The organism is Aromatoleum tolulyticum, assembly GCF_900156155.1.
GTDB lineage: Bacteria > Pseudomonadota > Gammaproteobacteria > Burkholderiales > Rhodocyclaceae > Aromatoleum > Aromatoleum tolulyticum.
On record NZ_FTMD01000011.1, the window covers coordinates 110,866 to 165,866 of the forward strand.

Consider the following 55,001-nt stretch of genomic DNA (forward strand, 5'->3'; position numbering starts at 1 on the left):
TGTTCGGCGGTGAGGATCTCGGCGGTCGGACCGAAGCCGAGGCATTCGCGCGCGAGCAGCAGGGTTTCCGGGAAGTGGTGCCGCACCAGCGTGAGGTCGTGGAGCACTGCGAGGATGGTCCGGCCTTCGGCATGCCACTGCAGGATCAGTGCGACGAGATCCTCGATGGTGCGCGCGTCGATCGCGTTGAAAGGTTCGTCGAGCAGGAGGAGGTTGGCATCCTGCAGCATCATCCGCGCAAAGCGTGCGCGTTGCAGCTGGCCGCCCGACAGCGTGCCGATCTGGCGCGCCTCGAAACCCGACAGGCCGACCGCGGCGAGGGCCGCGCGCACGCGCTCCGCCTGGCTGCGGCTGAGCCCGCGGAAGGCGCCGATCTCGCGCCACAGCCCCATCGACACCATGTCGAACACGGACACGGGAAAACTGCGGTCGAGCTCGCTCTGCTGCGGCAGGTAGGCAATGCCTTCCTTGCCCGTGTGTATGCGGAAATGTCCTTGCAGGGGCTGCAATTCGCCGGTCAGCGCCTTGAAGAGCGTGGATTTCCCCGCACCATTGGGCCCGACGATCGCGACCAGCGCCCCCCGCGTGATGTGGCAGCGGAGGTGGTGGATGGCCGGGTGGCGGTCGTAGCCGAGGGTCAGGTTGTCGAGTTCGAGGATGGTGTCGCGGGCGTTCATGCGAGCGCCCAGCCTACGGTGAGCCACAGCACCGCGGCGGCGGCCGCCGCAAGGGTGATGCGCGCGCCGACGCCGAGCTGCAGCGCGGTGCCGGGGAAGGCGGTGGCGCGCGCGGCATCGTGCGCGTGGCCGCCTTCATGGTCATGGTGGTGATGCGTGTGCGGCAGCGCACCGCTCGATGTGGATGGCATGGTCTCGTCGTGTCGGGGCATTGTTGTTTTCAAGGGCCGAGGCCGGGAATGTCCTCAGGCCTTTGTCCCTCGCTGGCGGCCGCAATCGGCACAGGTTCCGTGGAACACCAGTTCGGCGCGTTCCGGCTGATATCCGGCCGGCAGCGCGAATTGTTCTTCGGGGCGGATCGATTCGAGGCACAGCACGTGTCCGCAGCGGTCGCAATGGAAGTGCGCATGCTGGCTGCGCGTCTCGCCGCCCGCCTTGAAGCGTCGCGCGCGATCGGGGCCGATGATGCGATGCGCGAGCCCCTGCTCGACGAGCCAGTCGAGCGTGCGGTACAGCGTCACCCGGTCGTGCGGCATCCCGTCCGCGGCAAGCCGCGCCGCGACATCGTCGTGGTTCAGCGAGCGCGGGCTGTCCTGCAGGATCTCGAGTACGGCGATGCGCGCACGCGTGACGCGGCCGCCGCGGGCGGCAATCAGATGGGCGGCAGGGGAAACGTCCGGAGTGGGCATCGCGGGCACGGAGATGGCAACTAATGCAACATTGTAGCATTAGCCGCCCACGCCCCGCTGCCGGGGGCTCAGTTCTCCTGCAGCACGCCGAGTTCGCGTTGCAGCAATCCCGGATCGCCGAGATTGAGTTCCAGCAGCCGGCGCAGGTGGGTGAGGCTGTCGAGATCGATCTCGCGGCAGACGAGTCCGACGCAGCCATTTGTGCTGTGTGCGACGTCCCCCTCCATGCGGATCGCGGCGCCTGCGTCGTCGAGTGCGATTTCGAGCAGGCAGCGCTCACCCGGGGCCGGGAGCCGGTCTGCTGCGGACCGGATCAGGGCGCCCTTGAGCGACAGGTCGCGGACTTCGCACGGGTACTCGCGGTCGCCGACCAGCAGGCGGGCGCCGGTGTCGAAGCGGATGCGCGAGAAGTGCCTGCGTTGCGCTTGCTGCATGGCTGAGTCCTTGCGAAATGCATGATGGGGCCGTGAAGACGGGCGCCGATATTCGATTCTGGAACGGACTCATCGCGGTCGCAAGGGCATCCGGCGCCGCGCGAGCATGCACTTCCGGTCGGCCGTGCGGTGTGAAGTCTGAGCAGCCTGTCACGTACCGGTTTTCAGGGAGATGGGACAATTGGTTCGGATGACGCAAATTGTTACGTTTGCTGCGAGAATCGCAGACGCGACCGGGTGCGAGTCACCGTGATCACATAGCGAGAAATTGCGTGGCTGAAGTATTGGAACTCAACGGCGTGTTCGCGCGTCCGGAAGGCAATGAGAAAGAGATGCACGCGGATGCCGATGCGCTCCTCGACTGCCTCCTGCTGATAGCAAGGGCGCACGGTGCGGCGACGACGCGGGACGCGGCGCTCGCCGGACTGCCGCTGGAGGACGGGCGGCTCAACCCCGCGCTGTTCGCACGTGCGGCGAGGCGTGCCGGGTTGAGCAGCAAGCTCGTGCGCTGTGCGCCCGAAAAACTGAATCCCTCTCTGCTGCCCGCCGTGCTCCTGCTGAAGGGCGAGAAGGCCTGCGTGCTGCTCGGGTGGAGCGAGGACGGCGAGCGCGCACGGGTGGTGTTCCCGGAACTGGGCGAGGCGGCGGTCGAGATGACGCGCGCCGAACTCGCGGCACGGCACGACGGTCACGCGATCTATGCCCGTCCGATGTTCCGCTTCGACGCGCGCACGCCCGAGGTGCGCCCGGTCAGGCGTCAGCACTGGTTCTGGGGCGTGATCGCGGAAAACGGCCCCCTGTATCGCGACGTGCTGCTCGCGGCCTTCATGATCAACCTGTTCGCGATCGCGATGCCGCTGTTCGTGATGAACGTGTACGACCGGGTGGTACCCAACCATGCGATGGAGACGCTGTGGGTGCTCGGCATCGGCGTGTTGATCGTGCTCGCCGGCGATCTCGTCCTGCGCACGATGCGCGGCTACTTCGTCGATCTCGCGAGCAGCCGTGCCGACGTGAAGCTGTCGGCGGCGATCATGGAGCGCGTGCTCGGCCTGCGCATGGAGCAGCGTCCCGAGTCGGCCGGCTCCTTCGCCGCCAACCTGCGTGCCTTCGAGTCGGTGCGCGACTTCATCAGTTCGGCGACCGTGGTGGCCTTCATCGACGTGCCGTTCGCGCTGGTCTTCCTGATCGTCATCGGCTGGATCGGGTGGCCGCTGATGCTGCCCTTCGTCGTCGGCGTCGTCGTGCTGCTCGTATATGCGATGACGGTGCAGGGGCGCATGCACGAGCTCGCCGAAACGACCTACCGCGCGGGCGCGCAGCGCAACGCGACCCTCGTCGAAGGGCTCGTGGCGATGGAGACGGTGAAGGCGGTGTGCGCCGAAGGGCCGATCCAGCGCAAGTGGGAGAAGAGCGCCGCCCTGCTGGCACGGGTCGGCACCCAGCTGCGCCTGCTGTCGTCGACCGCGATGAACGGCGCCGCGTGGGTGCAGCAGGCGGTCAGCGTTGCGATCATCGTGCTCGGCGTCTACCTCATCCGCGACAACGAGCTCAGCATGGGCGGCCTGATCGCATGCTACATGCTGTCGTCGCGTGCGATGGCACCGATCGGCCAGGTCGCGGGCCTGCTCGTCCAGTACCACAACGCGGCGACCGCGCTGACCTCGCTCGACAAGCTGATGAACCAGGAGGTGGAGCGTCCGGACGACACCAGCTTCATCAGCCGCAAGAGCTTCCGCGGCGAAATCGAGTTCCGCAACGTCGGCTTCCACTACCCCGGGCAGGAAACCGCGGCCCTGTCCGACATCTCGCTGCATATTCGCGCGGGCGAGCACGTGGGCATCATCGGCCGCGTCGGCTCGGGCAAGACGACGCTGGAAAAGCTGATCCTCAGCCTGTACCGCCCGACTTCGGGCGCGATCCTGATCGACGGCATCGACCAGCGCCAGCTCGATCCGGCCGAACTGCGCCGCCATATCGGCTACGTGCCGCAGGACGTGACCCTGTTCTACGGCACCCTGCGCGAGAACATCACGCTGGCCAGTCCGCTCGCCGACGACGCCGAAGTCCTGCGCGCGGCGGAAACGGCGGGGGTGACGGAGTTCGCCAACACGCATCCGCAGGGCTTCGACATGCAGGTCGGCGAGCGCGGCGCGTCGCTTTCGGGCGGGCAGCGGCAGTGCGTCGCGATCGCGCGCGCGCTGATCCATCATCCGCCGATGCTGCTTCTCGACGAACCGACGGCATCGATGGATTTCACCAGCGAGGAGGAACTCAAGCGCCGCCTGCGCGGCTATGCGCAGGGCCGGACGATGCTCGTCGTCACGCACCGGACCTCGTTGCTGGAACTGGTCGACCGCATCATCGTCATCGATGGCGGGCGGATCGTCGCCGACGGTCCCAAGGATCAGGTCGTCGATGCCTTGCGTCAGGGGCGGGTCGGGAGGGCCAAGTGATGAGCGAGATCGGCCAGGAGTCCTTCCGGCGTATCGGCGACGTTTCGGAGCGGGTCGGCAGGCCGCTCAGGCCGTGGCTCGACCGGCTCTTCGCGCGCTTCGTGCCCGACGCATCGGCAAACGGCCGTCTCGGCTGGGCCGCGGATGCCGACTGGGCGCTGATCCAGGAGGAGCCGCTGCGCGCGCGCATGCTGCTCCGCGTCGTCGCGCTCGGCCTGGTCCTGCTGCTGCTGTGGTCGGCCTTCGCGTCGGTCGATGAGGTCACGCGCGGCGATGCGAAAGTGATCCCGTCCTCGCAGGTGCAAATCATCCAGAGCGTGGATGGCGGCGTCGTCGAGGAAATGCCGGTGCGCGAAGGCCAGATCGTGGAGGCCGGGGCGCTGCTCCTGCGCATCGATCCGACGCGCTTCGTGGCGTCGCTTGCGGAAAACCGGTCGCAGTATTTTGCCCTGCGCGCCAAGGCCGCGCGGCTGGAGGCCGTCACTGCCGGCACGGCGCTGAACATGCCGAGCGACGTGCTGCGCGAGGCGCCCGAGATTGCCGACCACGAGCGGCGCCTGTACAACTCGACCGTCGCCGAACTCGACGCCCAGCTGTCGATCGCGCGGCAGCAGCTCGAGCAGCGACAGCAGGAGCTCAACGAAGTCCGCGCACGCCACGCGCAGAGCAGCAGCGGCCTCGAGCTGGTGCAGCAGGAGCTGAACGTCACCCGGCCGCTGGTGAATTCCGGGGCGGTGTCCGAGGTCGAGATCCTGCGCCTGCAGCGCGACGTCGCACGCCTGCGGGGCGAGCGCGACCAAGCCGCAGCGCAGATCTCGCGCATCCATTCCGCGATCTCGGAGGCCACGCGCAAGATCCAGGAGGTGGAGCTGAACGTGCGCAACGTGCAGCGCAACGAACTCTCCGACACGATGGCCAAGCTTGCCGGCCTGACCGAAGGCGGGCGCGCGCTCGCCGACCGCGTCAAACACGCCGAAGTGCGCTCGCCGGTGCGCGGCACGGTCAAGCGCCTGCTCGTGAATACGGTCGGGGGCGTCGTGCAGCCGGGCAAGGAGGTGGTCGAGATCGTGCCGCTGGACGACGCGCTGATTCTCGAAGCACAGGTCAAGCCCAAGGACATCGCCTTCCTGCGCCCCGGTCAGAGCGCCCTCGTCAAGTTCACCGCATACGACTTCGCGATCTACGGCGGCCTCGATGCGGTCGTCGAGCATATCGGCGCGGATACCGTCACCGACGAGAAGGGCAATGCCTTTTACACCGTGCGCGTGAGGACCGTGAAATCGAGCCTCGGCGAGAGCCTGCCGATCATTCCGGGCATGGTGGCCGAAATCGACATCCTCACCGGCAAGAAGACCATTCTTTCCTACCTGCTGAAGCCCGTCCTGCGGGCCAAGGCGAACGCACTGTCCGAACGATGAGCCAGAACATCTTTCTTTGCTCCGAAACGGTCCGCCCGTCGACGCGTTGGCTGGACGCGTTTCCCGAAGGGGTCTGTCACGAGCGGCGGACCCTCGTCACCGCGGCCAGGCCGGGCGACGTGATCTGGGTCGAATCCGGGCGCGGCGACTGGCTGGAAGATCTCGGCACGCTGGTGCGGTCGCTGCCCGGCTGCCATCTCGTCGTCGTCAGCATGACGCCTGACGGTGCCGAGGCGGTCGCCGTCCTCGATCGCGGTGCGCGTGCGTACTGCCACGCGCTGGCGGTGCCGTCCGTGTTCAGGGACGTCGAACTGGTCGTCCGCCACGGCGGACTGTGGGTCGGCCCCGAACTGATGACCCGTGTCGTCGGTGCCGCGGGACGTGCCCTCGCGCCGCACGCAGAAGTGCCGCAGGCCTTGCTGTCGGGGCGCGAGGCCGAAGTGGTCCATGAGGTCGTCAATGGTTTGAGCAACAAGGAGATCGCCGCGAAGCTCGGCATCACCGAGCGCACCGTCAAGGCGCATATGGGCGCGATCTTCGAGAAGCTCGGGGTGCGTGACCGGTTGCAGTTGGTGCTGCGCCTGTCCGAACATGGCAACGTTCCACTGCCGGTGCATTGATGATGTACATAAAACGAGACCCGCAGGGAAAGATCGTCGCCGTGAGCCGGGAGCCGGCCGACGGCGGCGGGTGGAGTGCCGCTGGCGAGGACGATGCCGATCTGCTCGGATTCGGGCGCGACATCATCGAGGGCGCAAACCCGATGGGCGCGTCCGACCTCGGTCTCGTGCGCGTGCTCGAGGACCTCATCGAGCTCCTCGTCGAGCGCTCGCTGATCCGCTTCACCGACCTGCCGGTGCCCGCGCAGCACAAGCTCATGGAGCGTCGCGGCGCACGCGAGGCCCTGCAGCACCTCAGCCTGCTCGACGACGACGGGGTGATCTGAGCCGCCGTCTGCCCGCTGCGCCCGACTCCCGCTAGGCCGTCGGACCGTGGCGCACCGCCGGCCCGGTCATGCCGTCGATGCCGAGGCCCGGCAAGGCTTTCTGTTCCGCCGCCGATCCCACCCCTTCGGCAATCGTCATCAGCCCGAGCGAGTGCGCGATCATGCACAGTCCGCGCAGGAAGGCCTGGTTGCCCGCGTTGCTGTCGATGCCCCGGACGATCGCCGAATCGATCTTCACGTAGTCGAGTCCCAGTTCGTGCAGGTCGCCCAGCTCGCCGAAATGCGCGCCCACGTGCTCGATGCCGACCCGGCAGCCCAGCGGCTGCAAGGCCACGCACAGCGTGCGGAACTCGGCGAGGTGGCGCAGAGCGCCGTACTCGGGCACCTCGATCCACAGCCCCTTCGCCGTTGCCGGGTCGGCCTGCAACAAGGAAAACAGTTCGCCGCGGAAGTTCGCGTCGCGCAGCGATTCGGCCGACACGTTGATGCCGCGCTCCCTGCCGTCGTGTGCGATGTCACGCAAGGCCGCATGCACGACCGCGATGTCGAAGCGCGGCATCAGGCCCAGACGCGCGGCGTGCGGCATGAAATAGCCCGCTGGTTGCCAGACACCGTCGAGCAGGATGCGGATCGGCGCTTCGTCGTGCAGCAGGTGCCCGTCGTTGGCAACGACCGGATAGGCGCCCAGGCGCACGCCGTCGTGCTCGATCGCCGACAGCAGGGCGGCACGCCAGGACTGGAGGTCCGGGTACGGCGCAGGGGCGCCGCCGCTTTCGACGCGCAGGCTGCGAGCGCCCGTCTGCTCGGCCGTTGCGAGCGCCCCGTCCGCACGCGCGAGAACCTGCGAGCGGGTTTCGCCGGTGGTGTAGCTCGTCGCCGCGACCGGCAGGGCTACGAGGACATCCTTCAAGTGCGTGTCGAGCGTGTCGTGGAGCTTGCGCGCCAACTCATTCGCGAGTTCGTCCGCATCCTCACGGCCGGGCGCCAGCAGGGCGAAGTCGCTGCCGTTCATGCGGCCGGCCTCCCAGTTTCCGTTGCCGGTGGCGAGGTCGGCAAACCGCTCCGCGAGGTCGCGCAGCAGGCGGTCGGTCGCCTCGCGGCCGATGCGCTGGTTCAGTCCCGCGAGATCGCCCACGCGCGCCAGCAGCAGGGTGCCGGCGGCATGCGCATCGTCGCGGGAAAGCGCGGAATCCAGCTGGTTCAGGAACTGGCTGCGATTGAGCAGCCCGGTCATCTCGTCGTGCTGCGTCTGGCGTCGCAGTTGCTCGAGGCGCCGCGATTCCTCCGCGAGGATCGTGCGGACGCGTTCCGACAGGGTGTTCATCGCGCGCACGACGCTGCGGAATTCCCGCGTGCTGGGTTCAGGTGTGGTCACGAAGCGGCGTCCGCCGATCGCTTCGGCCTGCTCGACGACGCGACCGAGGGGGCGCGTGATGTGCTTGATGATCAGCGTGCCGATCAGGCCGGTCAGCATCCCCCCCAGCGCGAACCATCCGAGCAGCTGCAGCGTTCCCTGCCACAGCGCCGTGTAAGCGTAGCGCTTGTGGCTGTCCAGCGTGAGCGTGCCGAACTGGCGCCAGCCGTCCTGCACCTGCGCCACGCCGGCATGCGGCTCGATCGGGATCAGGCGGATGAACCACTCCGGGGCGCCATCGAGCGCGCCGGAATACTCGCGCTCCGCCAGAATTTCCCCGGTCGGGCTGGTCAGCCGGATCAGGCGGTAATGTCCCGCGTCGAACTGGGCCGAGATCTGCAACTCCACGGTGACCGGATCCTTCGGCATCTGCGACAGCGACAGCGCAAGCGAGGTCGCGTTGTCGAGGTTCTTCACCTGCAGCTGTTGCTCCAGGTAATGCCGCGCGGACAGCGTGCTCACCACCAGGCTGCCTCCCAGGGCGATGAGCGTAACGATCGCGATGGCGATCCAAAGCTGCTTGATCAGGGACATGACAAGAGGTCTCCGGAAATCCTGGCCGTGGCGGCAATCATGGCAAGCCTTCCTCGCGCATGCGTTCGAGCACGCTGCGCCAGCGCGACAGCCGTGTCGTCGGGTCGGCGGACGAACTGCTCGCGCCGCTAACCCACAGGCCCTCGGCATTGAAGCTGAAGATCGGGAACAGATCGGGGCGGCGCGACGCGGTGCGGATGTCGCCGATGAGGTTGTCGAGCACCAGCGGTTCGTCCGCGGGCGAGGGGTAATAGCCGAGCACCATGTGCGCCTGCGATATGCCGCTGCCCGGCGCGCCCATGCTGGCCCGCACATAGATCAGACGCAGCCTCTCGGCGGGTACGCCCAGCAGGCGCAAGCTCATGTACTTGGCGATCGAAAAATCCTCGCAGTCGCCGGCCTTGCGACCGAGCGTCTCCAGAGGCGTGGCCCAGTAATCCTTCTGCTGCCAGATCACGATGTCGTCTTCGAAGGCGGTGCGGCGATTGAAGAAAGTGTTCACGCGCTGCAGCTTTTCCTGATCGTCGACCGTGGCCGCGTCGCCGAGCATCTGGCGCCAGGCGCGGACCGACTCGCCGGCTTCCGGGCCGAAGCGCTCGCGCGCCACCTGCAGCATGCGATCCAGATCCGGCGCCGCATACGACAGGCCGAGCAGCAGGCTCGCGAGTACCGCGAGGCCGTACGCGACTGCAGCAAACGCGCCCGGAAAGGGGCGCCGTCTGTGCGGGCAAGGAGCTGCGGTCATTGTGTCGGAGGAGAACTTGTCGTGCCCATTATCGGCCACCGAAGTCATCGCGAGGCCCGTTCTGCAATTGTTTTCGGCCTATTTCGCCACGGCAGTGTTGCGTAGTTGGCGTTCTCGGCCCCCCGTCGAGCTGTAATATTCACTTACAAGATTGATTATGAGTTGACGCCGCGCAGGATGGCGGGACAATCTCGAAAATTCCATGTGCATAGACGTCAGGTCGGTTGGAGAATATATGAAAACATGTCGATCCGTGATTGCAACGGCCGTGCTGGCCACGCTTCCGTTCGTTGCGACGGCGGCGGGGCCGGACGCCCTGCGCGATGCGGCGCGCAAGGCCGTGGTGGCCAATCCCGAAGTGCAGGCAACATGGAATGCGTTCCGTGCGGCCCGCGAAGACCAGGCGGTCGCACGTGCCGGTTATCTGCCCCAGGTGGATGCCGTCGCGAGTGTCGGCCGCGAGGAGTTGCGGCGTTCGGGGCAGTCGACCGACACCTTTACCCATCGCAACGTGACGCTGTCGCTCAACCAGATGGTGTATGACGGTTTCTTCACCCGCAGCGAGGTCGCGCGCTTCGGTTATGCCAAACTGACGCGCTATTACGAGCTGGTCGACGCGTCCGAGGGTGCTGCCCTCGAGGCGGTACGCGCCTATGGTGACGTGATGCGCTATCGCGAGCTCACCCGCCTCGCGCAGGCGAACTACGTGCAGCACAAGCAGATCTACGACCAGATCGCCGAGCGTGCAGGGGCCGGGGTGGGCCGTCGCGTCGACCTCGAACAGGCGACCGGGCGTCTGGCACTCGCCGAATCCAATCTGCTCACCGAAGTATCGAACCTGCATGACGTGAGCGCGCGCTACCAGCGCATCGTCGGCGAGGTGCCGCAGGAGGCCATGCCCGGCCTGCCGGTCGGCACTGCGCTCGGGCAGATCCCGCCCACCGCGAAGGATGCCCTGCGCACCGCCTTCAACACCAGTCCGGCGCTCAATGCGGCCGTCGAGAACGTACGCGCCAGCCAGGCGCTCATCGATTCCCGCCGTGCCGCCTTCCATCCGCGCCTCGATCTGCGTGCGCGCCAGGCCGTCGACCACAACCTCGACGGGTTCGACGGGCATTCGCGCGAAGGCGTCGTCGAACTGGTGCTCAGCTACAACATCTTCCGCGGCGGCGCCGACGACGCCCGGCTGCGCCAGGCCGGCGATCTGAGCAACCAGGCCAAGGACCTGCGCGAGAAAGCCTGCCGCGACCTGCGTCAGACGCTGGCGATCGCCTATAACGACGTGCAGCGCCTGCAGGAACAGATGCGTTACCTCGACCAGCATCAACTGTCGATCGAGAAGGCCCGCGAAGCCTATCGCCGTCAGTTCGATATCGGACAGCGCACGCTGCTCGACCTGCTGGATACCGAGAACGAGTACTTCCAGGCGCGGCGTGCATACGTGAATGCGGGTTACGACCAGGTCATCGCGCAGGCGCGCGCGCTTTCGGGCATGGGGCAGCTGATGGGGTCGCTGGGCGTCGCCCGCGAAGACCTGCCCACGCCGGCCGATCTCGGTCAGGACCGCAGCGGCATCGATCCCGAGACGATGTGTCCGCCCGACTCGCCGGTGCCGATGAGCATCGACAAGGCAGCACTGCTGTCGGAAGCGATGAAGGCCACGGGTTCGGTGCCTCCGGCCGGCACCAAAGGCAAGTAAGCAGGCAGGCAAGCAAGGGCTGGCACGTGTCAGCTTGCCGCCGGCCTTCACGGAGGCCGGCGGTTCTGTTTCCGGCACACGTATCCGGCGCACGGGAACGATCTTTCGCTCCCTCGGTCCATCGGGCGCGATCCCGTACAATCCGCCGCATGAATCCTTCCGCTCCCTCCGCGCACGGCGCCGAGTCCTCGCCGCTAGGCAAACCGGCCGACTACTGCGACACCTATTCTCCCGCTCTCCTGTTCCCGATCGCGCGTCAGATCAAGCGTGACGAGATCGGCATCGTCGCCGGCAAGCTGCCCTTCGTCGGCGAGGATCTGTGGAATGCATATGAGCTGTCCTGGCTCAATCCGCGCGGCAAACCTGTCGTCGCGCTCGCGACCTTCCGTGTGCCGGCCGATTCGCCGCGCCTGATCGAGTCGAAGTCGCTCAAGCTCTACCTCAATTCCTGCAACCAGACGCGCTTCGACGGCGAGGAAGCCGTAAGGGCGACCTTCGTGCGCGATCTCTCCGAAGCCGCCGGCGCGCCGGTCGCCGTGGACATCCGGCCGTTGGGTTCTGCGCCGGAGCGCGTGATCGCGCCGCCGCCCGGGGAGTCGCTCGACGAACTCGACATCGACATCGATACCTACCAGCCCTGTCCGGATTTCCTGTCCTCTGCCCGCGACGGGAGCGAGGTCAGCGAAACCCTGCACTCGCACCTGCTCAAGTCCAACTGCCTCGTCACCGGTCAGCCGGACTGGGGCTGCATCGTCGTGCGCTATACCGGGCCGGCGATCGACCGCGCAGGCCTGCTGCGTTACATCGTCTCGTTCCGCAAGCACAACGAATTTCACGAGCAATGCGTCGAACGGGTCTTCAGCGACCTCCTGCAGCGTTGCACGCCCCGGGAACTGGCGGTGTGGGCGCGCTACACGCGCCGCGGCGGGCTGGACATCAACCCCTTCCGCTCGACGGGCCAGTTCCCGGCCCCCGACAATCGAGCCGAAATACGCCAGTAAGTCGATACGGCGAATTCAACGAGATATCGGGTCGCCAGCACGTCGGTGCCACGCTCGATTGCGCTAACATTTCCAGTTTTCTGGGGGATGAATGTGATTGGAAAAGTGTCGCTTCGAGATGGTCGGATTGTGCGGTCACTGGCGCTTGCCCTCGGGGCTGTGTCGTGTGTCGCGCTGTCCTCGTTGGCACATGCGGAGCGACCCATGGTGGTCGATGATGCCGGCACGCTGGACAAGGGGGGCGCGAAGCTCGAATTCGGGTGGATGCGTGACGACCAGTCGCGTGGTTTCGACGCGGCGGCCGGTTACGGGCCAATCGACAACCTCGAGGTGGAGATCGCCTACGCGCGCGCGCGCGACCATGAGCCTCACCCGTCACTGTGGGCGCATGGTGTCGGTGGCGCGGTGAAATGGGTTCCACTGCAGGCCGAGACCGGGTTGTCGGCTGGCCTGAAGGCCGAATACGCGCGCGAGCGCGTCGATCTGCGTGAGGGCGAGTCGGACGAGATCGCGCGAGCCAGTTCCGTCACCGGTCTTGCAACCTGGGCCTTCGTTTCGGGGGGGCGTGTGCATCTGAATCTGGGGCGCGAATGGGTGCGCGCGGCGGGTGACACGCATACCGCAAACACCTGGGGTCTCGGTTTCGAGCATCCGCTCACGGACGATTTAACCATCGCCGCGGAAGTGTTCGGTGCCGAGGACGGCCGGCCGGACCGGCAGGTCGGTTTGCGCTACGAGATCGTGGAAGGCGTCCAGGTGTCGGGGGCAGTGGGACGCGGCAGCGATCGAACCATCGCGAACGTCGGTGTCGCCTGGGAGTTCTGACCCTCTGGGGCTCGGGTTCGGTCGTGTCAACGTCGGCCCGGGCAACGGCGTTGAATGCTTGGGTCGGACGATCCGGCGAGGCAGCCCGGGGCGCCACAAAGTGCAAGAGGCGTTTTCCGGGTAGTCAAGGCGGGGAAGCTTGGTTTAATATCCGGCCGGTTTCACACCACCATCTAAAGGAAAAGAGCATGAAAGTTTTCGTTGCTGCCGCGGTTGCCGCGGGCCTTCTCTCCGCCGCTCCGGCTTTCGCTTCCGCTGATCTGGCCAAGGCCAAGAACTGCCTCGCCTGTCACGCCGTAGACAAGAAGCTGGTCGGCCCGGCCTACCAGGAAGTCGCCAAGAAGTACGCTGGTGACGCTGGCGCCGTTGCCAAGCTGGCGGAGAAGATCCAGAAGGGTGGTTCGGGTGTCTGGGGCACGATGCCGATGCCGGCCAACCCGCAGGTCAACGCCGAAGAAGCCAAGACCCTGGCTACCTGGGTTCTGTCGCTCAAGTAATCGGCTTCGGTCGATGCAAAAAAGCCAGCCCGCGGGCTGGCTTTTTTATTGCCCGCTCGCCGGCCGGTCAGGACTGCAGGCTGTCGGCGAAGCCCAGCGCGCCGACGATCGCGCGGTTGATCTGCTCGGGCGCGAGCTGCAGCTCGGCAGCCTGCTTCTGTAGTTCCGTCGCGTCGAAGGATTCGCACAGGCGGGCGAGCTTGAGGAAGGGGGCGTAGGGGCCTTGCTCGAGCAGCAGCGCGTCGGTGATCGCCGAGGGCAGGTGCATCTCCTCGAGCACGCTCTGCATCGACGTGCCCAGTAGCGCGTTCAGCAGCGAGAACGCTCCGGTGATGAACAGGTTGTCGAGTTCCGACTTGTCGAAGAAGGATGTGCCGATCTGTTCCATGAAGCGCCCGCGCGCGATCGAGGTCTGCATCATCGCCGGCGCGCCCGGATCGCGGCTCGCGCTGACCAGCAGCAGCGACAGCCACTTGTTCAGATTGGCGTAGCCGAGGATGGTCACCGCGTGGCGGAAGGACTGGATCTCGCAGCTCAGGCCGAAGCCCGCCGAGTTGATGTAGCGCAGCAGCTTGTACGACACCGCGACGTCCTGGCGCAGCACCGCCTCGATCTCCTTGATATCCGCATTGTTGCGCACGAGGTTGAGGAGCCGCACGATCTGGGCATGTGCAGGTGACAGCTCCTGTGCTGCCGGATTGCCGTACAGGAAGAACCAGCCCGAGGCGCCGTCGAAGCCCGCCTGGACGGATTCCTGGAAGGCGCTGATGTTGGGCAGGCCCCACGCGAGGGTAATCCCGGGCGAGCCGGCCGGTGTCGCGTGCCGGCGGCGGTCCATCAGCACGAAGCGCCAGTCGGCGTCGGGCGGCAGGGCGGTTCCCGGGGCGAACCAGCTCAGGCACATGCTGATCCCCGCGTCGCGCAGCTGCGGCAGCAGCGCCTGCGTCTGCGGGTGCGCGAGCGCCTGCGACGGGATTTCCACCATCGCGTTGGGCGGCGCCTGCCAGCTCATCAGCTCGGGAGTCGGAACGAGCCGGCCCAGGCAGACGAACACGGTGTGGTGCGTCGGCCAGATGTCGGCAAGGCTGTTCAGGGCATCGACCACCGAACCGATGTTCGGTCCGTGGGCAATGAGCCGGTTGGCCGTGATCGCGCGATTCCGGTTGACGACGGGTTCGCGGGTCAGGATCGTGGTCTGGGTCATGAGTTCAGCGTGCGTCGGTGGCGAAGGTGAAGGCGTCCGCAAAGAACGCCTCCTGCGGCAGGCCGCACTGCGCAGTCAAGTCGCTGCGCGCAGCGTCGATCATGGCCGGTGATCCGCATGCATAGACTTCATGTGCGGACAGGTCGGGCAGGTCCGCGATGACTGCTCGATGCACGAGGCCGGTCCGCCCGTGCCAGTCGTCCTCGGCTCCCGCTTCGGACAATACCGGAACGTAGTGGAAGCCGGGAAGGATCTTCTCCCACGAGCGCGCAAGTTCGTCCATGTAAAGGCCTGTGCGGTTGCGCGACCCCCAATAGAGGGTCATCGGTCGCGCGCTGCCGGTATGGATCGCATGCTCGACGATGCTCTTGATCGGTGCGAAACCGGTGCCGCCCGCGAGCAGCACGACCGGTGCCTGCGAGTCTTCGTGCAGTCCGAAGCTGCCGAGCGGCCCTTCGAAACGCAGGATGTCGCGTTCCTTCATGGCGTTGAAGACGTGTTCGGTGAATTCGCCGCCGGGCACGAGGCGCACGTGCAGCTCCATGGCGTCCTCGCGGTGGGGGGCATTCGCGATCGAGAAGCTGCGGCGGCGGCCGTCGGCGAGCAGGAAGTCGATGTACTGGCCGGCGCGGAAGCGGAAGGGCTCGCTCGCGGGGAGTTTCAGCTCGATCACCATCACGTCGGGCGCGGCGCGGGTGAGGCGTTGCACGCGGCACGGCAGCTTCTTGATCGGGATGTCGCCGGCGCGGGTCACGTTGCGAGCCTCGAGCACCAGGTCGGAACGCGCCTGGGCACTGCAGAACAGGGTCATGCCGGTCGCGCGGTCGGCGTCGCCGAGCGCGGTCGCCGAGCCGACGAGGGCGACCTCGCCCTGGAGGACCTTGCCCTTGCAGGCGCCACAGGCGCCGTCACGGCAGCCGTAGGGCAGCACGAGACCCGCGGCGAGGGCCGCTTCGAGGATGGTCTGGTCGGCATCGGCCTGGAACTGCTGGCCACCTGGCTCGAGTGAAATCTGGAACGACATCGGGCGTGAGATAATCAGTCGATGAAAAGAATATTGATCGTCGGTAGCGGCGACGTGGCCCGGCGCGCGATTCCGTGGCTCGTGCGGCGCTTCAGGGTGTTTGCCCTGGTGCGCAGTGCAGAGGGGCTCGCCGGATTGCGGGCGCTCGGTGCAACGCCGGTGTTCGCCGACCTCGACGACCGGCGCAGCCTGCAGCGCCTGGCCGGGATCGCGGATGCCGTCATGCATTTCGCGCCGCCCCCCGACCGCGGCACGCGGGATACGCGTACGGCAAGCCTGCTGGCGGCACTCGCGTGCGCAACGAGTCTACCACAGCGCCTCGTCTATATAAGTACGACGGGCGTGTATGGCGATTGCGGCGGCCGGCACATCGACGAAAGCCATCCATGCCGCCCGCAGACCGCGCGGGCGCAGCGTCGCGTCGATGCCGAGCGCCGCTTGCGGCGCTTCGGCGTGCGGAGCGGGGCGCGGGTTTGCATGCTGCGCGCGCCGGGCATCTATGCGGGCGACCGTCTGCCGGTGGCGAGACTGGAGCGCGGCGAGCCGGTGTTGTGTGCGGAAGAGGACGTCTTTACCAACCACATCCACGCCGAGGATCTCGCGCGCCTGTCGTGCCTCGCGCTTTTCCGTGGCGGTGCCGGACGCGTCTACAATGCCGTCGATGATACATGCATGAAGATGGGCGACTATTTCGACTTTGCCGCCGACTGTTTCGGCCTGCCGCGGCCGCAGCGCCTGTCGCGTGCGGAACTCGCGACGCGGATTTCGCCGATGGCCCTGTCCTTCATGAGCGAGTCGCGGCAGCTCGACAATCGCCGCATCCGGCGGGAGCTGCGGGTGCGGCTGCTGTACCCGACCGTGCGCGAAGGCTTCGCCGCGGCGCTCAACCGCAAACAATCAAGCTAGGAGTATTCGATGCTGGTAGTGAAAGCCCTGCACATTTCGTTCGTCGTGGCCTGGTTCGCCGGCCTGTTTTACCTGCCGCGCCTGTTCGTGAACCATGCGATGGTGGATGATGCGGCGACGCGTGAGCGGCTGGCGCTGATGGAGCACAAGCTCTACCGTTTCATGACGCCGCTGGGAATCCTCGCCGTCGTGCTCGGCTTCTGGTTGTGGTTCGGCTACGGCGACATGATCGCGATCGGTGGCTGGCTGCACGCGAAGACCGCGCTCGTGAGTTTCCTGATCGTCTATCACCTTTACTGCGGCAGGCTCATGCGCGATTTCGCCGCCGGGCGCAACACTCGCAGCCATAAGTGGTACCGCGTGTTCAACGAGGTGCCGGTGCTGGTGCTGTTCGCGGCCGTGTTCCTTGTCGTGCTGAAGCCCTTCTGAGCGGCACCGCCCGCGCGGGCTTCGAGCCGTTTCCATTCCCGTTCGTCTTCGACTTCCTTCGTCCCCCATGTCCGAATCCTTCTTTTCCCCCTGTCCGCGCGGTCTCGAGCCGATGCTCGCCGAGGAACTTACCGCGCTCGGTGCGCGGGACGTCGAGGCGACCCACGGCGGCGTCGGTTTCTCCGGCGACTGGCAGACCTGCTATCGCGCCAACCTCGAGAGCCGGATCGCCACCCGCGTGATGTGGCGCCTCGCACAGGGGCGCTACCAGTCCGAGGAGGACATCTACCGGCTCGCCTATGGCGCGACCTGGGCTAAATGGTTCACCGTCGATGACACGATCCGCATCTACGTGACCGCGAAGCAGTCGCCCCTGCGCAGTCTCGAGTTCGTCACGCTGAAAATCAAGGATGCCGTGTGCGACCACTTCCGCACCGTGACGGGCAAGCGCCCCAGCGTCGATACGGCGAACCCGGCGGTGCGCATCCACGCCTTCCTGACGCGCGACCGCGTCACGCTTTACCTCGATACCTCGGGCGAGCCCCTGTACAAGCGCGGCTACAAGCCTGCCGCAGTCGAGGCGCCGCTGAAGGAGAACCTCGCTGCGGGCATCCTGCGCATCAGCGGCTGGCAGCCGGGCGAGGCACTCATCGATCCGATGTGCGGCAGCGGCACTTTCCTGATCGAGGCGGCACAGATCGCGCTCGACATCGCGCCGGGCCTCGGTCGCAGCTTCGCCTTCGAGCGTTTCCGCCACTTCGACGGTGCCGCCTGGGCGGCCATCCGCAAGGCTGCAGAGGTGCGGCGCAAGTCGCCGCGCCCCTTGCGCATCTACGGCTCCGACGTGGTCGGCGAGCAGGTGCGGCGCTCGCGCGTGAACCTGCAGGCGGCGGGGCTCGCGGACTGCGTGACGCTCGATCGCGCGGACTTCCTGGCACGCGAGGCGCCGGCGGCGGAAGGGGTGATGGTGACCAATCCGCCCTACGGCGTGCGCATCGGCGAGGCGGAGGAACTGGCGGCGCTGTATCCGCAGTTCGGCGATGCGCTGAAGAAGCACTGGAGCGGCTGGCGCTGCTATTTCCTGTCGGCGGATCCGGCGCTGCCCAAGCTGATCGGACTGAAGGCGAGCAAGCGCACGCCGCTCTTCAACGGCGCGCTCGAGTGCCGCGTGTTCGAGTACAAAATGATCGCGGGCAGCAACCGGCGCAAACCGGCCGAAGAAGCCTGATGAAGGAGTTCGCGGCTAACTTTCCGGTCGTGGTCGCATGCCCGGACTCGGAGTTTGTGCAGAAACCGTAGCGAGCGGTCCGAGTCCGTTCCGAGAAGCGCAACCGTAGAGGTGGTACGGTGACGCGTCTGCCAAATTCGGCAGGAGCGGAATCGGGGCGCGCAGCAGGTTTATTCGCAAACTCAGACGATGTCGAGGTGCTGGATCCCGGACACGAGGTCCTTCTCGCCGAGCTTGCTGTTGAGCTTGATCTGCAGGCGCAGGTCATTCACCGAGTCGGCGTTGCGCAGCGCATCCTCGTAGGAAATCCGCTCCTCCTCGTACAGGTCGAAGAGTGCCTGGTCGAAGGTCTGCATCCCCAGTTCGCGCGAGCGCTTCATCACTTCCTTGATGCCCGGCACCTCGCCCTTGAAGATCAGGTCCGAGATCAGCGGCGAGTTGAGCAGCACCTCGACGGCCGGCACGCGCCCTTTCTCGCCCTTCTTCGGCAGCAGGCGCTGCGAGATCAGCGCGCGCAGGTTGAGCGACAGGTCCATCAGCAGCTGCTGGCGGCGGTCTTCCGGGAAGAAGTTGATGATGCGGTCGAGTGCCTGGTTCGCGCTGTTCGCGTGCAGCGTGGCGAGGCACAGGTGGCCGGTCTCGGCGAACGCGATCGCGTAGTCCATCGTTTCGCGGTCGCGGATTTCGCCCATCAGGATCACGTCCGGGGCTTGGCGTAGGGTGTTCTTCAGTGCCGCTTCCCAGCTGTCGGTGTCGATGCCGATCTCGCGCTGCGTGACGATGCAGTTCTTGTGCAGATGCACGTATTCGATCGGGTCCTCGACCGTGATGATGTGGCCGTAGGAGTGTTCGTTACGGAAGTCCACCATCGCCGCGAGCGAGGTCGTCTTGCCGGTGCCGGTGCCGCCGACGAAGATCACGAGACCGCGCTTGGCCATTGCGACGTCGCGCAGCACTGCGGGCATGCCCAGCTCGTCGAAGGTCGGGATCTTCTGCGCGATCGTGCGCAGCACGAGGCCGACCTTGCCCTGCTGGATGAAGGCATTGGCACGGAAGCGGCCGATGCCCGCCGGCGAGATCGCGAAGTTGCATTCCTTGGTGGATTCGAATTCGGCCGCCTGACGGTCGTTCATGACCGCGCGCGCGAGTTCGGCGGTGTGCTGCTGCGTGAGCGACTGGTTCGACTGCGGGATGACGCGTCCGTCGACCTTGATGGCAGGCGGGAAGCCCCCGGTGATGAAGAGGTCGGAGCCGTTCTTCTGCACCATCAGCCGGAGCAGATCGTGCATGAACTTGAGGGCCTGATCGCGTTCCATGTGTTGCGCTCCAGCGGATTTTCGGGGGGCTGCAAATTTGAATTATGTTCCTCGCGCGCGCCCGCGTGAACGGCGCGGCGTGCGGGAAGCGCCGGCGGACGTGACGTAGTGGCCGTTCCGTGGCGCGGCGGTCAGCCGAAGTTGTCCTTGTTCTGCGCCTTGAGCTTGGCTTCCGCGGGCGAGATGACGTTGCGGCGCACGAGGTCGAGCAGGCACTGGTCCAGCGTCTGCATGCCGACGTTCTGGCCGGTCTGGATCGACGAGTACATCTGCGCGATCTTGTTTTCGCGGATCAGGTTGCGGATGGCGGGGGTGCCGATCATGATTTCGTGCGCGGCGACGCGGCCCTGGCCGTCCTTGGTCTTCAGCAGGGTCTGCGAAATGACGGCGCGCAGCGATTCGGACAGCATCGAGCGCACCATCTCCTTTTCGGCGGCCGGGAACACGTCGACGATACGGTCGATGGTCTTGGCGGCCGAGGAAGTGTGCAGGGTGCCGAACACGAGGTGGCCGGTCTCGGCGCCGGTCAGCGCGAGGCGGATGGTTTCGAGGTCGCGTAGCTCGCCGACGAGGATCACGTCCGGGTCTTCGCGCAGTGCCGAACGCAGCGCATTGTTGAACGACAGCGTGTCGCGCGCGACCTCGCGCTGGTTGATCAGGCAGCGCTTCGACTCATGCACGAATTCGATCGGGTCCTCGATCGTGAGGATGTGGCCGTATTCGTTGTCGTTGATGTGGTCGACCATCGCGGCGAGCGTCGTGGACTTGCCCGAGCCGGTCGGGCCGGTGACGAGCACGATGCCGCGCGGCTGGTTGGAGATGTCCTTGAAGATCTTCGGACAGTTGAGTTCTTCGAGGCTCAGCACCTTCGACGGAATGGTCCGGAACACGGCGGCCGCGCCGCGGTTCTGGTTGAAGGCGTTGACGCGGAAGCGCGCGAGGTTGGGCACCGCGAACGAGAAGTCGCACTCCAGTACTTCCTCGTACTGTTTGCGCTGCTGGTCGTTCATGATGTCATACACCATGGAGTGCACGTCCTTGTGCTCCATCGGCGGCAGGTTGATGCGCCGCACGTCGCCATGCACGCGGATCATGGGCGGCAGGCCGGACGAGAGATGGAGGTCGGAGGCCTTGTTCTTGACCGCAAAGGCCAGCAGTTCGGTGATGTCCATGGGTTCTTCGACGGTGTTCGGAAAGGAGCGTGCGGAAAGGCCGGCTGGTGCGCGGTGCTATACTCGCCCGGGCCGGATTTTCGAGACCAGTGCCGCCGCTATATGACAACAATCGCCGCCAACTTGCAAGCCGTGCGCGAGCGCGTGGCCCGTGCTGCGATCGCCGCGGGGCGCAGGCCCGAGGACGTCGTCCTGCTGGCCGTCAGCAAGACCTGGCCGGCATATTGCGTGGCCGCGGCGGCCGAAGCCGGGCAGCGGCTTTTCGGTGAAAACTACGTGCAGGAAGGCGTCGCGAAGATTGCCGAGCTGAGGGCGCGTGCGCTCGAATGGCATTTCATCGGTCCGCTCCAGAGCAACAAGACGCGCCCCGTTGCGGCGCATTTCGACTGGGTGCATTCGGTCGATCGCCTGAAGCTTGCCGAGCGCCTGTCCGAGCAGCGGGACGCGGAATTGCCGCCGCTCGACCTGTGCATCCAGGTGAACGTGAGCGGCGAGGCGAGCAAGAGCGGGGTTGCGCCGGACGAGGTGCCCGAGCTGGCGCGACAGGTGGCGGCCCTGCCGCGGCTGCGCTTGCGGGGGCTGATGGCGATCCCCGAGCCCGATGGGGACGAGGGCCTGCTGCGCAGCCGCTTCGCGACCGTGCGCCGGCTGCGCGACGAACTCAACGCCGCCGGCTTCGCGCTCGACACGCTGTCGATGGGGATGTCGCACGATCTCGAACTGGCGATCGCCGAAGGGGCGACCATGGTGCGGGTGGGTACCGCGATTTTCGGAACACGCAAGTTGCGTGAGGAACAGACATGACGGAACGGATCAGGATCAGTTTCCTGGGGGGCGGCAACATGGCGTCGGCGTTGATCGGCGGCATGCTGGAGCGCGGGTTCGCCGCGGCCGACATCCAGGTCGTGGAATTGCAGGAAGACGGGCGCAAGCGCCTGGCGGAGCGCTTCGGCGTGCGCGCGGTGGGCGCGGTCGATGACGCGCTGCTCGATTGCGACGTGCTGGTGCTGGCGGTGAAACCGCAGCAGATGAAGGCGGCGCTCGCGCCGCTGGCGGGCCGGCTGGCGCGCCAGGTGGTCGTGAGTATCGCGGCCGGACTGCGGCTGGCGGACATCGGTCGCTGGCTGGGCGGCTATGCCGGACTCGTGCGGGTGATGCCGAATACGCCGGCGCTGATCGGCGCGGGCGTGTCGGGCCTGTATGCCGATCCGTCGGTGGACGCCGCGGGACGCGCCGCGGCCGAGCGCGTGCTGGCAGCGGTCGGCAGCACGGTGTGGATCGCCGACGAGACGCAGATGGATGCGGTCACGGCGGTATCGGGCAGCGGTCCGGCCTACGTCTTCCACTTCATCGAGGCGCTGGAGGCGGCCGGGGCGTCGCTCGGCTTCGATGCGGCGACCGCGCGCAAGCTGGCGATCGACACCGTGCTCGGCGCAGCGAAGCTCGCGGCCGGCTCCGATGAGGCGCCGGGCGTGCTGCGCGAGCGGGTCACCTCGAAGGGGGGCACGACCGAGGCGGCGCTCGCGAGCATGAAGGCGTCGGGCTTCTTCGATGCGATCGTGACCGCGGTGAAGGCCGCCGAGGTGCGCGGGCGCGAACTCGGCGAACAACTGGGCAAGGACTGAGCGCGATGCTGGGCAACGTACTGCTCCTGGTCCTCGACACGGCCTTCGGCTTCATCACGCTGATGCTGCTGGCGCGCTTCTTCATGCAGTGGCAGCGCGTATCGTTCCGCAACCAGGTCGGGGCTTTCGTCGTCGCGACCACGGACTGGGTCGTGCGTCCGCTGCGCCGGGTGATTCCGGGCGTGCTGGGGCTGGATTTCGCCAGCCTGCTGCCGGCGTGGGCGTTCCAGACCCTGTTCGTGTTCATCGAGCTGCAGTTGCGCGGGGCATCGCTGGGCGGCAGTCCCGGCGGCCTGATTTTCGGTCTGTGGGGCCTGGGCCTGCTGGAAGTCGCCCGCATGGCGATCTACCTGGTGTTCGGCGTCGTGCTGATGTCGGCGATCCTGTCGTGGGTGAGTCCGCATGCGCCGGCCGCGCCGATCTTCCATAACCTTGCCGCCCCTTTCCTGCGCCCGTTCCGGCGCATCCTGCCGCCGATCGCCAATGTCGACCTGTCTCCGCTGGTCCTGCTGCTGGTGCTGCAGATCGTGCTGATGGTGCTGGGCAGCCTGCGCGGCAACTTCGCTTCGCTGCTGGCGGGATGACGGCAGCCGTCTGGCTGCGCGAGGCGGCTGACGGCAGCGTGGTGCTGACGCTGCACATCCAGCCGGGCGCGAAGAAGACCGAATTCGTCGGCCTGCACGGCGAGGCGCTGAAGATCCGGCTCGCCGCACCGCCGGTGGATGGCAAGGCGAACGCGGCGCTGTGCGCCTTTCTCGCGGATTTCTGCGGCGTGCCGAAATCGGCCGTCAGCCTCGTCAGCGGCGAGACCTCGCGCGCCAAGCGGGTTAGGATAGACGGCGCGAGCGCCGGGGCGCTCGCGCGGCTGCGGGCGCTCGGCTGACGCCGGCGGCCCGCGGGGCCGTTCTCAGGCCAGTTCGTGCATGACCTGGCCTTCGACCAGGGTGTAGTGCACGCGGCCCGGCAGCTCCATGCCCAGGAAGGGCGTGTTCTTGCCTTGGCTGCGCAGCTGCTCGCGGCTCACCGTGACGTGCGCGGCCGGGTCGAACAGGCACAGGTCGGCGCGCGCGCCCGGCGTCAGATGACCGGCCTTGGTGATGCCGACGATGCGCGCGGCGTCGGAGGTCACGCGTGCGAGCGCCTTCACCAGCGGCAGGCCCGTTTCGTGCGCCCACTTGAGCGTGAGCGGCAGCAGCAGTTCGAGACCGGTCGCGCCCGGTTCGGATTCGCTGAAGGGGGTGAGCTTGCCGTCGTCGTCCACAGGCGTGTGGTCGGAGCACAGCGCGTTGATGCGGCCGTCGGCGAGCCCCGCGCGCAGCGCCTCGCGGTCGCGCTGGCTGCGCAGCGGCGGCACGAGGTGGCAGTTGCTGTTGAAGTAGCCGATGTCCATGTCGGACAGGTGCAGGTGGTTGATCGACACGTCGCAGGTGATGTCCATGCCTTCGGCGCGGGCCTGTTCGACCAGCGCGAGGCCCGCGGCGCTCGACAGGCGCGTGACGTGCAGGCGTGCGCCGGTGGTGCGGGCGAGCTGGATGTAGGTGTACAGCGCGATGGTCTCGGCCGCGACGGGAATGCCCGGCAGACCCAGACGCGTAGCGACTTCGCCATCGTGCGCGACGCCGGTACGCGCCAGGAAGGGGGCAAGCGGCTGCAGCCACACGCGGAAGTCGAAGGTCGCGGCGTACTGCAGCGCGCGCATCAGCACGTTGTTGTCGATGATGGGGACATTGGCCTGGCTGAACGCGACGCAGCCGGCTTCGACCAACTCGGCCATCTCCGACAGGCGTTCGCCCTTGAGCCCGATGGTGAGCGCGCCGACCGGGTAAACGTGGGCGCGGTTGAGCCGCTTCGCGCGGTAGCACAGCATTTCGACCAGACCCGGCTCGTCCAGGGCGGGGTCGGTGTCGGGCGGGATCGCGAGGCTGGTGACGCCGCCGGCCATCGCCGCGTCCATTTCGGATTCGAGCGTGGCGCGGTATTCGAAGCCGGGCTCGCGCAGGCGCGCGGCCAGGTCGATGAGACCCGGCGCGACGACGAGGTTGGCAGCGTCGATCGTGCGTTCGGCGGCGAAGCCGTCGGGCGCCTGGCCGCTTGCGACGATCTTGCCATCGGCGAGATACAGGTCGCGCTTGTCGTCGAGGCCGTTCGCGGGGTCGATGAGGCGGCCGTTGGTGATGCGGATCTTCATTACTTGTTGCTCCCTTGCTGGCCGGCCAGCATGCTCATGACGGCCATCCTTACCGCGATGCCGAAGGTGACCTGGGGCAGGATCACGGCCTGCGCGCCATCCGCGACGGAGGAGTCGATCTCGACGCCGCGGTTCATCGGTCCCGGGTGCATGACGATGGCGTCGGGTTTGGCCAGTGCGAGCTTCTCGGCGGTGAGGCCCCACACCTTGTAGTACTCCTGCGGAGTCGGCAGCAGCGCGCCGTTCATGCGTTCGTTCTGGAGGCGCAGCATCATCACGACGTCGACGCCCTTGAGGCCTTCGCGGATGTCGTGGAAGACGCGCACGCCCATGCGCTCGACCTCGGTCGGCAGCAGCGTTTTGGGGCCGATCACGCGCACTTCGGGCACGCCCAGCGTGGTCAGCGCGGCGATCTGCGAGCGCGCGACGCGCGAGTGCAGCACGTCGCCGACGATCGCGACGGTGAGGTTGGTGAAATCGCGCTTGTAGTGCCGGATCGTATACATGTCCAGCAGGCCCTGCGTCGGGTGCGCGTGGCGGCCGTCGCCGGCATTGACGACGTGGATGTGGTCGCGCCCGGTCGCGAGCAGGTGCTGCGCGATCAGGAAGGGTGCGCCGCTCGCGGCATGGCGCACGACGAACATGTCGGCCTGCATCGCGCACAGGTTGTCGACGGTGTCGAGCAGGCTCTCGCCCTTGGCGGTGGAGCTCGTCGACACGTTGAGGTTCACGACGTCGGCCGACAGGCGCTTGGCGGCGATCTCGAAGGTGGTGCGCGTGCGCGTGGAGTTTTCGAAGAACAGGTTGAAGATGCTCTTGCCGCGCAGCAGCGGCAGCTTCTTCACTTCGCGCTCGGCGACTTCGGTGAAGGGGGCGGCGGTGTCGAGGATCGCGCTGATGACGTCGCGCGGCAGGCCGTCGATCGTCAGCAGGTGTTGCAGTTCGCCGTGTTTGTTGAGCTGGGGGTTATGCATCGATCAGCCTCAGGGTGAACGTGCCGGCAGCGTCGGTCTCGAGCTGCAGGCTCTGGCTTGCGGGCAGGGGTTGGGGCAGGGTGAGGGCGCAGTAGCGCGCGGCGATCGGCAGTTCGCGGCCGCCGCGGTCGACCAGCACGGCGAGGTCCACGTGCGACGGGCGGCCGAAGTCGAACAGCTCGTTGATCGCGGCGCGCGTCGTGCGGCCGGTGTAGAGGACGTCGTCCACGATGATTACGTGGGCGCCTTCGACATCGAACGGGATGTCGGTGCGCTTGGGCTGAGGGTGCAGGCCCTTGGAGGCGAAGTCGTCGCGGTAGAAGGACACGTCGATCGAGCCGGGCGGCTGCTTCAGGCCCAGGGTGCGGTGCAGGCGTTCGGCCAGCCAGACGCCGCCCGTGTGGATGCCCACCAGTGCGGTGTCGGGCGTCACGTGCGGCCGCATCTGCTCGACCAGAGTCTGGAAGAGCGCTTCGGCATCAAGCTTTTGCATGTTGGATGGTGTCCAGGAAGTGTTGCAGGATGATCCGGGCCGCGACGGCGTCGAGCACGGCCTTGCGCTCGCGCCAGCTGCGCTGCCCTGCCTCCTCCAACGCGGCTTCGGCCGCGGCGGAGGACAGGCGTTCGTCGCTTTCCATCACCGGCAGGCCGTAGCGGCCGCGCAGCTGGTTCGCAAAGCGGCGGCAGCGCGCGGTCATCTCGTGCGGGGTGCCGTCGAGGTGGACGGGCAGGCCGACGACGAGGCCGACGGGGCGCCACTCGGCGATGAGCTTTTCGATCGCGGCAAAGCGCGGTGCGCTGGCTTCGCCGCTGATGGTCACGAGCGCGCTGGCCTGGCCGGTTTCGAGTTCGCCGACGGCGACGCCGAGGCGAACGAGGCCGAAGTCGAAGCCTAGCAGGGTGCCGCGCGCGGGGAGGTCCGGGGCTGGCCGGGGTTCGGGCGCGGCCGCCTCAGGCATGCCCGGCCGTCTCGCTGAGGTTCGTGAAGTCGATGCCGAGCTTCTGCATGGCGGCGGCGAGGCGCTCTTCGGGCGGCAGCTCGAAGACGATCGAGAGATCGGCGCGCACGGTGAGCCACGCGTTGTCGGCGATCTCCTGCTCGAGCTGGCCGGCGGTCCAGCCGGCGTAGCCGAGCGTCACGAGCACTTCGGACGGCTGGCCGGTGCTGCCGATGGCCTGCAGGATGTCGCGCGAGCTGGTCAGGCCGGCCTCGTCGTTCACGTTCAGGGTCGAGTGCCATTCGCCTGCCGGCCGATGCAGCACGAAGCCGCGATCGGTCTGCACCGGACCGCCGAAATATACCGGCTGCTCGGCGAACCCGGCGGCATCGAGCGGCAGTTCGACGCGTTCGAAGAGGGTGCCGAGCGTCATGTCGATCGGCCGGTTGACGATGATCCCGAGCGCGCCCTGATCGTTGTGCTCGGCGATGTAGGTCAGCGTACGCGAGAAATTCGGATCGGCCATGCTGGGCATGGCGATCAGAAAATGATGCGTGAGGTTCGACATGATTTCGCTCATGACTGCATTTTAGCCTCTCGCGCGGAGCATTGAGCAGGAACCTGCGCGGCATGATTGCGTCAGAATGCGACTTTCCGCATTCGCCGACTTTCTCCGATGCGTTCCGCCCTCGTCTGGTTCCGCCGCGATCTGCGCAGTTACGATCACGCCGCGCTGTATCACGCGCTGCGCCGCTTCGACCGCGTGCATTGCGCGTTCGTCTTCGACACGGAGATCCTCGACGCGTTGCCGAACCGCTGCGATCGGCGCGTCGAGTTCATCTGGCGCAGCGTGCAGGAGCTGGATACGGCGCTCGACGCGCTGTCGCGCGAGGCGGGTGGCAGCGGGGCAGGCATGGTCGTGCGGCACGGGCGCGCCGACGCGCTGATCCCGGCGCTCGCGGCGCAGCTGGGCGTGACGGCGGTGCTGACCAATCGCGATTACGAGCCTGCCGCGATCGCGCGCGACCGGCGCGTGGCGGAGGGCCTCGCCGCGGCGGGGATCGGTTTCGAGGACTTCAAGGATCAGGTGATCTTCGAGCGCGACGAGGTCCTGACTCAGGGCGGGCAACCGTACAGCGTGTTCACGCCGTACCGGAACGCGTGGCTGAAGAAGCTCGACGGCTTCTATGTGCAGGCGTATCCGGTCGAGCGCTACGCCGCCCGCCTTGCCCCCAAGGCGGACGGGGAGCGCGTGCCCGGCCTCGAAGATCTGGGCTTCGCGGCGACGAACCTCGCCGAGCTGCGCCTGCCGACCGGCATGTCCGGCGGCCGCTCCCTGTTCGGGGACTTCGCCGGTCGTATCGGGCGCTACCGCGAGGCGCGCGACTATCCGGCCGTGAAGGGGGTTTCTTATCTTTCCGCGCATCTGCGCTTCGGCACCGTGTCGATCCGCGAACTGGCAGCGTTCGCGTGGGCCGACGGCGGTGCCGGGGCGGAGAGCTGGCTCGGCGAGCTCGTGTGGCGCGACTTCTACCACATGATCCTGTGGCACCACCCGCGCGTCGTGACAGCGTGCTTTCGGCCCGAGTACGAGCGCATCGCGTGGGACCTGGCGCCGGAGCTGTTCGCGGCGTGGTGCGAGGGGCGCACGGGTTACCCGCTCGTCGATGCGGCGATGCGCCAGCTCGACACGACGGGCTACATGCACAACCGCTTGCGCATGGTCGTCGCGTCGTTCCTGACCAAGGATCTGGGTATCGACTGGCGGCGTGGCGAGCGCCACTTCGCCGACCACCTGATCGACTGCGACCTCGCGGCGAACAACGGCGGATGGCAATGGGCGGCGTCGACGGGCTGCGACGCGCAGCCGTATTTCCGCATTTTCAATCCGGTAACGCAGTCGGCGCGCTTCGATCCGCAGGGGCGCTTCATCCGCCGCTACGTGCCGCAACTCGCACGCGTGCCGGACAAGTACATCCATGCTCCGTGGAAGATGGGGGCGGCGGAGCAGGCGGCTGCGGGCGTGCGCATCGGCCGGGATTATCCGGCGCCGGTCGTCGACCACGGCATGGCGCGCGAGCGCACGCTCGCGCGCTTCGCCGTCGTGCGGAGCTGATTCCGGCGAGTGCCGGCGGATCCCCCGCGGCGCCGTGCTCCGCCGCCGGCGTCAGACCTCCGCGCGCGCTTTCGCGGTGTAGTGCTGCAGCAGGGCCAGCAGCTCGCCTTCCTCGTAGGGTTTGCCAAGGTACTCGCTGGCGCCGATCTTTTCGGCAAACTGGCGGTGCTTGTCCGCCAGGCGCGAGGTGATCATGATCACCGGCACGTCGCGGGTGCGCGCATCGGAGCGGATGTTGCGCAGCAGGTCGAAGCCGTCCATGCGCGGCATCTCGATGTCCGACAGGATCACGTCGGGCACCGATTCGATCAGGCGCTCCAGCGCCTCGACGCCGTCCTTGGCCGTGATCACGCGGTAGCCCTCGCGTTCGAGCAGGCGGCCGGTGATCTTGCGCACCGTCAGCGAGTCGTCGACCACCATCACGGTCGGCTGGACGGCCTGCGCCGGCTCGACCGGTGCGGCCGCTCCAGCTTCCGCGACGCCTTCCGCCGCGGTTTCCGCGAGGCTGCGGCTGGCGAGTGCGACGGGGTTGAGGATCAGCACGATCTCGCCGTCGCCCAGCACCGTCGCGCCGGAGATGCCGACGACGCGCGCGAGCTGCGGGCCGGCGTTCTTGACGACGATTTCCTGGTTGCCGCGTAGCGCATCGACGTGCAGCGCGAGCGTCTGGGCGCCGGCGCGCAGCAGCAGCACCCAGTTGAAGCGCTGCTCTTCCGGCTGGCTCGCCTGGTCGCCGAGCAGGCGCGGCAGGTAGCGATAGTTGAAGTGCATGTCCTGCCAGTCGGTGCCGCCGGCAGCACGCAGCTCGTGCAGCGCCCCCGCTTTCAGTTCCTGCACCTGGGCAACCATGCTCGACGGGATCGCGAAGGTGCGGCCGCCGGCGCTGACCAGCAGGGCCTGCGTCACGGCCAGCGTGAGCGGCAGGTAGATGCGGAATTCCGTGCCGGCGCCGCGCGTCGAGCGGATGTCGATGCGTCCGCCGACCGCCGCGGTCTCGGACTTCACGACGTCCATGCCGACGCCGCGGCCGGACACCGTCGACACGTTGCTGGCGGTCGAGAAGCCGGGCAGGAAGATCAGGTTGGTCAGGCGGCGTTCGTCGGCGATCTCGTTCGGGCCGAGCAGGCCTTGCGCACGCGCCCGTTCGGCGATCCGCTCGTAGTCGAGTCCCGCGCCGTCGTCGGCGAGGCTGATCGCGATTTCGTTGCCTTCCTGGCTGACGCTCAGGGTGATCTGCCCGATCTCGTTCTTGCCGCCGGCGCGGCGCGCCTCGGGGGCCTCGAGGCCGTGCGCGATGGCGTTGCGCAGCAGGTGTTCGAGCGGCGCGGTGATGTGTTCCAGCACGCTGCGGTCGATTTCGATGCGCCCGCCGCGCAGGTCGAGGTTCGCACGCTTGCCGAGGTCCTTCGCCGTCTGGCGCGTCACGCGGTAGAGGCGGTCGGCGAGGCTGTCGAAGGGCACCATGCGCACCTGCATCAGCGCCTGCTGCAGGTCGCGCGACAGCCGTGCCTGGCTGTTCAGTGCGAGTTCGGCGCCGTCGAGGTTGCGCAGCAGGCTCTGCTGCACCGTCGTGACGTCGCCGACGCTCTCCGCCATCATCCGCGTGAGTTCCTGCAGGCGGGTGTAGCGGTCCATCTCCAGCGGGTCGAATTCGCCTTCGTGCGTGCCGGTGTGGGCGATGCGCGACTGCATCTGCACGTCGGCCTGGATCTCGACCTCGCGCAGCTGGTTGCGCAGGCGGATGACGTTTTCGGTCAGGTCCAGCAGCGAGCGGCGCAGCGTGCGCAGTTCGCCGGCGATGCGGGTGCGCGCGATGCCGATCTCGCCGGCTTCGTTGACGAAGCGGTCGACCGTGTCGGCGCGCACGCGCAGCGTGGCCGTCGCACTGCTTTCGCCTTCCGCCGCCACCGTTTCGGGCGCGGCGACGGAGACTGCGATTTCGGTCGCCGCGGCGGCGGCTGCGGCTGCGGGGGCAGGAGCGCCGGTGAGCGCGCTCATCATCTGCTCGGTGCGATCCAGTCCGCCGACCAGCTCGTCGATCAGCTCCGCGGCGTCGCGTCCGGCCTCGCGGCCCGCCTCGAGTTGCGATTCGAGCTGGTGCACGTGTTCGCCGAGGCTCATCGCACCGGCCATGCGCGCGCTGCCCTTCAGCGTGTGCAGCAGTCGGGCCGTTGCCTTCGCGTGATCGGCCGAGGCGTCGCCGCCGCTCCAGCGTCGCAGCGTCGCGTGCAGGTCCGCAAGCAGCTCGGCACCTTCCTCGAGGAAGACCGGCAGGAGCTGCTCGTCGAGGTCGTCGGCGACCGCCGCCGCGCGGCCTGGGCCTTCGGCTGCTTCCGTTGCGGCGGACGGCCGTTCCGGGGCGGCTTCCTCTATGGCCGCGCCTTCGGGCTCGAAGTCGGTGTCGAGCGCGATCGTGCGTCCGATGCCGTCGAGCTGCTCGGTCAGTTCGGGCACGTCGAGCGGCATCTGGCGCAGCGCGATCTGGGCGACCATCGCCTCGAGCGTGTCGTTGGAACTCTTCATGACCGCCGACTGTTCCGCGGTCGGCGGGTGGGCGCTCTCGCGCAGGCGCTCGATTGCGTGTTCGAGCGCGCGGGCAAGCCCCTGCACGCTCATCAGGCGCGTGGTGCCCGAGATGCCGGCGAGCGTGTGCGCGGCGCGCAATGTGGCTTCGGTCGGGATCAGGGTCGGATTGGCCGCGAGGCGGCGGAGTTCGTCCCGCAGGGTGCCGAGGTGGTGGCGTGCCTCGCCGAGATACAGGTCGTAGAGCGGGCGGCTGATCTCGTTGTCGCTGACGTACACGACGTCGCGTTCGATGGGCGTGTCGACTTCCTCGAGGTCGACGGTCGCTTCCCCGATGTCCCCGACGACGATGGCGGGCGCCGGCGGTGCTGCCGGCGCTTCGGTCGCAACACCGGCTTCCGCCGCGAGGGTCGGTTCGATGATGCCGGATTCTTCGAGGTCAACGGGCTCGACCACGGCGGGCGTTTCCGCCTGGAGGGGTTCCTCCAGTTCGACGGCTTCCTCGAGATCGATCGTGTCCTCGAGATCGACCACTTCCTCGAGTTCGGCCAGCTCCTCGAGTCCGGCCAGCTCCTCGAGTCCGGCCAGTTCCTCGACGCTTTCCGCTTCCGCGGCTTCCGTCGTTTTCGCCGCGTCGATGGGCGTCTCTATTCCGGCTGTGCGTTCCAGCGCGACGGATTCGTCGAACGCGGGCAGCTCCGCGGCTGCGGAGGGGCGTTCGAATTCGGGCGGGGTCTCGAGTGCGACCGACTCTTCGGGCGCTGCGCCCAGTTCGATCGCAGGCGGAAGCTCTGCGTCCTCAGCCGCGCCGGCGGTAATCGCCGTCTCCCCGGGCGTTCCCGCGGCAAGCGGGACGGGCAATTCCTCGCGCAGCTCGACCGGGGGCTCGAGCTCGCCGCCGAATCCGGTCGGCGGCCCCTCTTCGAGGTCCTCGAGGACGAACGTCTCTTCCGCTGCCGGGGCGGAGGCGGGCTCCAGTCCGGCCGGCCGCTCCGCGCCGGGTTCGACGGATAGCTCCTCGAGCGTCGGGATTTCTTCCGGCAGGGCGATTTCGCCGGCATGCTCGAGCGCCGCCAACGGGCTCGTCTCGGGAACGTACTCGCTCGCGACCGCGGGTTCGACGCCTGCGGCGGCCTCCTGCTCCTCGAGTGCGATCTCTTCGCCCAGATCCTCGAGTTCGAGCGCTTCGAGCGATTCCTCGACGAGGATCTCTTCCTCTTCGGTCGCGGGTGCCACGAAGGGCAGGATCTCGCCGCTGTCCGCCTGTTCGAGCGAGGCGAACGCGAGGGCGGTTTCTTCGGTTGCGGCGGGCTCGGCGGCGGACGTCGGCACCGCCTGGGGCTCCGGTTCGCTGATCGGCGTGTCGCTGCTGCGCAGGCGTTCGGCCTCGGCCATCAGCGCAGCGACGTCGTGCGCCTGGCTACCTCCGGCCTCCAGGTCCGAAACCCATTCGGAGAAAGTCTGGCAGGCATCCCCGAGGAGGTGGTGGAGGGCCGGAGTCGGGGGCCATTCGAGCTGGAGCCAGCGGTTGAGCGTCTGTTCCACGCCCCATGCGGCTTCGCCGAGATCGCGCAGGCCGACCATGCGGCCGCTCCCCTTGAGCGTGTGGAAGCCGCGCCGGATCGACGTCAGGTGCTCGACGTTGCCCGGCGCCGTGCGCAACAGCTCGAGCTGTTCGGCGACGTTGGCGAGGACTTCGTGGGCTTCCTCGATGAAGATTTCGAGCAGTTCCGCGTCGATCTCCGCGGCGCTGGGCGCCGGGGCGGCCGGCGCTGCGGCGGGCACTGCCTGCGGGGCCGCGGGAGCGGCCTCCGGTGTTTCGGGCGGCAACTCGATCGGCGCGAAATCGATGCGGATCTCGGGCGGGGGCGGTTCGGCGGGTTCGAGCGGCGGCTGGAAGTTGAGGTCGGTTTCGGCCTCCTCGATCGGCACGGGGGGCTCGATCGCTGCCTCCTCCTCGGGCGGGGCTTCGAGGGGCGGAGCGGCAGGCGCTTCGACGGCCGGCACCGCTGCCGCAGCGGGCTGCTCGACGGGCGCCGCGGCTGCAGGTGGCTCGGCGGGGGCTGCAGCCGGGGCGGCCTTCGCGGCTGGCGGAACTTCTTCGGCGAAGCGCGGCAGGTCTATCCTGAGGGCGGGCGCTTCGGCGGTGGCCCGCCCGCGTCGGGCGGTCGGGTCGAGGAAGGCCTGGAGACTTGCCGCGCCGTGCTGCAGGGCCTGGACGTAGAATCCCAGGGCCGACAGCCGCTGCGCGAGTCCCTCGAACTGGCCGGCTTCGGGCTCTGCGTCGGTCGCCGCGAGCCGGGCCACGGTCGTTGCCGCATCGTGCACGAGCGCGATCGCATCGGCGTCGCCGATCAGGGTCAGCGCCCCTTCGACCTGCTTGAGCGGGGTCGCGAGGTTCGCGAGTGGCGCGCGCTTCTGCTGATTGCGGAAGAAGTCGTCGAGGATCTGTTCGACCTGCGCCAGGCTGGAGAGGATTTCCCGTGCCAGCTGGCCGACCGCCTCGCGTTCCTGCAGGCGGCGCGCTGTCTCGACCGTCGGTGAATGCTCGGCGGGCTCGACCGCCTGGCCGCGGGTGACCGCGCCCAGGCGGCCGACCGTGTCGGTAACCTGGGCGGAGAAGCCGGTGTCCGGCACGACGCGGTCGAGCGCCCCTTCGACGAGCAGCAGGGCGGTGGCGACCTCGATGGCGACCTTGTCGGTGTTCTGCAGCGGATCTTTGCGCAGCCAGCGGACGAATTCGATCAGGGCCTCGAGCAGGCGGTCGAGCGCCGGCCGTCCGAGCTGCGGCGCCTGGGCGGCAAGGTCGGCGAGATTGCTGGCGAAGCGCGGCAGGGCGGCGGCATGGCCTTCGGAAAACTCGTCCCAGGCGTGCTTGGTCGCGGCCATCGAGCTCTGCAGCGACTTGAGCAGCGGCGCGAGCGGCGTGACGCTGACGGTCGAGCCCGCCTCGGGGATCAGGGCCTGGGGGTGCCAGGTGTCGCGCACGGCCTGCTGCTGGGCGGTGCGTGCCGGAGCCTGCGCGATCCAGTACAGCAGTTCGCGAATGAAACGGTCCGGTATTGCGACCGGCGCCTCGGCCAGCCGCTTGAGCTGTGCGTCGAGCTGCGAACACAGGCGCTTGACTTCCGGCTGGGCCGGAAGGTCGCCGCTCGCGAGGGCTTCGAGGAAGGCCTGCGCGGCGTACCACAGGTTGGTGACGGGGGCGCCGGTATGCAGCACCTCCATGCCCTTGACGGCGTCGAGCATGGCCGAGGGGCCGGCCGGGTCGTTCGGCGTGCGCAGCCATTGGAGCAGTCCGCGCTGGAACAGGGCGCGCTGCGCCCGCAGTTGCCCCTGACGGGCGTCGTCGGACAGTGTGATGTTGGCAATCTGCCGGCGCGGCGGACGTTGTGTGAGGTCGGGGAAGAACAGCTCCGCCGGCGAGACGGTGTCCGTGCTGCGGATGGCGTGGATTTCGCGGTATAGCGGCAGCAGGCGCAGCGGCTGGTCGGGCGTGCCATGCACGAGTTCTTCGAGATAGTTGCCCATCGTCGCGAGCGCGCGCCGTGCGAGGGCGATGGTCGCGGCCTCGACCGGGCGTTCGCCGCGGGCAATCAGCCCGAGGGACTGGTCGAGCGAGGATGCGAACTGGGTGAGGCCGTCCAGGCCGACGATGGAGAGCGCGCCGCGCACCTGGTGCAGGTGGGTCTGCGCGAACTGCACGCGTACGGGAGCGTCGGAGGCGGACAGCGCCTGTTCAAGCGATTCGTCGGCCCGCGCGAGGGCGAGGTCGATTTCGTTCTTGACCCAGGTGAGCGGGCCCAGATCCAGTTCAGAGGGGTGCGTCATGGCCGGTTCCCGAGCGAGGGGGCGAGTGCGTCAGACCTTGAAGCCCGACACCGAGCCCTTGAGTTCGACCGCGAGGTCGGCGAGCTGGCCGACCGACACCGCGGTCTGGCGCGTGCCGTTCGCGGTCTGTTCGGTGATGGCGAGAATTTCCTTCATGGTTTCGGCGACTCGCGTCGCGGTGGCTGCCTGGTGTTGCGTGTCGCTGGAAATCTGTTCGATGAGACGCGCGGCCTCGGTGGAGACCTCGCCGATCTCGGCCAGCGCCTGGCCGGCCGCGTCGGACAGCTGGGCGCCCTCGACCACGTCGCGGGTCGCGTTCTCCATCGAGCCGACGGCGTCCTTGGTGTCGGTCTGAATCGTCTTCACGATCGCCGCGATCTGCTTGGTCGCTTCGGCGGAGCGTTCCGCAAGGCGCTGCACTTCTTCCGCAACGACGGTGAAGCCGCGGCCCGCTTCGCCTGCGGAAGCCGCCTGGATCGCGGCGTTCAGCGCGAGGACGTTGGTCTGCTCGGTAATGTCGGAAATCAGTTCGACGATCTCGCCAATCTCCTGGGAGGATTCGCCGAGGCGCTTGATCCGCTTCGACGTTTCCTGGATCTGCTCGCGGATGCCGTTCATGCCCTTGATGGTGTTCTCCACCGCGCCGGCGCCCTTGCGCGCGGATTCGAGCGAGCGGCGCGCGACCTGGGCGGAGCGCAGGGCGCGTTCGGACGACTCCGTCATGGTCTTGGCCATCTGTTCGACGGTTGTGCCGACTTCCTCGATCTCGCGTGACTGCCGTTCGGTTGCGCCGAGGAGTTCGCTCGAGGTCTTCTGCGCGGATTCGGTCGCCTGCGTCACGCGCGTCGCGGCGTCGTTGATTCGACGTACGAGCACCGAGAGTTCCTCGATGGTGTAGTTGACCGAGTCGGCAATCGCGCCGGTGATGTCTTCCGAAACGGTGGTGCGCACGGTGAGGTCGCCGTCGGCGAGGTCGCCCATCTCGTTCATCAGGCGCAGGATCGCCTGCTGCGCAAGGTTGCGCTCGTTTTCTGCGGTGCGCTGATGCTGCTCCGCGTCGAGCTGGCGCGCGGCGAGTTCGCGGTTGTTGACCTGCGCCATGCGGCTCAGGGCCATGAGGCCGACGATTGCGGCAAGCGCGATGCCGAGCGTGGCCGGGGACAGGCCGCCGGTTGCGCTGGACAGCGCTTTGGAGAGGTCGCGTGCGCTGGTCGACAGGGGTTCGGATGCGCCGAAGATGTCGCTGCCGGCCTTCTTCGCCTGCACCAGCGTCTGGATGTGCTGCAGGATGTCGTCGACGGCATCCAGCGTCTCGGTCGCGCCGGTCGCGAATTCATTCACCCGACGCCGTCCTTCGGTATCGGTGGTCGTCGTGCGCAGTTCGTTGATCACCTCGGTGAGCGACTTTGCATCCTTGCCGAGCGCAAACGCGGTTTCCGGATCGATCGCGTTCGCGACCAGCAGCGCATTCGCGTTCTTCGCGATGCGCTGGGTCAGCACGACGGTGGTGGTCGCGGCCGCGACGTCGCGTGCGTTGCTTCCCAGCCGGGCCTGGACGATCTGCCGTGCCTGTTCGTACAGGGCCTCGTTCTGCTGGTTGATCGTCGCCACCGACTGGTTGAGCACGAGGAGATTCTTTTCCTGCGCGATCAACTGGTTGGCGAGTTCGGCGGTGGGGCGCCATTTCGCCGCGAGGTCTTCCACCTGCGGCTGGACGCCCGCGGGCGCGGCCGGGAGGTCGCGGCCTTCGATGTTGCCGCCGTTGGCGAGCGCTTCCAGCAGGCCGGTGAAGCGGCTCGTACTCGTGCGCAGCTCGGCGAAGGCCTGCGGGTTGCCCTGCAGTGCGAGCTGTGCGGCCTTGGCGATGCGCTGCGACGTGGTTTCCATTTCGCCCGCCGCCGCGATGTACGCCGTGGCGTTGCCCGACTGGCGGTACTGGTAGTACAGCAGACCCAGACCGACGAAGGATGCCACCGCGAAGACCGTGGCGAGCATGCCGAAGCGGTTGGCGGCGCTGTCGGCCCGCTTGGTGCCGCCTTTGGCGGCCGCAGGCTCGGAGCTGCGCCGGGGCGGGACCGCCTCCATGATCGTGGTGGCGAGTGGCGCGCCTTCCGGGTCAGCCTTCTTCTTTTTCTTGAAGTTCAGCGTCGGAAGCTTGAGGGCCATGGTGTGTGCTCCGCGAGATCGGATGATGGGTTGCCGTGAAGATTGCAGTAGAGGGGCCGCGTGCTCACTCGAGTCCGGCCTGGAGGAAGCCGCGGTGCGCAAGCAGCGTCGGCACGTCGAGCCGCAGCCAGTGCTGCTCGCGGGCGTCGACCAGGCGTTCCGCTACCCACGGCCGCTCGTCGCCGCCGCCGTCGGGGTCGGCACGGAAGTCGTCCGGGTTGCGCAGTCCGAGGGCGTTCGAAATCAGCAGGGCACAGTTCGTGCCGTGGCGTGCGCCGACCAGCAGCAGGCGCGCCGGTCCGCCGGGAACGGTGAGCGGACCGTTGTGGAAGGCGGAGAGGTCGACGACGCTGAACAGCGTACCGCGCACGTTCGCGACGCCACGAAACCACTCGTGCGTGAGCGGTACGGGCGCCAGCGGCGGAGCGGGCAGGATCTCGCCGCTGTCGGTGAGGTTGATCAGCCAGTTTTCGCGTCCCGCCCGCACGCCCAGCAGTGCGCGGCGGTTGCCGCTCTGTGCTTCGGCAAAGCGCCGCACCAGGTCTTCCTGGAATTCGCGCAGGCTGAGTCGCTTGGTCATCGAGCGTCAGCCCAGCGCCTGGATGCGTGCGAGGAGATCCGCGGGATTGACCGGCTTGACGAGGTAGTCGTGCGCGCCCTGGCGCATCCCCCAGATGCGGTCGGTCTCGAGCCCCTTGCTGGTGCACATGATGATCGGGATGGCGCTGGTGGCCTCGTCGCGCGAGATGGTGCGCGTGGCCTGATAGCCGTTCATGCCGGGCATGACGACGTCCATCAGGATGAGGTCGGGCTTTTCGCTCTTGCTGCGCACGATGGCGTCCTCGCCGCTTTCGGCGGTGACGACCTGGTAGCCCTTCGCAGTCAGCAGTTCGGTCAGGGCGAGGCGTTCGGTCGGGGAATCGTCGACCACCAGTATCTTCTTGATCGGCATTGCGATGAGTCTCCAGTCAAAGATCCGTGCCGGCCTTGCGCGCGGCATGGGTGGCGACCGCCTTGAGCAGGCTGTCCTTGGTGAAGGGCTTGGTGAGGTATTCGTCGGAGCCGACCATGCGGCCGCGCGCGCGGTCGAACAGGCCGTCCTTTGACGACAGCATGATCACCGGGGTCGAGGCGAGCTGCGGGTTCTTCTTGATCAGCGCGCAGGTCTGGTAGCCGTCGAGGCGCGGCATCATGATGTCGACGAAGATCACGTCGGGATGATGGTCGGCGATCTTCGCGAGGGCGTCGAAGCCGTCCTCGGCCAGCAGCACCTGGCAGCCGGAGTTCGTGAGAAAGATCTCGGCGCTGCGGCGGATGGTGTTGCTGTCGTCGATCACCATCACCTTGAGTCCGGTCAGATCCATGGCATCAATCCTTGCTGGCGGGGCCGGCGTGGTGGCTGTGCGCGCGCTTTTTCATCGCGCAGGCGTTGCGACATGCAGCCTGGTCGGGTGCGGCGACATGTCCGCGTGTTGATCGGGGCATGCTGCGAAGGCGCGGCTGCGGGCTGGTGGCATGCCGACCGCATCCCCGCTTCCCGTCCGGCTGCCGGGGGGCGCTCACGGAGGACTCCGGCGTTGCCGCCGGACCGAATACGCCCGCCGGGGTGGCCGATGAGCGCGCGCGCCGGATGCTTCCGGTATGGGGGCGCGTATTGGCCATCTATAAGCATGCTCCGGGCAAATTGGCTGTAAAATCCGCCGCATCTTACCGCATTTTTCATGCCGTGCCAGAACAGGCGTCTGGCGTAACCGGCAGATTCCGTCATGCCCCTCGGATTCACCGCTGTTCCTCCTGTAGTGCTGTGCTTCGCGACCAGCGACGCGACCGCCGGCTCCGGCCTCCAGTCGGATGTCCTGACGCTGGCGAGCATGGGATGTCATCCCTTGTCCGTCGTGGCGGCAATCTCGGTGCGCGACACGCGCGGCGTCGAGGAGCTGCTGGCGCTGGACGCCGAGGCCGTCGATTCGCAGGCGCGGGCCTTGCTCGAGGACATCCCGGTGCAGGCCTTCAAGCTGGGCATGCTCGGCAGTGTCGAGAATGTCGCGGCGATCGCCGAGATCCTGTCCGATTATCCCGATGTCCCGCTGGTGCTGGAACCGGCGCTGTCCATCGTGGATGGCGAGGAGGCCGCCGGCGAGGACATGGTAGCAGCGCTCGCCGAGCTGGTGCTGCCGCAGGTGACGGTGCTGGTCGCGAGCCGCAGCGAGGTGCTGCAGCTGGCTGCCCTGACGCCCGCGGAGGACGACGATGAAGGCGGCGAGTTCGTCGACGCCGACGACTTCGGGGCGCTAGGCGAAATCTTCGAGGGCGGCGAAACGGCGGACGCGGACGACCCGGGCGATGAGGATCCAGGCGAGGAGGACGACGCGCTGTCGCTTGCGGATGCAATTGCGCGCGTGCTCGGGCGCGGTGTGGAATACGTGCTGCTGACCGGTGCCGGCGAGCCGGGGCCGCAACTGATCAACGTGCTGGTGGGGCGCGAAGGCGTCGTGCGCACGGATGCGTGGGAGCGCCTGCCGGGCCGCTTCCTCGGTGCCGGCGCGACGCTGGCCGCCGCGCTCGTGGGGGCGCTGGCGCATGGCATGGCGGTAGCCGAGGCGGTGCGCGAGGCGCAGGAATTCACCTGGCAGGCGCTGTCCAGCGCCTATCGACCGGGCATGGGCATGGCCCTTCCGGACCGGTTCTTCTGGGCGCGGGCGAGCGAGGATGACGATGGCAAAGCGTGAGCCCCCTCTGCGCGGACTATATCTGATCACCCCCGACACGGCAGACAGTGCGGCCCTGTTGGCGGATGTCCGGCGCGCCCTCGCGGGGCGGCCTGCCCTGCTGCAGTACCGCAGCAAGCATGCCGATACGACGTTGCGGCGGCAGCAGGCGGTGGCGATCGCAGCGCTGTGCCGCGAGGCCGGCGTGCCCTTCATCGTCAATGACAGTCTCGAGCTCGCGCTCGCGGCGGGGGCGGACGGCGTGCATCTCGGGCGCGACGACGGCGACCTGCATGCGGCGCGTGCCGCGCTGGGGCCGCAGCGCATCCTCGGCGTGACCTGCTACAACGAATGGGCGCGGGCCGAGGAGGGGGCCGCGGCGGGAGCCGACTACGTCGCCTTCGGCGCGGTGTTCGCGTCCCCGACCAAGCCTGCCGCGGTGCATGCGCCGCTCGAACTGCTGACCCGGGCGCGGCGCGAGCTGAGGCTCCCGGTTGCGGCAATCGGCGGCATCACGCTGGACAACGCGCCGCAGGCGATCGCTGCCGGAGCCGACCTGCTGGCGGTGATTTCCGACGTCTTCGACGATCCCGATCCGGGTGGCCGTGCCGCGGCGTATCGTGCGGCCTTCGGGCTGTCCGGCTGAGTCGACGGCGCTCTTTTCCGCCATTTCCCGCTCTTTGCAATTCCGATCCATTTCCTCTCTGCCAATCGACGAGTGCAACCCGACATGACGAGCAAGAACGAAGTCCTTTTCCAGCGTGCCCAGAAAACCATCCCCGGCGGCGTCAACTCGCCCGTGCGGGCCTTCCGCTCGGTCGGCGGTTCGCCGTGCTTCATCGAGCGTGCGCAAGGGGCGCGCGTATGGGACGCGGACGGCAAGGACTACATCGACTACGTCGGGTCGTGGGGGCCGGCGATCACCGGTCACGCCGATCCGGCCATCGTCGAGGCGGTGCGCGAGGCAGCGCTGCGCGGGCTGTCCTTCGGCGCGCCGACCGAAGGCGAAGTCGAGATGGCCGAGCTGATCTGCGAACTGATGCCGTCGATCGAAATGGTGCGGCTGGTGAGCTCGGGCACCGAGGCGACGATGAGCGCGATCCGCCTCGCACGCGGCTTCACCGGTCGCGACGGGATCATCAAGTTCGAGGGCTGCTACCACGGCCACGCCGACAGCCTGCTGGTGAAGGCGGGCTCGGGCCTGCTGACCTTCGGCAACCCGTCCTCGGGCGGCGTGCCGGCGGACTTCGCGAAGCACACGATCGTGCTCGACTACAACGACCTCGGGCAGGTCGAGGACGTCTTCAAGGCGCGCGGCAACGAGGTCGCCGCGGTGATCGTCGAGGCGATTGCCGGCAACATGAACCTGATCAAGCCGCTGCCGGGCTTCCTCGAGGGGTTGCGCGAGTTGTGCACGAAGTATGGCGCCGTGTTGATCTTCGACGAGGTCATGACCGGCTTCCGCGTCGGAGCGCAGGGCGTGCAGGGTCTCTATGGCATCACGCCCGACCTGACGACGCTGGGCAAGGTGATCGGCGGCGGCATGCCGGTGGGCGCCTTCGGCGGCCGGCGCGACATCATGAACCACATCGCGCCGCTGGGTTCGGTGTATCAGGCCGGCACGCTGTCAGGCAGCCCGGTGGCGGTCGCGGCGGGCCTCGCGTCACTGAAGCTCGTGCGCGAGCCGGGCTTCTACGACACGCTCGCGGCGCGTGCGACGCAGCTGGTGGACGGGCTGTCGGCGGCGGCGCGCGAGGCGAGCGTGACCTTCTGCGCCGATTCGGTCGGCGGCATGTTCGGCCTGTACTTCGCGCAGGGCGTGCCGCGCTCCTACACCGAAGTGATGGCGTCGGACCGCGACACCTTCAACCGCTTCTTCCACGCGATGCTGGAGGCCGGGCATTACTTCGCGCCGTCGGCGTTCGAGGCGGGTTTCGTGTCGGCAGCGCACACGGCGGCGGACATCGATGCGACCGTGGCAGCTGCTCGCAAGGTATTTGGACAGCTGGGCTGAGGTGCGCAGGCGATAGCCTGCGCGGCGGGAGCCGCCATGTGGGAGCGCGGCTATGTGGTAGCCGCTCCCACAGGAAAATCGGCGCCCTTCGCGGCCGAAGCCGCTCCCGCGAAGGGGCTGGCGCGTTACAGCAGGAACAGCGTCGCGAGCCCGAGAAAGATGAAGAAGCCGCCCGAGTCGGTGAGCGCGGTGATCAGCACCGAGCCGCCCATCGCCGGGTCGGCGCCGAAGCGCAGCCGTACCATCGGGATCAGCACGCCGGCGCAGGCGGCGAGCAGCAGGTTCAGCGTCATCGCCGCCGTCATCACCGCGCCGAGCGAGGCGCTGCCGTAGAGGAACCACGCGAGGAGCCCGAGCAGCCCGCCCCACACGAGGCCGTTGACGACGGCGACGCCCATCTCCTTGCGCATCAGGCGTTGCATCGCGGTCTGTTCGACCTGGCCCATCGCGATCGCGCGCACGATCATCGTCACGGTCTGGTTGCCCGAGTTGCCGCCGATGCCGGCGACGATGGGCATCAGCGCGGCCAGCGCGACGAGTTTCTCGATCGAGCCTTCGAAGGCGCCGATCACGCGCGAGGCGATGAAGGCGGTGACGAGGTTGATCGCCAGCCACGCCCAGCGGTTCTTCACCGAATCCCACACCGAGGCGAAGATGTCTTCCTCTTCGCGCAGACCGGCGTGGCTGAGGATCTCGTGCTCGGATTCCTCGCGGATGTAATCGACCACGTCGGCGACGGTCAGGCGGCCGATGACGCGCTTCTCGGCGTCGATTACCGGCGCGGACACGAGGTCGTAGCGTTCGAAGGCCTGGGCCGCGTCGTCGGCTTCGTCCTCGGGCTCGAAGCTGATGACGTTTTCCTTGTGCATGACCTCGCCGACGACCATCTCGGGGTCGTTGATGAGCAGCGATTCGAGCGTCAGGATGCCTTTCAGGTGGTCTTCGCGGTCGATGACGAAGAGCTTGTCGGTGTGGTCCGGCAGCTCGTCGAAGCGGCGCAGGTAGCGCAGCACGACCTCGAGCGTGACGTCCTCGCGGACGGTCACCATGTCGAAGTCCATCAGCGCGCCGACCGACTCCTCCGGGAAGGACATCGCCGCACGCAGCTGTTCGCGTTCCTCGCTGTCGAGCGACTGGAACACGTCCAGCATGACCTCGGGCGGCAGGTCGGGCGCGAGGTCGGCGAGTTCGTCGGCGTCGAGGGTCTCCGCAGCGGCCTTGAGCTCGTGCGGATCCATCGTCTCGATGAGGGACTCGCGCACCGCGTCGGAGACTTCCAGCAGGATGTCGCCGTCGCGCTCGGCCTTGACGAGGTCCCAAACGAACAGGCGGTCCTCGAGCGGCAGCGCTTCGAGGATGTAGGCGATGTCCGCGGGGTGCAGCGAATCGAGCTTGGCCTGGAGTTCGGCGACGTGCTGCTTGTGGACGAGATTCTCGACCAGCTCGTGGCGGGGCATGTCCTGCCGATGGACGAGATCCTCCACCACCTTGTGGCGTGCAAGCAGTTCCTGGACTTCGCGCAGGTGCTGCTGGACGTCGTCCGGGTGGCGTTCGTCCTGCTCGCTCATCGGCGCCTCCGGTAGGTGTGGGGGTTCGGTCGTAAGGCGCGAATTCTACGGACTTCGCGGTGCTCTTGCGACCCCGGAAAGGCGAAAATGTTGCAACGCGTCAGCCGCCCGGCGCCGCGTGGCCCCGGAGGCCGCGTTCAGGGCACCTGGGCGTAGGCCATGCGCCCGCGGATGCGTGCCGCGTGGGCGGCCAGGCGAGGGCCGAACTGCTTCTCGTACTTGCGCGGATTGGGCAGCATCACCGCGAGGCGCGCGGCCTCGTCGGGGCCCAGCCGGCCGGCGGGAACGCCGTAGTAGCGGCGCGCGGCGGCTTCACAACCGAAGATTCCGCTGCCCCATTCGACGACATTGAGGTACACCTCCAGAATGCGCCGCTTGCTCCACACGGTCTCGATCATCACGGTGATGACCGCTTCCTGCGCCTTGCGGAAGTAGCTGCGCGTCGGCGACAGGAACAGGTTCTTCGCGAGCTGCTGGCTGATCGTGGAACCGCCCGCGACCGCGCGGCCCTTGCGCTGGTTCTTCTCCAGCGCGCGCTGGATGCCTTCCCAGTCGAAACCTTCGTGGTCGATGAAGCTGTCGTCCTCGGCGGCGATCACGGCGCGCTTGAGATGGATGGAAATGCGTTCGTAAGGAACCCACTCGTGGCGGAGTTCCGCATTCGGGCGCTTCTCCTGCAGCTCGTCGAGGCGGATGTCCATGAAGCTGGTGCTCGACGGGTTGAAATGGCTCCACCACAGCACCAGCAGGAAGATCCACAGCTGGTACACCACCAGCAGCGCGACGAGCGCCGCGCACACCCAGCCCGCGCGCCGCAGGAGCGTCTTCATGCGCCTTCGATCTGGCGCCGCAACTCGGCAAGGACCGGGGCCGTCGCGGGGCGCACGCCGCGCCACAGCAGGAAGCTCTCTGCTGCCTGCTCGACGAGCATGCCGAGGCCGTCGGCGAGCCGTGCCGCGCCGTCACTGCGGGCCGCGACGAGGAAGGGCGTGTCGCCGCGGCCGTACATCATGTCGTAGGCCAGCGCGCCGGGCGCGTACAGGCCCGCGGGTAGCGGCGGGGCCTCGTCGGCGAGGCTCGCGGCGGTCGCGTTGATGACGACGTCGAACTGCGATCCGGCGAGATCCGCGAAGCTGCCGGCTGCGAGCGGCGTGCTGCCGGCGGCGGAGGTGAATTCGGCAACGAGCGCCTCGGCGCGCGACACGGTGCGGTTCGCGAGCGTGAGGCGCGCGGGCGCGGCGGACAGCAGGGGCAGCATCACGCCGCGCGCGGCGCCGCCCGCGCCGAGCAGCAGGATGCGGCGGCCGGCGAGCGGGCAGTCGAGGTTGTGCGTGAGATCGCGCACGAGGCCGGCGCCGTCGGTGTTGTCGCCGTAGATGCCTTCGGCGTCGAACTTGAGGGTGTTCACCGCGCCGGCGGCCTGTGCGCGCGGCGAGCGCCGCTCGGCCAGCGCGAAGGCTTCGAGCTTGAACGGGACCGTGACGTTGCAGCCGCACCCGCCCGCGGCGCGGAATCCGGCGACCGTCGCGGCGAAGCCGTCGAGCGGCGCGAGCAGCGCTTCGTAGGTCAGCGTCTGGCGGGTCTGGGCGGCAAAGGCGGCGTGGATCACCGGAGACTTGCTGTGGGCGATGGGGTTTCCGATGACGGCGTAGCGGTCCATGGGCGTGCGTGTCTAGTGGGCGGTGAGGCGGTCGGCGTTGGTGAAGGTCCAGGTCCTCACGATCTCGACGATGTCGGTATCGGCGCGGATGTCATTCGGGAAGCTGGAGAAGGGGGCTGCGAGGGTGACGATGCGCTTGGCGGCTTCGTCGAGCACGGGTTCGCCCGATGAGCGCTGCACTTCGACGCGCTCGACCGAGCCATCCGCACGGATCGCGACGAGCAGCAGCAGGCTGCCGTACAGGCGTCCGCGCGCCGCATCGGGGTAGTTGAGGGTGCCGACGCGTTCGATCTTCTGGCGCCAGTCCTCGACGTACTGCGCGAGGCGGTACTCCTTGGCCTTCGCGCCGATGAACTTTCTGCGCGGGCGCTTGGCGTACTCGTCGAGCTTGCGGTCGATCTCCGCCTCGAGGCGCGCGGCGGCCGCGGCGCTGTCGAGGAGGTCGAGGCCCGACGGCTTCGGCTCGATGGCCGCCGGATCGGGCTGCTGCACCGCGGCCTGGGCCTGCGCAGCCGATTTCGGCGCGGTCATGACTTCGGGGCGGGCGGCGTTGCGATCCGAGGTACGCTTGCGCGATTCGGTGAGCGTGTCGCCGTCGCGCTGCGTGGGCTGGGGTGGCAGCGGCGACTTCGGGCGTGCGTTCTGCTCGCTGTTGCCGCCGCCGTCGAGGTTGGCCTGGGCAAGCACGTCGGCCTTTTCCGGCGCGCGCGCGTGGCGGGCGTTCACCAGCACCACTTCCAGGCCGCGGTCGAGTTCGCGCGGGCGCGGCCCGAGGTCCATCGTGAAGCCGATCGACAGCGCCAGCGCGTGGATCGCGACGGACAGGAGGAAGGCGATCGCGAGCAGCGGGTCGCCCTGCAGGATGCTTCCACCACGACCGGCCGGCAGAGGAGGGGAAGCTACGCCGGCGGCTCGTCCCACGGTGCCCGTGGGACGAGCCGCTGCGGTCGCCGGGCGTGCCGGGCCGCCGGTCGTGTGCGGGGAGCGAAGGTCGTTGTTGCGATCCATGCCGTCCGGCGTTCAGTTGCCTTCGAGTGCCGCGTCGGCCGCTTCTGCGGGATCGGGCTCGGCGAGCATTTCGACGAAGCGGGCGCTGATGTCGACGTCGAGAAGGTCGCTGTGTTCGACCGTCAGGCGCACGCGCGTGCCCGGGAGCATCACCGGCAGCGAGGGCACCTTGACCATCAGCGGGATTGCGTCGAGGCGCACGAGGTTGTCGCGCAGCACCTTGCCGTCGACGGCGATGCCCGGCTGCTGGCGCAGCCAGCGCAGGCACCAGTAGCGTTCCATCTGGCGCTGGAAATCGGCATAGGCGGCGTAGGTGACGTCGAAGTCGCGCATCGCGGCCATCAGGTCCGCTGACTTCGGTGCGAATGCGGGCGCTTCGTCACGCAGCACCGAGACGATCTGCCACTGGTTGACCATGTCGACATAGCGGCGCAGCGGCGAGCTCGACCACGCGTAGCAGTCCACGCCGAGGCCGTCGTGCGGGCCGGCGGCGGTCGACATGCGCACCTTGCCGCCGCTCTGCACGCGGTACAGGCCCGGGATGCCGGCTTCGTCGAGGAGCTTGCCCCAGGTCGAGTTGGCGAGAATCATCATCTCGGCCACCAGCTTGTCGAGCGGCGAGCCGCGCTTCCTCTGCGAGATCGTGACGTAGCCGGGACCGTCGGCGGTGTGCGTCTGCCAGTCGACGTAGAAGTTGAAGTCGACCTGGTTGCGGTTGTCCTCGGCCTTGCCGCGGCCGGCCTCGAGCACGTTGGCGAGGTCCCACAGCAGCGTGAGTTCGCGCTTCCATTCGAAGTCGGGGCCGCCGGAGTGGTCGTGCAGCACCTGCTCGTTGAAGAGCGGTTCGATGTCGTGGTGGCGCAGGTTCGCGACGATGGGCACGCGCTCGACGACCGTCTCGTGGCGCTGGACGGCGAGCGCCGCGGTGACGTCGAGGTACAGCGATACGGCGGGGCAGTCGCGGCCGGCGGCGAGCGTGAAGGTTTCGACGACCGCGTCGGGCAGCATCGTGATCTTGTTGCCCGGCATGTACACGGTGGACAGGCGCCGGCGCGCGATCGCGTCGAGCGAGGAGCCGCGCGCGAAGCCGAGCGTCGGTGCGGCGATGTGGATGCCGATGCGCCAGCCGCCGCCTTCGCGCGGCGTCACCGAGAAGGCGTCGTCGATCTCGGTGGTGGTGGCGTCGTCGATCGAGAATGCGGCGACCTGCGCGAGCGGGAGATCCGCCGGGTCGGCCGGGGCTTCGAAGGCCGGGAAGGCGGTGCCTTCGGAGAAGTATTCGAACAGGAAGCGGTTGTAGTGGAAGTCGTAGCTCGACTCCAGCGCGCCGCATTGCAGCAGCAGGCGCGGGGCCGACAGCCCGGCGTCCACGCAGGCGGCCTCGAAGGCCTTGGTTTCGACGCGGTTGCGGTCGGGGCGGTAGAGGAGCTGCGGCAGCATGCCGGCGATCTCGGCCGGCATCCGGCCCGCGACCAGCTCGGCGCGCATGCGCTCGATCGCCTCGGCCTGCTGGCGCTTCTTCTCCAGCCCGGCGAGTGCGGCCTGCAGGATGTCGGCGGGTGCCTTGCGGAAGCGGCCGCGGCCCTTGCGGTGGAAGTACATCGGCGCCGAGTGCAGGCGCAGCAGGATGCTCGCGGACTCGACGGCGTTCGGCGCGTGGCCGTGGTATTCGGCGGCGAACGCGTCGAAGGCGAACTCGTCGTCGCCGCTCACTTCCCACAGGAAGGCGGTGTCCAGTTCCTCGGCGCCGGCTTCGGCGCGGTTGAGCAGGTCGCCCGGCGACGGCTCGCGGAAGCGCATCAGCACGTGGCTGCTCTTCAGCTTCACGCGCTTGCCGTGGGACGTCTCGACCTGCAGCGAGGAATCGTTATCAGCGAGGATGGTCCCGGCCTTGAAGGCCCCATCCTCTTCGAACAGCACGAACATCGGAACCGCCATACTTGAGCAAGCCCGACAGTTTAATGGATTCGACCGCCGGGCGCAGAGGGGGGCGCACGACTATGGCGCCGCGCGGTTCGCCCGCAGCATGTCGACCGAATAGACGGCGAGTGCTGCCCAGATCAGCGCGAAGCCGGCGAGCTGGCCGGCATCGAAGGGTTCGCGGAAGACGAATACCGCGAGCAGGAAGTTGAGACTGGGCGCGAGGTACTGCACGAAGCCGACCGTGGATAGCGGCAGGCGCTGCGCGCCGATCGCGAACAGCATCAGCGGCACGGCGGTGAGCACGCCGGCGAGCGGCAGCAGCGCGTCGGTGGCGAGATCCTGGCCGAACTGCAGCGTGCCGCGGCTGGCGAGCCAAGCCAGCCAGCCGATCGCGAGCGGCGCGGTGACCAGAGTTTCGACGAACAGGCCATTGATCGCATCGACCGGCGCGCGTTTGCGCAGCAGGCCGTACACGCCGAAGGTGATCGCGAGGAAGAGTGCGATCCACGGCAGCGTGCCGACCTGCCACACGCGCCACGCGACGCCGGCGCAGGCGAGCGCGACGGCCGCCTGTTGCAGCGGGCGCATGCGCTCTCCGAGCACGAGACGGCCGAGCAGGATGCTCACCAGCGGATTGATGAAGTAGCCGAGGCTCGCTTCGAGCAAGCGGTCGGCGGAGATCGCCCACACGAAGACGAGCCAGTTGCTGCCGGTGAGCGAGGCCGACAGCGCGAGCAGGCCGATGAGGCGCGGCTGGGCGGCGACGCGGCGCAGGCCGTCGAAGCCGCGCCAGAACGCGAGCAGTGCGAGGAGGAAGACGACCGACCACAGCACGCGATGCGCGACGATTTCTCCCGGCGACACGCTGCCGACCGCCTTGAAGTAGAGCGGCATCAGCCCCCAGATCGTGAACGCGATCAGCGTCGCGATGACGCCCTGGCGGCGTCGCTGCGAATCGCTTGCTGCCGCCGTCATGAACGGGCGGTCGCGACCAGCGCGAGGGCTTCGACGGTGAAGCCGCCGTCCTCGGTGCGATGGCTTGCGAGGTCGGCTTCGACTGCGGCGCGCAGGGTGGCCTGGGTGGCTTCGGGCAGGCGCGAGAGGGCCTCGGCCGCGCCGCCGGCGAGATCGAGGAAGGCCTGCCAGTAGCTTTCCGCGTCGGCAAAGTGGCAGCGGAAGGGGCAGGGAGCGATGTGTACGTCCGCGAATCCGGCCTCGGTCAGCGCGATCGTCAGCGCGGCGGCATCGCCGAAGCGGAACACCGAGGGACGGGCGACCTTGGGGGGCGGGAGCTGGCGGGCGATGCAGTCCTGCGCGCGTGCAATCAGCGGCACGGCTTCGCGCGGCCCCCATACGGAGAGCGCGATGCGTCCGCCGGGGCGCAGCACGCGGCGCATCTCGGCGAGCGCCTGCTGCGGATGCGGGAACATGAAGAGCGCGAGGCCGGCGAGCACGCGGTCGAAGCTTGCGTCGGGCAGGCACAGGTGTTCGGCGTCGGCGGCGGCGAAGCCGAGGGCGTCGCTCTTGCCCTCGGCGGTCGTGCGACGCGCGCCTTCCGCGAGCATGCCGTCGGCGATGTCGCTCGCGAGCACCCAGCCGCCCGGCGCGATGCGGGCGGCGGCGTCGCGGGCGAGGAGTCCGGGACCGCTCGCGAGATCGAGCACGGTCTGTCCCGGTGCGAGATCGGCCGCGTCGAGCAGCGCCGTGGCGAGGTCGGCGCGCAGGTGGGCGCCTTCCGCGTAGCGTGCGGCGATGCGGTTGAAGCCGGCGCGCTCCTGCGCCTTGAAGCGACGCGCGTCGAAGCCTGCGGGCGCGCTCATCGTGCCGCGAGCCCGGCGAAGGCGATCACCTCGTCGAGGAAGTCGGTCCAGCGCGAGAAGCCGTGGTCGCCGCCTTCGAGCACGGTCTGGCGCGCACCGGCGTACTTCGCGACGGCGTCGCGGTAGTCCAGCACTTCGTCGCCGGTCTCGACCATCAGCCAGAAGTTCTGCGGCCGCGCGATTGTCGCGACGTCCATCGCGCGCAGTTGGCGGATGTAGGCTTCCTTGAAGTCGAAGGTTTCGCCCGTGTACAGGTTGGTCTGCTCGCCGACGTAGGCTTCCAGCGACAGCGGTGCGACGACGGCCGGATTCACGAGCACGGCCCTGAGGTCGTGCTTTTCGGCGAGATGCGTCGCGTAGTAGCCGCCCAGCGAACTGCCGACCAGCGTCGGCGCGAGGGTCGGGCGCGCGCTGCGGCAGTGCGCGATCTGGCGCTCGACCAGCGCGATGGCGGCGTCCGGCTCGGGCGGTAGCAGCTCGCACCAGAATTCCTCGCCCAGCCCCTTCGCAGCCATGTGGCGCTGCAGCGCCTGCGCCTTGATCGACGCCGGAGCCGAGCGGAAACCGTGCAGGTAGATGATCATTGCGTATGCAGGGGCTGTGGCGAAGCCCCTAGTTTAACCACGTGCGGCGGGTTTCCGGGCGCTCAGACCTCGCTCCACGCGACGAGGCCGAGCTTCCACGTCGCCAGCACGATGATGCCGAAGACGATGCGGTACCACGCGAAGACGATGAAGGTGTGGTTGGAGACGAAGCGGATGAAGGTCTTCACCGCCCACATCGCGGCGACGAAGGACGCGACGAAACCGACCGCGAATACCGGCAGGTCGCTGGCGTGGAGCATGTCGCGCGCCTTGTAGAGGTCGTACGCGGTCGCCGCGAACATGGTCGGGATCGCGAGGAAAAAGGAGAACTCCGCCGCCGTCTTGCGCGACAGGCCGAACACCAGCCCGCCCATGATGGTCGCGCCCGAGCGCGAGGTGCCGGGAATCATCGCCAGCGCCTGCGCGAAGCCGACCTTGAGCGCATCGGGCCAGCGCATTTCGTCGACGGCATTGATGCGCGGATGGTAGCTGCGCTTTTCCAGCCACAGGATCACGAAGCCGCCGACGATCAGCGCGGTCGCGACGGTGAGCGGGTTGAAGAGCAGTGCCTTGATCTTCGAATGGAACATCACGCCCAGCACGGCGGCGGGCAGGAAGCCGACGATCAGCAGCCCGACGAAGCGCTGGGCGGCGGGATCGCTGGCGACGCCGGTCGCGACGTGCACGAGGCGTTCGCGGTAATCCCAGCACACCGCGAGGATCGCCGCGAGCTGGATCACGATCTTGAACACCTTGCTGGCCTCGTCGTTGTAGCCGAGCAGGTCGCCGAAGATGATCAGGTGGCCGGTCGAGGAGACCGGAAGGAATTCGGTGAGGCCTTCGATGATGCCGAGAAGCAGGGCGACGAAAAGCTGGGCGAGATCCATGAGGCGGGGCGGCTTGCGCCGGGGCAATGATGAACGAAAGGCGCGATGATACCCCTCGTCATGTTGCAGGACGGCACAAATCGCCCCTCAGTCGCAACGGAAAGTAAGCGTCAGGCCGGCGCGGTGAGCGTTTCCAGATCGGCCAGCCAGCGCATCGCCGCCTCGCGATGCGTGCCGCACATCTGCGGACTGGGCGCTAGGCTGCCGCAAACCGTGGGGCGACGCGGGTCGCCGAACAGGCGGCAGCGGTCGGTTTCATCGAGCTGGACGCAGCGCACGCCGGCGGGCTTGCCGCCCTCCATGCCCGGAATGGGGCTGGAGATGGACGGAGCGATGCAGCAGGCGGCGCAGGCCGGGCGGCAGTCCATCGTTCAGGTGCGCGCGGGCAGCGCGTGCCACCATGCGAGGATGTCGGCGACCTTCGGTTCGAGGAGCGTCGAATGGCCACCGGTGAAGTGCTGCCATTCGGCGAGGAAGCGCTCCCCCACCGCGGTGATGACCGGCACGCCGCTCGTCACCGCCAGCGCCATCTCGGTGCGCAGACCCGCTCCGCTCACTTCCTGCGCGCCGAACTTGTTGATGAAGACGAGCTCCGCGCCGCGTTCGAGCGCCCCGCGCACCGCGACCGCGGCATGCGCGAGCGCATCCGGATCGAGCCGGCAGGCTTCCGACCCGCTGCCCAGATCCTGCGACAGGGCGAAGCGCTCGCCGGAAGCGAGATCCTCCAGTTCCATGCCGCAGGGGTCATTGATCGTCGTCGGGATGTCGTGCTGCAGGATGCCGCCGAGCCGCACGCCAAGGCCGGCCAGCGCGTGCGCCGCCTCCAGGAGCACCGGCTCGATGTGGTCGGTGGGACGGTAGACGATGGCGGCGATCGGCAGGGGCTGGTCGATGGTCATTGGCGGTGGCACGCGTGGGTGATCCGACATTGTCGCACCGCATGACGTTCGGACGAAACAGGTGACGCGCGGCCCCTTGCGGGGCCTCCGTCAGTAGCCTCCGCCGCCGCCTCGCATGTTGTCGCGGGACGGGGCCGATGACTGCGTGCCGTCCGTCGCGGTCGTCGCACAGCCGGTGCCGGTTGCGAGAAGGGCCGTGACGAGCGCCGCGAACACGGCTGTCAGGAATCTTCGCATCGCGGGATCCTCCATCGACCGTTCCGCCGCCCCCCGCAGGTGCGGACGGTGCTGGCGGAACGTAGAGGTTGGAGGGGGCGAGGGGTGCGAAGTTCGACCCGTCGTGGAGCTTGCCGGCCGAGGCGCCGTGGCCGCAAGATGCGAAGGGTGCGTCCGCACGCCGGTTCTACCGCACGGGGAAGTTGCTTTCGAGATTGCCCCGAAAGATTGCGTGCCGGCGTCGTGAACATTGACGCAGATAATTCCCGACTGCCCCGGCTCGGAATAGCCCGAGGAGTTTCCATGTACCGCATCGGCCTGATCTCCGACACCCACGGGCTGCTGCGTCCCGAGGCGGTGGATTTCCTCGACGGCTGCGACCGCATCATCCATGCGGGGGATATCGGCGCGCCGGCAATCCTCGACGCCCTTGCGCGCGTTGCGCCGCTGACGGTCGTGCGTGGGAACAATGACGGGGGCGCGTGGGCCGGGCGAGTGCGCGAAACGGAGGATCTGCGTGTCGGGGACGTCGCGATCCATGTGATCCACGACCTCGCCGAACTCGCGCTCGATCCCGCCGCGGCGGGGATCCGCGTGGTGGTCTGCGGTCACTCGCACAAGCCGCGCGTGGAGGAGCGCGACGGCGTGCTTTACGTGAATCCGGGCAGTGCCGGCCCGCGCCGCTTCACGCTGCCGGTCGCGGTGGGGGAGCTGCTCGTGTCGGGCGGCGACGTGTCGGCGCGTATCGTCGAGCTGCCGGTGCCGAAGACGCGCTGAGGCAAGAAAACGGGCCGCACTGGGCGGCCCGTCGGCGTTGCCTGCGTCGAGCGGCAGCGTCAGATCTTCTTGTACACCTCGGCGCCGGCCTTCACGAACTCGACCGACTTCACTTCCATGCCCTTGGCGAGCGCTTCCTCTTCCTTCAGGCCTTCCTTCGCCGCGAAGTCGCGCACGTCCTGCGTGATCTTCATCGAGCAGAAGTGCGGGCCGCACATCGAGCAGAAGTGGGCGACCTTGGCGGATTCCTTCGGCAGGGTCTCGTCGTGGAAGCTCTTCGCCTTGTCCGGGTCGAGGCCAAGGTTGAACTGGTCCTCCCAGCGGAACTCGAAGCGCGCCTTGGAGAGCGCGTTGTCGCGGATCTGCGCGCCGGGATGGCCCTTCGCGAGGTCGGCTGCGTGCGCGGCGAGCTTGTAGGTGATGATGCCTTCCTTGACGTCGTTCTTGTCCGGCAGGCCCAGGTGTTCCTTCGGCGTGACGTAGCACAGCATCGCGGTGCCGTACCAGCCGATCTGCGCCGCGCCGATGCCGCTGGTGATGTGGTCGTAGCCCGGGGCGATGTCGGTCGTCAGGGGCCCCAGCGTGTAGAAGGGCGCTTCCTTGCAGTGCTCGAGCTGGAGATCCATGTTCTCCTTGATGAGGTGCATCGGCACGTGGCCCGGACCTTCAATGATGGTCTGCACGTCGTGCTTCCACGCGATGTCGGTGAGCTCGCCGAGTGTCTTCAGCTCGCCCAACTGCGCGTCGTCGTTCGCGTCGTAGATCGAGCCCGGACGCAGGCCGTCGCCGAGCGAGAAGGCCACATCGTAGGCCTTCATGATCTCGCAGATGTCCTCGAAGTGCGTGTAGAGGAAGCTCTCCTTGTGGTGCGCGAGACACCACTTCGCCATGATCGAGCCGCCGCGCGACACGATGCCGGTCATGCGGTTGGCGGTCATCGGCACGTAGCGCAGCAGCACGCCCGCGTGGATCGTGAAGTAGTCGACGCCCTGTTCGGCCTGTTCGATCAGCGTGTCGCGGAAGATCTCCCAGGTGAGGTCCTCGGCCTTGCCGTTCACCTTCTCGAGCGCCTGGTAGATCGGCACCGTGCCGATCGGCACCGGCGAGTTGCGGATGATCCACTCGCGCGTCTCGTGGATGTTCTTGCCGGTCGACAGGTCCATCACCGTGTCGCCGCCCCAGCGGATCGACCAGGTCATCTTGTCGACCTCTTCCGAGATCGACGAGCCGAGTGCCGAGTTGCCGATGTTGGCGTTGATCTTCACGAGGAAGTTGCGGCCGATGATCATCGGCTCGGACTCGGGGTGGTTGATGTTGTTCGGGATGATCGCGCGGCCGCGGGCGACTTCGCTGCGCACGAACTCGGGCGTGATCTCCTCGGGAATCGATGCGCCGAAGTGCTGGCCCGGATGCTGGCGGGTCAGCAGCTTCGCCATCTTTTCGCCGGTCGGGCCCGTGCCGCGCAGCGTCTCGACGTAGGCGCGGCGGTTCATGTTCTCGCGGATCGCGACGTATTCCATCTCGGGCGTGATGATGCCGCGACGCGCGTAGTGCATCTGCGAGACATTGGCGCCGGCTTTGGCGCGGCGCGGATGGCGGTGCAGGTCGGGGAAGCGCAGTTCGTCGAGGCTCTTGTCGCCGGCGCGCTGGCGGCCGAATTCGGACGAGAGGTCGGCGAGGATTTCGGTGTCGCCGCGCTCCTCGATCCACTGCTGGCGCAGCGCCGGCAGGCCGGAGCGGATGTCGATCTTGGCGCTCGGGTCGGTGTAGAGGCCCGAGGTGTCGTACACGAAGATCGGCGGGTTCTTCTCGCCGCCGAACGCTGTCGGCGTGTCGGCCTGCGAGATCTCGCGCATCGGCACGCGGATGTCCGGGCGCGAGCCTTCGACGTAGATCTTGCGGGAATTGGGCAGCGGGGCGATCGCGGCCTCGTCGACGTGGGCCTTCGCTGCGATGAATTTC

Annotated in this window: 52 protein-coding genes (2 of these 52 only partly in view); 20 read left to right on the plus strand and 32 right to left on the minus strand. The window is 68.0% G+C overall.

Features of this window, described 5'->3' with window-relative positions:
- From aztA to BW991_RS16675, 4 genes are all read right to left on the minus strand, one after another.
- A protein-coding gene (aztA, locus tag BW991_RS16660) for a zinc ABC transporter ATP-binding protein AztA (protein ID WP_076603238.1) crosses the window boundary here: on the minus strand, window positions 1-677 show its 5' portion. It extends 82 nt beyond the left edge of the window; only the first 677 of its 759 coding nucleotides appear in the window; its start codon is at window positions 675-677; its stop codon lies off the left edge, out of view.
- Window positions 674-889: a hypothetical protein gene (locus BW991_RS16665; protein ID WP_076603239.1), complete on the minus strand. Its 216-nt coding sequence runs from the start codon at window positions 887-889 to the stop codon at window positions 674-676. The genes aztA and BW991_RS16665 overlap by 4 nt, the downstream gene beginning before the upstream one ends.
- A gap of 33 nt (window positions 890-922) precedes the next feature.
- Window positions 923-1,366 carry a Fur family transcriptional regulator gene (locus BW991_RS16670; RefSeq protein ID WP_076603240.1) on the minus strand — a complete coding sequence of 148 codons (444 nt, stop codon included), beginning with the start codon at window positions 1,364-1,366 and terminating at the stop codon, window positions 923-925.
- Window positions 1,367-1,434: 68 nt separating this feature from the next.
- Window positions 1,435-1,800, minus strand: coding sequence for a PilZ domain-containing protein (locus tag BW991_RS16675; RefSeq protein WP_076603241.1), 366 nt, complete (start codon window positions 1,798-1,800; stop codon window positions 1,435-1,437).
- Window positions 1,801-2,132: 332 nt separating this feature from the next.
- On the opposite strand from BW991_RS16675, the gene BW991_RS16680 reads away from it, so the two are divergent.
- Genes BW991_RS16680 through BW991_RS16695 form a run of 4 tightly spaced genes read left to right on the plus strand, consistent with a single transcriptional unit; the run spans window position 2,133 to window position 6,620 of the window.
- The gene (locus tag BW991_RS16680; RefSeq protein WP_088179630.1) at window positions 2,133-4,256 is read left to right on the plus strand and encodes a type I secretion system permease/ATPase; all 2,124 of its coding nucleotides are present in this window, start codon (window positions 2,133-2,135) and stop codon (window positions 4,254-4,256) included.
- Entirely contained in the window at window positions 4,256-5,674 is a 1,419-nt protein-coding gene (locus BW991_RS16685) for an HlyD family type I secretion periplasmic adaptor subunit (protein ID WP_088179628.1), read from the plus strand. Before BW991_RS16680 ends, BW991_RS16685 begins: the two co-directional genes overlap by 1 nt.
- Window positions 5,671-6,294 carry a response regulator transcription factor gene (locus BW991_RS16690; RefSeq protein ID WP_076603243.1) on the plus strand — a complete coding sequence of 208 codons (624 nt, stop codon included), beginning with the start codon at window positions 5,671-5,673 and terminating at the stop codon, window positions 6,292-6,294. Before BW991_RS16685 ends, BW991_RS16690 begins: the two co-directional genes overlap by 4 nt.
- Window positions 6,295-6,296: 2 nt before the next feature.
- A complete protein-coding gene (locus BW991_RS16695; RefSeq protein WP_244551732.1) occupies window positions 6,297-6,620 on the plus strand; it encodes a hypothetical protein in 324 nt (107 codons plus the stop codon).
- A gap of 31 nt (window positions 6,621-6,651) precedes the next feature.
- On the opposite strand, the gene BW991_RS16700 is transcribed toward BW991_RS16695, so the two are convergent.
- On the minus strand, window positions 6,652-8,568 hold the full coding sequence (locus tag BW991_RS16700) for a bifunctional diguanylate cyclase/phosphodiesterase (protein WP_076603245.1): 1,917 nt from the start codon (window positions 8,566-8,568) through the stop codon (window positions 6,652-6,654).
- 37 nt (window positions 8,569-8,605) lie between these two features.
- Window positions 8,606-9,313, minus strand: a complete 708-nt coding sequence (locus BW991_RS16705; RefSeq protein ID WP_076603297.1) for a transglutaminase-like cysteine peptidase — start codon at window positions 9,311-9,313, stop codon at window positions 8,606-8,608.
- 235 nt (window positions 9,314-9,548) lie between these two features.
- Here BW991_RS16705 and BW991_RS16710 point away from each other — a divergent pair, with 235 nt between their 5' ends.
- The 4 genes from BW991_RS16710 (at window position 9,549) to BW991_RS16725 (ending at window position 13,335) form a co-directional block, all read left to right on the plus strand.
- Window positions 9,549-11,012 (plus strand): TolC family outer membrane protein, encoded by a 1,464-nt coding sequence (locus tag BW991_RS16710; RefSeq protein WP_076603246.1) that lies wholly within the window; start codon window positions 9,549-9,551, stop codon window positions 11,010-11,012.
- A 149-nt stretch (window positions 11,013-11,161) separates the two neighbouring features.
- A complete protein-coding gene (queF, locus tag BW991_RS16715; RefSeq protein ID WP_076603247.1) occupies window positions 11,162-12,013 on the plus strand; it encodes an NADPH-dependent 7-cyano-7-deazaguanine reductase QueF in 852 nt (283 codons plus the stop codon).
- 204 nt (window positions 12,014-12,217) lie between these two features.
- On the plus strand, window positions 12,218-12,838 hold the full coding sequence (locus tag BW991_RS16720) for a porin (protein WP_076603248.1): 621 nt from the start codon (window positions 12,218-12,220) through the stop codon (window positions 12,836-12,838).
- Between the two features lie 188 nt (window positions 12,839-13,026).
- Entirely contained in the window at window positions 13,027-13,335 is a 309-nt protein-coding gene (locus tag BW991_RS16725; RefSeq protein ID WP_076603249.1) for a c-type cytochrome, read from the plus strand.
- Between the two features lie 67 nt (window positions 13,336-13,402).
- Here BW991_RS16725 and BW991_RS16730 read toward each other — a convergent pair whose 3' ends face one another.
- On the minus strand, window positions 13,403-14,539 hold the full coding sequence (locus BW991_RS16730) for an EAL and HDOD domain-containing protein (protein ID WP_076603250.1): 1,137 nt from the start codon (window positions 14,537-14,539) through the stop codon (window positions 13,403-13,405).
- Window positions 14,540-14,543: 4 nt separating this feature from the next.
- Entirely contained in the window at window positions 14,544-15,563 is a 1,020-nt protein-coding gene (locus tag BW991_RS16735) for a CDP-6-deoxy-delta-3,4-glucoseen reductase (RefSeq protein WP_076603251.1), read from the minus strand.
- 21 nt (window positions 15,564-15,584) lie between these two features.
- Here BW991_RS16735 and BW991_RS16740 point away from each other — a divergent pair, with 21 nt between their 5' ends.
- The 3 genes from BW991_RS16740 to BW991_RS16750 all read left to right on the plus strand — a co-directional run bounded on the left by BW991_RS16740 (window position 15,585) and on the right by BW991_RS16750 (window position 18,126).
- Window positions 15,585-16,469, plus strand: a complete 885-nt coding sequence (locus BW991_RS16740; protein ID WP_076603252.1) for an NAD-dependent epimerase/dehydratase family protein — start codon at window positions 15,585-15,587, stop codon at window positions 16,467-16,469.
- Window positions 16,470-16,478: 9 nt separating this feature from the next.
- Window positions 16,479-16,898, plus strand: coding sequence for a CopD family protein (locus BW991_RS16745; protein WP_076603253.1), 420 nt, complete (start codon window positions 16,479-16,481; stop codon window positions 16,896-16,898).
- A 67-nt stretch (window positions 16,899-16,965) separates the two neighbouring features.
- Window positions 16,966-18,126, plus strand: a complete 1,161-nt coding sequence (locus BW991_RS16750; RefSeq protein ID WP_076603254.1) for a THUMP domain-containing class I SAM-dependent RNA methyltransferase — start codon at window positions 16,966-16,968, stop codon at window positions 18,124-18,126.
- Between the two features lie 182 nt (window positions 18,127-18,308).
- On the opposite strand, the gene BW991_RS16755 is transcribed toward BW991_RS16750, so the two are convergent.
- A complete protein-coding gene (locus BW991_RS16755; RefSeq protein ID WP_076603255.1) occupies window positions 18,309-19,442 on the minus strand; it encodes a PilT/PilU family type 4a pilus ATPase in 1,134 nt (377 codons plus the stop codon).
- Between the two features lie 131 nt (window positions 19,443-19,573).
- Complete coding sequence (locus BW991_RS16760) at window positions 19,574-20,614, minus strand: type IV pilus twitching motility protein PilT (protein WP_076603256.1); 1,041 nt, start codon at window positions 20,612-20,614, stop codon at window positions 19,574-19,576.
- Between the two features lie 102 nt (window positions 20,615-20,716).
- On the opposite strand from BW991_RS16760, the gene BW991_RS16765 reads away from it, so the two are divergent.
- The 4 genes from BW991_RS16765 to BW991_RS16780 are packed head-to-tail and all read left to right on the plus strand — an operon-like array spanning window position 20,717 to window position 23,122.
- Window positions 20,717-21,418, plus strand: coding sequence for a YggS family pyridoxal phosphate-dependent enzyme (locus BW991_RS16765; RefSeq protein WP_076603257.1), 702 nt, complete (start codon window positions 20,717-20,719; stop codon window positions 21,416-21,418).
- 8 nt (window positions 21,419-21,426) lie between these two features.
- Window positions 21,427-22,239, plus strand: a complete 813-nt coding sequence (gene proC, locus BW991_RS16770) for a pyrroline-5-carboxylate reductase (protein WP_076603298.1) — start codon at window positions 21,427-21,429, stop codon at window positions 22,237-22,239.
- 5 nt (window positions 22,240-22,244) lie between these two features.
- On the plus strand, window positions 22,245-22,823 hold the full coding sequence (locus tag BW991_RS16775) for a YggT family protein (protein ID WP_076603258.1): 579 nt from the start codon (window positions 22,245-22,247) through the stop codon (window positions 22,821-22,823).
- Window positions 22,820-23,122: a DUF167 domain-containing protein gene (locus BW991_RS16780; RefSeq protein WP_076603259.1), complete on the plus strand. Its 303-nt coding sequence runs from the start codon at window positions 22,820-22,822 to the stop codon at window positions 23,120-23,122. The genes BW991_RS16775 and BW991_RS16780 overlap by 4 nt, the downstream gene beginning before the upstream one ends.
- Window positions 23,123-23,146: 24 nt before the next feature.
- Here BW991_RS16780 and BW991_RS16785 read toward each other — a convergent pair whose 3' ends face one another.
- The 5 genes from BW991_RS16785 to BW991_RS16805 are packed head-to-tail and all read right to left on the minus strand — an operon-like array spanning window position 23,147 to window position 26,919.
- Window positions 23,147-24,427: a dihydroorotase gene (locus BW991_RS16785; protein ID WP_076603260.1), complete on the minus strand. Its 1,281-nt coding sequence runs from the start codon at window positions 24,425-24,427 to the stop codon at window positions 23,147-23,149.
- Window positions 24,427-25,401: an aspartate carbamoyltransferase catalytic subunit gene (locus BW991_RS16790; RefSeq protein ID WP_076603261.1), complete on the minus strand. Its 975-nt coding sequence runs from the start codon at window positions 25,399-25,401 to the stop codon at window positions 24,427-24,429. The genes BW991_RS16785 and BW991_RS16790 overlap by 1 nt, the downstream gene beginning before the upstream one ends.
- The gene (pyrR, locus tag BW991_RS16795; RefSeq protein ID WP_076603262.1) at window positions 25,394-25,894 is read right to left on the minus strand and encodes a bifunctional pyr operon transcriptional regulator/uracil phosphoribosyltransferase PyrR; all 501 of its coding nucleotides are present in this window, start codon (window positions 25,892-25,894) and stop codon (window positions 25,394-25,396) included. The genes BW991_RS16790 and pyrR overlap by 8 nt, the downstream gene beginning before the upstream one ends.
- Entirely contained in the window at window positions 25,881-26,360 is a 480-nt protein-coding gene (gene ruvX / locus BW991_RS16800) for a Holliday junction resolvase RuvX (RefSeq protein ID WP_076603263.1), read from the minus strand. Before ruvX ends, pyrR begins: the two co-directional genes overlap by 14 nt.
- On the minus strand, window positions 26,353-26,919 hold the full coding sequence (locus BW991_RS16805) for a YqgE/AlgH family protein (protein WP_076603264.1): 567 nt from the start codon (window positions 26,917-26,919) through the stop codon (window positions 26,353-26,355). Before BW991_RS16805 ends, ruvX begins: the two co-directional genes overlap by 8 nt.
- A 96-nt stretch (window positions 26,920-27,015) precedes the next feature.
- Between BW991_RS16805 and BW991_RS16810 the strand changes: the two genes are divergently transcribed.
- Entirely contained in the window at window positions 27,016-28,455 is a 1,440-nt protein-coding gene (locus BW991_RS16810; RefSeq protein ID WP_076603265.1) for a cryptochrome/photolyase family protein, read from the plus strand.
- Between the two features lie 51 nt (window positions 28,456-28,506).
- Here BW991_RS16810 and BW991_RS16815 read toward each other — a convergent pair whose 3' ends face one another.
- From BW991_RS16815 to BW991_RS16835, 5 genes are all read right to left on the minus strand, one after another.
- On the minus strand, window positions 28,507-34,809 hold the full coding sequence (locus BW991_RS16815; RefSeq protein ID WP_076603266.1) for a hybrid sensor histidine kinase/response regulator: 6,303 nt from the start codon (window positions 34,807-34,809) through the stop codon (window positions 28,507-28,509).
- 30 nt (window positions 34,810-34,839) lie between these two features.
- Window positions 34,840-36,975: a methyl-accepting chemotaxis protein gene (locus tag BW991_RS16820; RefSeq protein WP_076603267.1), complete on the minus strand. Its 2,136-nt coding sequence runs from the start codon at window positions 36,973-36,975 to the stop codon at window positions 34,840-34,842.
- A 64-nt stretch (window positions 36,976-37,039) separates the two neighbouring features.
- Window positions 37,040-37,555 carry a chemotaxis protein CheW gene (locus tag BW991_RS16825; protein ID WP_076603268.1) on the minus strand — a complete coding sequence of 172 codons (516 nt, stop codon included), beginning with the start codon at window positions 37,553-37,555 and terminating at the stop codon, window positions 37,040-37,042.
- Between the two features lie 6 nt (window positions 37,556-37,561).
- Window positions 37,562-37,927, minus strand: coding sequence for a response regulator (locus BW991_RS16830; protein WP_076603269.1), 366 nt, complete (start codon window positions 37,925-37,927; stop codon window positions 37,562-37,564).
- A gap of 16 nt (window positions 37,928-37,943) precedes the next feature.
- Window positions 37,944-38,339 carry a response regulator gene (locus tag BW991_RS16835; protein WP_076603270.1) on the minus strand — a complete coding sequence of 132 codons (396 nt, stop codon included), beginning with the start codon at window positions 38,337-38,339 and terminating at the stop codon, window positions 37,944-37,946.
- Window positions 38,340-38,741: 402 nt separating this feature from the next.
- Here BW991_RS16835 and thiD point away from each other — a divergent pair, with 402 nt between their 5' ends.
- The 3 genes from thiD (at window position 38,742) to hemL (ending at window position 41,697) form a co-directional block, all read left to right on the plus strand.
- A complete protein-coding gene (thiD, locus tag BW991_RS16840; RefSeq protein WP_170879123.1) occupies window positions 38,742-39,704 on the plus strand; it encodes a bifunctional hydroxymethylpyrimidine kinase/phosphomethylpyrimidine kinase in 963 nt (320 codons plus the stop codon).
- Window positions 39,691-40,329 (plus strand): thiamine phosphate synthase, encoded by a 639-nt coding sequence (gene thiE / locus BW991_RS16845; RefSeq protein ID WP_076603271.1) that lies wholly within the window; start codon window positions 39,691-39,693, stop codon window positions 40,327-40,329. The genes thiD and thiE overlap by 14 nt, the downstream gene beginning before the upstream one ends.
- 84 nt (window positions 40,330-40,413) lie before the next feature.
- Window positions 40,414-41,697: a glutamate-1-semialdehyde 2,1-aminomutase gene (gene hemL / locus BW991_RS16850; protein WP_076603272.1), complete on the plus strand. Its 1,284-nt coding sequence runs from the start codon at window positions 40,414-40,416 to the stop codon at window positions 41,695-41,697.
- 125 nt (window positions 41,698-41,822) lie between these two features.
- Here the strand turns inward: hemL and mgtE are convergent, their stop codons facing one another.
- The 11 genes from mgtE to BW991_RS16905 all read right to left on the minus strand — a co-directional run bounded on the left by mgtE (window position 41,823) and on the right by BW991_RS16905 (window position 52,046).
- Window positions 41,823-43,265 carry a magnesium transporter gene (mgtE, locus tag BW991_RS16855; RefSeq protein ID WP_076603273.1) on the minus strand — a complete coding sequence of 481 codons (1,443 nt, stop codon included), beginning with the start codon at window positions 43,263-43,265 and terminating at the stop codon, window positions 41,823-41,825.
- A gap of 137 nt (window positions 43,266-43,402) precedes the next feature.
- The gene (gene mtgA, locus BW991_RS16860; RefSeq protein ID WP_076603274.1) at window positions 43,403-44,095 is read right to left on the minus strand and encodes a monofunctional biosynthetic peptidoglycan transglycosylase; all 693 of its coding nucleotides are present in this window, start codon (window positions 44,093-44,095) and stop codon (window positions 43,403-43,405) included.
- A complete protein-coding gene (gene aroE / locus BW991_RS16865; protein WP_076603275.1) occupies window positions 44,092-44,925 on the minus strand; it encodes a shikimate dehydrogenase in 834 nt (277 codons plus the stop codon). Before aroE ends, mtgA begins: the two co-directional genes overlap by 4 nt.
- A gap of 12 nt (window positions 44,926-44,937) precedes the next feature.
- The gene (locus tag BW991_RS16870; protein WP_170879124.1) at window positions 44,938-45,933 is read right to left on the minus strand and encodes an energy transducer TonB; all 996 of its coding nucleotides are present in this window, start codon (window positions 45,931-45,933) and stop codon (window positions 44,938-44,940) included.
- 12 nt (window positions 45,934-45,945) lie between these two features.
- Window positions 45,946-47,859 carry a ribonuclease catalytic domain-containing protein gene (locus BW991_RS16875; RefSeq protein WP_076603301.1) on the minus strand — a complete coding sequence of 638 codons (1,914 nt, stop codon included), beginning with the start codon at window positions 47,857-47,859 and terminating at the stop codon, window positions 45,946-45,948.
- A 72-nt stretch (window positions 47,860-47,931) separates the two neighbouring features.
- Window positions 47,932-48,831, minus strand: coding sequence for an EamA family transporter RarD (rarD, locus tag BW991_RS16880; RefSeq protein WP_076603276.1), 900 nt, complete (start codon window positions 48,829-48,831; stop codon window positions 47,932-47,934).
- A complete protein-coding gene (locus tag BW991_RS16885) occupies window positions 48,828-49,676 on the minus strand; it encodes a methyltransferase domain-containing protein (protein ID WP_076603277.1) in 849 nt (282 codons plus the stop codon). The genes rarD and BW991_RS16885 overlap by 4 nt, the downstream gene beginning before the upstream one ends.
- Complete coding sequence (locus tag BW991_RS16890; RefSeq protein ID WP_076603278.1) at window positions 49,673-50,260, minus strand: YqiA/YcfP family alpha/beta fold hydrolase; 588 nt, start codon at window positions 50,258-50,260, stop codon at window positions 49,673-49,675. Before BW991_RS16890 ends, BW991_RS16885 begins: the two co-directional genes overlap by 4 nt.
- Before the next feature lie 62 nt (window positions 50,261-50,322).
- Window positions 50,323-51,147, minus strand: a complete 825-nt coding sequence (locus BW991_RS16895; RefSeq protein WP_076603279.1) for an undecaprenyl-diphosphate phosphatase — start codon at window positions 51,145-51,147, stop codon at window positions 50,323-50,325.
- Window positions 51,148-51,257: 110 nt separating this feature from the next.
- A complete protein-coding gene (locus BW991_RS16900; protein WP_076603280.1) occupies window positions 51,258-51,515 on the minus strand; it encodes a YkgJ family cysteine cluster protein in 258 nt (85 codons plus the stop codon).
- A 3-nt stretch (window positions 51,516-51,518) separates the two neighbouring features.
- On the minus strand, window positions 51,519-52,046 hold the full coding sequence (locus tag BW991_RS16905) for a DUF2478 domain-containing protein (protein WP_088179629.1): 528 nt from the start codon (window positions 52,044-52,046) through the stop codon (window positions 51,519-51,521).
- Between the two features lie 519 nt (window positions 52,047-52,565).
- Here BW991_RS16905 and BW991_RS16910 point away from each other — a divergent pair.
- Window positions 52,566-53,039, plus strand: a complete 474-nt coding sequence (locus BW991_RS16910) for a metallophosphoesterase family protein (protein WP_076603281.1) — start codon at window positions 52,566-52,568, stop codon at window positions 53,037-53,039.
- A gap of 59 nt (window positions 53,040-53,098) precedes the next feature.
- Here BW991_RS16910 and thiC read toward each other — a convergent pair whose 3' ends face one another.
- Window positions 53,099-55,001 carry the 3' portion of a phosphomethylpyrimidine synthase ThiC gene (gene thiC, locus BW991_RS16915; RefSeq protein ID WP_076603282.1) on the minus strand. 14 nt of this gene lie beyond the right edge of the window, so only the last 1,903 of its 1,917 coding nucleotides appear in the window; its start codon lies off the right edge, out of view — the gene reads right to left on this strand; its stop codon occupies window positions 53,099-53,101.

Bases quoted from the DNA above. Each gene is read 5' to 3' on its own strand.
- BW991_RS16665 (WP_076603239.1), bottom strand. From the start codon at position 889: ATGCCCCGACACGACGAGACCATGCCATCCACATCGAGCGGTGCGCTG.
- BW991_RS16670 (WP_076603240.1), bottom strand. From the start codon at position 1,366: ATGCCCACTCCGGACGTTTCCCCTGCCGCCCATCTGATTGCCGCCCGC.
- BW991_RS16675 (WP_076603241.1), bottom strand. From the start codon at position 1,800: ATGCAGCAAGCGCAACGCAGGCACTTCTCGCGCATCCGCTTCGACACC.
- BW991_RS16680 (WP_088179630.1), top strand. From the start codon at position 2,133: ATGCACGCGGATGCCGATGCGCTCCTCGACTGCCTCCTGCTGATAGCA.
- BW991_RS16685 (WP_088179628.1), top strand. From the start codon at position 4,256: ATGAGCGAGATCGGCCAGGAGTCCTTCCGGCGTATCGGCGACGTTTCG.
- BW991_RS16690 (WP_076603243.1), top strand. From the start codon at position 5,671: ATGAGCCAGAACATCTTTCTTTGCTCCGAAACGGTCCGCCCGTCGACG.
- BW991_RS16695 (WP_244551732.1), top strand. From the start codon at position 6,297: ATGTACATAAAACGAGACCCGCAGGGAAAGATCGTCGCCGTGAGCCGG.
- BW991_RS16700 (WP_076603245.1), bottom strand. From the start codon at position 8,568: ATGTCCCTGATCAAGCAGCTTTGGATCGCCATCGCGATCGTTACGCTC.
- BW991_RS16705 (WP_076603297.1), bottom strand. From the start codon at position 9,313: ATGACCGCAGCTCCTTGCCCGCACAGACGGCGCCCCTTTCCGGGCGCG.
- BW991_RS16710 (WP_076603246.1), top strand. From the start codon at position 9,549: ATGAAAACATGTCGATCCGTGATTGCAACGGCCGTGCTGGCCACGCTT.
- queF (WP_076603247.1), top strand. From the start codon at position 11,162: ATGAATCCTTCCGCTCCCTCCGCGCACGGCGCCGAGTCCTCGCCGCTA.
- BW991_RS16720 (WP_076603248.1), top strand. From the start codon at position 12,218: ATGGTGGTCGATGATGCCGGCACGCTGGACAAGGGGGGCGCGAAGCTC.
- BW991_RS16725 (WP_076603249.1), top strand. From the start codon at position 13,027: ATGAAAGTTTTCGTTGCTGCCGCGGTTGCCGCGGGCCTTCTCTCCGCC.
- BW991_RS16730 (WP_076603250.1), bottom strand. From the start codon at position 14,539: ATGACCCAGACCACGATCCTGACCCGCGAACCCGTCGTCAACCGGAAT.
- BW991_RS16735 (WP_076603251.1), bottom strand. From the start codon at position 15,563: ATGTCGTTCCAGATTTCACTCGAGCCAGGTGGCCAGCAGTTCCAGGCC.
- BW991_RS16740 (WP_076603252.1), top strand. From the start codon at position 15,585: ATGAAAAGAATATTGATCGTCGGTAGCGGCGACGTGGCCCGGCGCGCG.
- BW991_RS16745 (WP_076603253.1), top strand. From the start codon at position 16,479: ATGCTGGTAGTGAAAGCCCTGCACATTTCGTTCGTCGTGGCCTGGTTC.
- BW991_RS16750 (WP_076603254.1), top strand. From the start codon at position 16,966: ATGTCCGAATCCTTCTTTTCCCCCTGTCCGCGCGGTCTCGAGCCGATG.
- BW991_RS16755 (WP_076603255.1), bottom strand. From the start codon at position 19,442: ATGGAACGCGATCAGGCCCTCAAGTTCATGCACGATCTGCTCCGGCTG.
- BW991_RS16760 (WP_076603256.1), bottom strand. From the start codon at position 20,614: ATGGACATCACCGAACTGCTGGCCTTTGCGGTCAAGAACAAGGCCTCC.
- BW991_RS16765 (WP_076603257.1), top strand. From the start codon at position 20,717: ATGACAACAATCGCCGCCAACTTGCAAGCCGTGCGCGAGCGCGTGGCC.
- BW991_RS16775 (WP_076603258.1), top strand. From the start codon at position 22,245: ATGCTGGGCAACGTACTGCTCCTGGTCCTCGACACGGCCTTCGGCTTC.
- BW991_RS16780 (WP_076603259.1), top strand. From the start codon at position 22,820: ATGACGGCAGCCGTCTGGCTGCGCGAGGCGGCTGACGGCAGCGTGGTG.
- BW991_RS16785 (WP_076603260.1), bottom strand. From the start codon at position 24,427: ATGAAGATCCGCATCACCAACGGCCGCCTCATCGACCCCGCGAACGGC.
- BW991_RS16790 (WP_076603261.1), bottom strand. From the start codon at position 25,401: ATGCATAACCCCCAGCTCAACAAACACGGCGAACTGCAACACCTGCTG.
- pyrR (WP_076603262.1), bottom strand. From the start codon at position 25,894: ATGCAAAAGCTTGATGCCGAAGCGCTCTTCCAGACTCTGGTCGAGCAG.
- ruvX (WP_076603263.1), bottom strand. From the start codon at position 26,360: ATGCCTGAGGCGGCCGCGCCCGAACCCCGGCCAGCCCCGGACCTCCCC.
- BW991_RS16805 (WP_076603264.1), bottom strand. From the start codon at position 26,919: ATGAGCGAAATCATGTCGAACCTCACGCATCATTTTCTGATCGCCATG.
- BW991_RS16810 (WP_076603265.1), top strand. From the start codon at position 27,016: ATGCGTTCCGCCCTCGTCTGGTTCCGCCGCGATCTGCGCAGTTACGAT.
- BW991_RS16815 (WP_076603266.1), bottom strand. From the start codon at position 34,809: ATGACGCACCCCTCTGAACTGGATCTGGGCCCGCTCACCTGGGTCAAG.
- BW991_RS16820 (WP_076603267.1), bottom strand. From the start codon at position 36,975: ATGGCCCTCAAGCTTCCGACGCTGAACTTCAAGAAAAAGAAGAAGGCT.
- BW991_RS16825 (WP_076603268.1), bottom strand. From the start codon at position 37,555: ATGACCAAGCGACTCAGCCTGCGCGAATTCCAGGAAGACCTGGTGCGG.
- BW991_RS16830 (WP_076603269.1), bottom strand. From the start codon at position 37,927: ATGCCGATCAAGAAGATACTGGTGGTCGACGATTCCCCGACCGAACGC.
- BW991_RS16835 (WP_076603270.1), bottom strand. From the start codon at position 38,339: ATGGATCTGACCGGACTCAAGGTGATGGTGATCGACGACAGCAACACC.
- thiD (WP_170879123.1), top strand. From the start codon at position 38,742: ATGCCCCTCGGATTCACCGCTGTTCCTCCTGTAGTGCTGTGCTTCGCG.
- thiE (WP_076603271.1), top strand. From the start codon at position 39,691: ATGGCAAAGCGTGAGCCCCCTCTGCGCGGACTATATCTGATCACCCCC.
- hemL (WP_076603272.1), top strand. From the start codon at position 40,414: ATGACGAGCAAGAACGAAGTCCTTTTCCAGCGTGCCCAGAAAACCATC.
- mgtE (WP_076603273.1), bottom strand. From the start codon at position 43,265: ATGAGCGAGCAGGACGAACGCCACCCGGACGACGTCCAGCAGCACCTG.
- mtgA (WP_076603274.1), bottom strand. From the start codon at position 44,095: ATGAAGACGCTCCTGCGGCGCGCGGGCTGGGTGTGCGCGGCGCTCGTC.
- aroE (WP_076603275.1), bottom strand. From the start codon at position 44,925: ATGGACCGCTACGCCGTCATCGGAAACCCCATCGCCCACAGCAAGTCT.
- BW991_RS16870 (WP_170879124.1), bottom strand. From the start codon at position 45,933: ATGGATCGCAACAACGACCTTCGCTCCCCGCACACGACCGGCGGCCCG.
- BW991_RS16875 (WP_076603301.1), bottom strand. From the start codon at position 47,859: ATGTTCGTGCTGTTCGAAGAGGATGGGGCCTTCAAGGCCGGGACCATC.
- rarD (WP_076603276.1), bottom strand. From the start codon at position 48,831: ATGACGGCGGCAGCAAGCGATTCGCAGCGACGCCGCCAGGGCGTCATC.
- BW991_RS16885 (WP_076603277.1), bottom strand. From the start codon at position 49,676: ATGAGCGCGCCCGCAGGCTTCGACGCGCGTCGCTTCAAGGCGCAGGAG.
- BW991_RS16890 (WP_076603278.1), bottom strand. From the start codon at position 50,260: ATGATCATCTACCTGCACGGTTTCCGCTCGGCTCCGGCGTCGATCAAG.
- BW991_RS16895 (WP_076603279.1), bottom strand. From the start codon at position 51,147: ATGGATCTCGCCCAGCTTTTCGTCGCCCTGCTTCTCGGCATCATCGAA.
- BW991_RS16900 (WP_076603280.1), bottom strand. From the start codon at position 51,515: ATGGACTGCCGCCCGGCCTGCGCCGCCTGCTGCATCGCTCCGTCCATC.
- BW991_RS16905 (WP_088179629.1), bottom strand. From the start codon at position 52,046: ATGACCATCGACCAGCCCCTGCCGATCGCCGCCATCGTCTACCGTCCC.
- BW991_RS16910 (WP_076603281.1), top strand. From the start codon at position 52,566: ATGTACCGCATCGGCCTGATCTCCGACACCCACGGGCTGCTGCGTCCC.